General features: G+C 70.2%; 58 protein-coding genes (1 of these 58 running past the window's edge). 12 read left to right on the top strand and 46 right to left on the bottom strand.

All coding sequences use genetic code 11. The features are described 5' to 3' along the window. Positions 1 to 406 (top strand): transposase (locus H504_RS0126595; protein WP_211239403.1); only part of this gene is annotated, 406 nt, incomplete at its 5' end. A gap of 186 nt (positions 407 to 592) precedes the next feature. Here H504_RS0126595 and H504_RS37175 read toward each other — a convergent pair. The 13 genes from H504_RS37175 to H504_RS0126660 all read right to left on the bottom strand — a co-directional run bounded on the left by H504_RS37175 (position 593) and on the right by H504_RS0126660 (position 10,277). Beyond that, positions 593 to 1,033: a prepilin peptidase gene (locus tag H504_RS37175; RefSeq protein ID WP_051386298.1), complete on the bottom strand. Its 441-nt coding sequence runs from the start codon at positions 1,031 to 1,033 to the stop codon at positions 593 to 595. A gap of 102 nt (positions 1,034 to 1,135) precedes the next feature. Continuing rightward, positions 1,136 to 1,978 carry a shikimate dehydrogenase gene (locus H504_RS0126605; RefSeq protein WP_026425257.1) on the bottom strand — a complete coding sequence of 281 codons (843 nt, stop codon included), beginning with the start codon at positions 1,976 to 1,978 and terminating at the stop codon, positions 1,136 to 1,138. Continuing rightward, positions 1,965 to 3,149, bottom strand: a complete 1,185-nt coding sequence (gene mltG / locus H504_RS0126610; RefSeq protein WP_026425258.1) for an endolytic transglycosylase MltG — start codon at positions 3,147 to 3,149, stop codon at positions 1,965 to 1,967. Before mltG ends, H504_RS0126605 begins: the two co-directional genes overlap by 14 nt. Further along, positions 3,146 to 3,652 carry a Holliday junction resolvase RuvX gene (gene ruvX / locus H504_RS0126615; RefSeq protein WP_026425259.1) on the bottom strand — a complete coding sequence of 169 codons (507 nt, stop codon included), beginning with the start codon at positions 3,650 to 3,652 and terminating at the stop codon, positions 3,146 to 3,148. Before ruvX ends, mltG begins: the two co-directional genes overlap by 4 nt. Continuing rightward, the gene (alaS, locus tag H504_RS0126620; protein ID WP_026425260.1) at positions 3,649 to 6,312 is read right to left on the bottom strand and encodes an alanine--tRNA ligase; all 2,664 of its coding nucleotides are present in this window, start codon (positions 6,310 to 6,312) and stop codon (positions 3,649 to 3,651) included. Before alaS ends, ruvX begins: the two co-directional genes overlap by 4 nt. 58 nt (positions 6,313 to 6,370) lie before the next feature. After that, positions 6,371 to 6,634, bottom strand: a complete 264-nt coding sequence (locus H504_RS0126625; protein WP_026425261.1) for a hypothetical protein — start codon at positions 6,632 to 6,634, stop codon at positions 6,371 to 6,373. Further along, positions 6,634 to 7,053 (bottom strand): DUF948 domain-containing protein, encoded by a 420-nt coding sequence (locus tag H504_RS0126630; protein ID WP_026425262.1) that lies wholly within the window; start codon positions 7,051 to 7,053, stop codon positions 6,634 to 6,636. Before H504_RS0126630 ends, H504_RS0126625 begins: the two co-directional genes overlap by 1 nt. 101 nt (positions 7,054 to 7,154) lie before the next feature. Next, positions 7,155 to 8,498 carry a replication-associated recombination protein A gene (locus tag H504_RS0126635; RefSeq protein ID WP_026425263.1) on the bottom strand — a complete coding sequence of 448 codons (1,344 nt, stop codon included), beginning with the start codon at positions 8,496 to 8,498 and terminating at the stop codon, positions 7,155 to 7,157. 19 nt (positions 8,499 to 8,517) lie between these two features. Next, positions 8,518 to 8,712 (bottom strand): DUF397 domain-containing protein, encoded by a 195-nt coding sequence (locus H504_RS0126640; protein WP_026425264.1) that lies wholly within the window; start codon positions 8,710 to 8,712, stop codon positions 8,518 to 8,520. Positions 8,713 to 8,723: 11 nt separating this feature from the next. Then, complete coding sequence (locus tag H504_RS37180; RefSeq protein WP_035306282.1) at positions 8,724 to 8,900, bottom strand: DUF397 domain-containing protein; 177 nt, start codon at positions 8,898 to 8,900, stop codon at positions 8,724 to 8,726. An 8-nt stretch (positions 8,901 to 8,908) separates the two neighbouring features. After that, positions 8,909 to 9,085: a DUF397 domain-containing protein gene (locus H504_RS37185; RefSeq protein WP_035306285.1), complete on the bottom strand. Its 177-nt coding sequence runs from the start codon at positions 9,083 to 9,085 to the stop codon at positions 8,909 to 8,911. An 8-nt stretch (positions 9,086 to 9,093) separates the two neighbouring features. Beyond that, positions 9,094 to 9,285 (bottom strand): DUF397 domain-containing protein, encoded by a 192-nt coding sequence (locus H504_RS0126655; RefSeq protein ID WP_026425265.1) that lies wholly within the window; start codon positions 9,283 to 9,285, stop codon positions 9,094 to 9,096. 5 nt (positions 9,286 to 9,290) lie between these two features. Continuing rightward, positions 9,291 to 10,277: a helix-turn-helix domain-containing protein gene (locus H504_RS0126660; RefSeq protein WP_342668808.1), complete on the bottom strand. Its 987-nt coding sequence runs from the start codon at positions 10,275 to 10,277 to the stop codon at positions 9,291 to 9,293. A gap of 22 nt (positions 10,278 to 10,299) precedes the next feature. Here H504_RS0126660 and H504_RS42180 point away from each other — a divergent pair, with 22 nt between their 5' ends. Together H504_RS42180 and H504_RS0126670 are read left to right on the top strand one after the other, a co-directional pair. Next, positions 10,300 to 10,485, top strand: a complete 186-nt coding sequence (locus tag H504_RS42180) for a hypothetical protein (RefSeq protein ID WP_169735466.1) — start codon at positions 10,300 to 10,302, stop codon at positions 10,483 to 10,485. 339 nt (positions 10,486 to 10,824) lie between these two features. After that, on the top strand, positions 10,825 to 12,369 hold the full coding sequence (locus tag H504_RS0126670) for a substrate-binding domain-containing protein (protein ID WP_026425268.1): 1,545 nt from the start codon (positions 10,825 to 10,827) through the stop codon (positions 12,367 to 12,369). A 3-nt stretch (positions 12,370 to 12,372) separates the two neighbouring features. On the opposite strand, the gene H504_RS0126675 is transcribed toward H504_RS0126670, so the two are convergent. From H504_RS0126675 to H504_RS0126775, 21 genes are all read right to left on the bottom strand, one after another. Continuing rightward, positions 12,373 to 13,653, bottom strand: coding sequence for a glycosyltransferase family protein (locus H504_RS0126675; RefSeq protein ID WP_026425269.1), 1,281 nt, complete (start codon positions 13,651 to 13,653; stop codon positions 12,373 to 12,375). Beyond that, entirely contained in the window at positions 13,650 to 14,063 is a 414-nt protein-coding gene (locus H504_RS0126680; RefSeq protein ID WP_026425270.1) for a GtrA family protein, read from the bottom strand. Before H504_RS0126680 ends, H504_RS0126675 begins: the two co-directional genes overlap by 4 nt. After that, the gene (locus H504_RS37190; protein WP_051386299.1) at positions 14,060 to 15,052 is read right to left on the bottom strand and encodes a glycosyltransferase family 2 protein; all 993 of its coding nucleotides are present in this window, start codon (positions 15,050 to 15,052) and stop codon (positions 14,060 to 14,062) included. The genes H504_RS0126680 and H504_RS37190 overlap by 4 nt, the downstream gene beginning before the upstream one ends. Positions 15,053 to 15,244: 192 nt before the next feature. Then, complete coding sequence (locus H504_RS0126690) at positions 15,245 to 16,567, bottom strand: aminotransferase-like domain-containing protein (protein ID WP_245614466.1); 1,323 nt, start codon at positions 16,565 to 16,567, stop codon at positions 15,245 to 15,247. Positions 16,568 to 16,639: 72 nt separating this feature from the next. After that, entirely contained in the window at positions 16,640 to 17,572 is a 933-nt protein-coding gene (locus H504_RS0126695; RefSeq protein WP_026425272.1) for an alpha/beta hydrolase, read from the bottom strand. 20 nt (positions 17,573 to 17,592) lie between these two features. Beyond that, positions 17,593 to 18,372: an enoyl-ACP reductase FabI gene (gene fabI, locus H504_RS0126700; RefSeq protein ID WP_026425273.1), complete on the bottom strand. Its 780-nt coding sequence runs from the start codon at positions 18,370 to 18,372 to the stop codon at positions 17,593 to 17,595. A 44-nt stretch (positions 18,373 to 18,416) separates the two neighbouring features. Further along, positions 18,417 to 18,890, bottom strand: a complete 474-nt coding sequence (locus tag H504_RS0126705; protein ID WP_026425274.1) for an acyl-CoA thioesterase — start codon at positions 18,888 to 18,890, stop codon at positions 18,417 to 18,419. Between the two features lie 40 nt (positions 18,891 to 18,930). Continuing rightward, the gene (locus H504_RS37195; protein ID WP_051386300.1) at positions 18,931 to 20,901 is read right to left on the bottom strand and encodes an FAD/NAD(P)-binding protein; all 1,971 of its coding nucleotides are present in this window, start codon (positions 20,899 to 20,901) and stop codon (positions 18,931 to 18,933) included. A 39-nt stretch (positions 20,902 to 20,940) separates the two neighbouring features. Continuing rightward, entirely contained in the window at positions 20,941 to 21,852 is a 912-nt protein-coding gene (locus H504_RS0126715; protein ID WP_026425275.1) for a phytanoyl-CoA dioxygenase family protein, read from the bottom strand. Between the two features lie 71 nt (positions 21,853 to 21,923). After that, a complete protein-coding gene (hppD, locus tag H504_RS37200) occupies positions 21,924 to 23,000 on the bottom strand; it encodes a 4-hydroxyphenylpyruvate dioxygenase (RefSeq protein WP_035306290.1) in 1,077 nt (358 codons plus the stop codon). Between the two features lie 151 nt (positions 23,001 to 23,151). Next, entirely contained in the window at positions 23,152 to 23,664 is a 513-nt protein-coding gene (locus H504_RS0126725) for an L-2-amino-thiazoline-4-carboxylic acid hydrolase (RefSeq protein ID WP_051386301.1), read from the bottom strand. Positions 23,665 to 23,776: 112 nt separating this feature from the next. After that, the gene (locus tag H504_RS0126730; RefSeq protein ID WP_026425277.1) at positions 23,777 to 25,039 is read right to left on the bottom strand and encodes a beta-ketoacyl-[acyl-carrier-protein] synthase family protein; all 1,263 of its coding nucleotides are present in this window, start codon (positions 25,037 to 25,039) and stop codon (positions 23,777 to 23,779) included. A 23-nt stretch (positions 25,040 to 25,062) separates the two neighbouring features. Continuing rightward, the gene (locus H504_RS0126735; protein WP_026425278.1) at positions 25,063 to 26,709 is read right to left on the bottom strand and encodes a class I adenylate-forming enzyme family protein; all 1,647 of its coding nucleotides are present in this window, start codon (positions 26,707 to 26,709) and stop codon (positions 25,063 to 25,065) included. A 34-nt stretch (positions 26,710 to 26,743) separates the two neighbouring features. Next, positions 26,744 to 27,322, bottom strand: a complete 579-nt coding sequence (locus H504_RS0126740) for a beta-ketoacyl synthase chain length factor (RefSeq protein WP_211239404.1) — start codon at positions 27,320 to 27,322, stop codon at positions 26,744 to 26,746. Continuing rightward, positions 27,319 to 28,473, bottom strand: a complete 1,155-nt coding sequence (locus H504_RS37205) for a beta-ketoacyl synthase N-terminal-like domain-containing protein (RefSeq protein WP_051386302.1) — start codon at positions 28,471 to 28,473, stop codon at positions 27,319 to 27,321. The genes H504_RS0126740 and H504_RS37205 overlap by 4 nt, the downstream gene beginning before the upstream one ends. Next, on the bottom strand, positions 28,466 to 28,729 hold the full coding sequence (locus H504_RS0126750) for a hypothetical protein (protein WP_211239405.1): 264 nt from the start codon (positions 28,727 to 28,729) through the stop codon (positions 28,466 to 28,468). Before H504_RS0126750 ends, H504_RS37205 begins: the two co-directional genes overlap by 8 nt. After that, positions 28,722 to 29,000 carry an acyl carrier protein gene (locus H504_RS0126755; protein WP_026425281.1) on the bottom strand — a complete coding sequence of 93 codons (279 nt, stop codon included), beginning with the start codon at positions 28,998 to 29,000 and terminating at the stop codon, positions 28,722 to 28,724. Before H504_RS0126755 ends, H504_RS0126750 begins: the two co-directional genes overlap by 8 nt. 149 nt (positions 29,001 to 29,149) lie before the next feature. Further along, positions 29,150 to 30,619, bottom strand: a complete 1,470-nt coding sequence (locus tag H504_RS0126760; RefSeq protein ID WP_084468251.1) for a class I adenylate-forming enzyme family protein — start codon at positions 30,617 to 30,619, stop codon at positions 29,150 to 29,152. Positions 30,620 to 31,049: 430 nt separating this feature from the next. Continuing rightward, complete coding sequence (locus H504_RS0126765; protein ID WP_026425283.1) at positions 31,050 to 32,123, bottom strand: alpha-hydroxy acid oxidase; 1,074 nt, start codon at positions 32,121 to 32,123, stop codon at positions 31,050 to 31,052. Between the two features lie 211 nt (positions 32,124 to 32,334). Beyond that, positions 32,335 to 33,840 carry a GMC family oxidoreductase gene (locus H504_RS0126770; protein WP_035306295.1) on the bottom strand — a complete coding sequence of 502 codons (1,506 nt, stop codon included), beginning with the start codon at positions 33,838 to 33,840 and terminating at the stop codon, positions 32,335 to 32,337. A 43-nt stretch (positions 33,841 to 33,883) separates the two neighbouring features. Further along, positions 33,884 to 35,164: a cytochrome P450 family protein gene (locus H504_RS0126775; RefSeq protein ID WP_245614467.1), complete on the bottom strand. Its 1,281-nt coding sequence runs from the start codon at positions 35,162 to 35,164 to the stop codon at positions 33,884 to 33,886. Positions 35,165 to 35,457: 293 nt separating this feature from the next. Between H504_RS0126775 and H504_RS0126780 the strand changes: the two genes are divergently transcribed. The 4 genes from H504_RS0126780 (at position 35,458) to ssuE (ending at position 39,258) form a co-directional block, all read left to right on the top strand. Continuing rightward, on the top strand, positions 35,458 to 36,099 hold the full coding sequence (locus H504_RS0126780; protein ID WP_026425286.1) for a TetR/AcrR family transcriptional regulator: 642 nt from the start codon (positions 35,458 to 35,460) through the stop codon (positions 36,097 to 36,099). Between the two features lie 275 nt (positions 36,100 to 36,374). After that, positions 36,375 to 37,502, top strand: a complete 1,128-nt coding sequence (gene sfnG / locus H504_RS0126785) for a dimethylsulfone monooxygenase SfnG (protein WP_026425287.1) — start codon at positions 36,375 to 36,377, stop codon at positions 37,500 to 37,502. 4 nt (positions 37,503 to 37,506) lie between these two features. Further along, complete coding sequence (locus H504_RS0126790) at positions 37,507 to 38,715, top strand: acyl-CoA dehydrogenase family protein (protein ID WP_026425288.1); 1,209 nt, start codon at positions 37,507 to 37,509, stop codon at positions 38,713 to 38,715. Between the two features lie 9 nt (positions 38,716 to 38,724). Then, positions 38,725 to 39,258: an NADPH-dependent FMN reductase gene (ssuE, locus tag H504_RS0126795; protein ID WP_026425289.1), complete on the top strand. Its 534-nt coding sequence runs from the start codon at positions 38,725 to 38,727 to the stop codon at positions 39,256 to 39,258. 56 nt (positions 39,259 to 39,314) lie between these two features. On the opposite strand, the gene H504_RS0126800 is transcribed toward ssuE, so the two are convergent. The 5 genes from H504_RS0126800 to aspS all read right to left on the bottom strand — a co-directional run bounded on the left by H504_RS0126800 (position 39,315) and on the right by aspS (position 45,998). Next, complete coding sequence (locus tag H504_RS0126800) at positions 39,315 to 40,361, bottom strand: zinc-dependent alcohol dehydrogenase family protein (RefSeq protein ID WP_026425290.1); 1,047 nt, start codon at positions 40,359 to 40,361, stop codon at positions 39,315 to 39,317. 42 nt (positions 40,362 to 40,403) lie between these two features. Beyond that, positions 40,404 to 41,498 (bottom strand): pyridoxal-phosphate-dependent aminotransferase family protein, encoded by a 1,095-nt coding sequence (locus H504_RS0126805; RefSeq protein ID WP_026425291.1) that lies wholly within the window; start codon positions 41,496 to 41,498, stop codon positions 40,404 to 40,406. Positions 41,499 to 41,508: 10 nt separating this feature from the next. Next, positions 41,509 to 42,441 carry an SGNH/GDSL hydrolase family protein gene (locus H504_RS37210; protein WP_342668802.1) on the bottom strand — a complete coding sequence of 311 codons (933 nt, stop codon included), beginning with the start codon at positions 42,439 to 42,441 and terminating at the stop codon, positions 41,509 to 41,511. An 82-nt stretch (positions 42,442 to 42,523) separates the two neighbouring features. Then, entirely contained in the window at positions 42,524 to 43,747 is a 1,224-nt protein-coding gene (locus H504_RS0126815; RefSeq protein ID WP_026425292.1) for a hypothetical protein, read from the bottom strand. 397 nt (positions 43,748 to 44,144) lie between these two features. After that, a complete protein-coding gene (gene aspS, locus H504_RS37215) occupies positions 44,145 to 45,998 on the bottom strand; it encodes an aspartate--tRNA ligase (RefSeq protein WP_051386303.1) in 1,854 nt (617 codons plus the stop codon). Between the two features lie 348 nt (positions 45,999 to 46,346). Here aspS and H504_RS0126825 point away from each other — a divergent pair, with 348 nt between their 5' ends. Continuing rightward, positions 46,347 to 47,336 carry a helix-turn-helix domain-containing protein gene (locus tag H504_RS0126825; RefSeq protein WP_245614468.1) on the top strand — a complete coding sequence of 330 codons (990 nt, stop codon included), beginning with the start codon at positions 46,347 to 46,349 and terminating at the stop codon, positions 47,334 to 47,336. Positions 47,337 to 47,366: 30 nt separating this feature from the next. Here the strand turns inward: H504_RS0126825 and H504_RS0126830 are convergent, their stop codons facing one another. The 5 genes from H504_RS0126830 to H504_RS37220 form a co-directional block, all read right to left on the bottom strand. Further along, positions 47,367 to 48,044, bottom strand: a complete 678-nt coding sequence (locus H504_RS0126830) for a COG1470 family protein (RefSeq protein WP_026425294.1) — start codon at positions 48,042 to 48,044, stop codon at positions 47,367 to 47,369. 93 nt (positions 48,045 to 48,137) lie between these two features. Continuing rightward, positions 48,138 to 49,349 (bottom strand): uroporphyrinogen-III C-methyltransferase, encoded by a 1,212-nt coding sequence (gene cobA, locus H504_RS0126835; protein WP_035306454.1) that lies wholly within the window; start codon positions 49,347 to 49,349, stop codon positions 48,138 to 48,140. A 96-nt stretch (positions 49,350 to 49,445) separates the two neighbouring features. Then, positions 49,446 to 50,354: a hypothetical protein gene (locus H504_RS0126840; RefSeq protein WP_026425296.1), complete on the bottom strand. Its 909-nt coding sequence runs from the start codon at positions 50,352 to 50,354 to the stop codon at positions 49,446 to 49,448. A gap of 49 nt (positions 50,355 to 50,403) precedes the next feature. Next, the gene (locus H504_RS0126845; RefSeq protein ID WP_026425297.1) at positions 50,404 to 51,225 is read right to left on the bottom strand and encodes an alpha/beta hydrolase; all 822 of its coding nucleotides are present in this window, start codon (positions 51,223 to 51,225) and stop codon (positions 50,404 to 50,406) included. 549 nt (positions 51,226 to 51,774) lie between these two features. Further along, positions 51,775 to 52,752: a cobalt-precorrin-4/precorrin-4 C(11)-methyltransferase gene (locus H504_RS37220; protein WP_051386304.1), complete on the bottom strand. Its 978-nt coding sequence runs from the start codon at positions 52,750 to 52,752 to the stop codon at positions 51,775 to 51,777. Positions 52,753 to 52,818: 66 nt separating this feature from the next. Here H504_RS37220 and H504_RS0126860 point away from each other — a divergent pair, with 66 nt between their 5' ends. Together H504_RS0126860 and H504_RS0126865 are read left to right on the top strand one after the other, a co-directional pair. Then, positions 52,819 to 53,982, top strand: coding sequence for an 8-amino-7-oxononanoate synthase (locus tag H504_RS0126860; protein WP_026425299.1), 1,164 nt, complete (start codon positions 52,819 to 52,821; stop codon positions 53,980 to 53,982). 34 nt (positions 53,983 to 54,016) lie between these two features. Next, positions 54,017 to 54,832, top strand: coding sequence for a class I SAM-dependent methyltransferase (locus H504_RS0126865; RefSeq protein ID WP_026425300.1), 816 nt, complete (start codon positions 54,017 to 54,019; stop codon positions 54,830 to 54,832). Here the strand turns inward: H504_RS0126865 and H504_RS0126870 are convergent. After that, positions 54,805 to 55,260 carry a GNAT family N-acetyltransferase gene (locus H504_RS0126870; protein WP_084468253.1) on the bottom strand — a complete coding sequence of 152 codons (456 nt, stop codon included), beginning with the start codon at positions 55,258 to 55,260 and terminating at the stop codon, positions 54,805 to 54,807. The genes H504_RS0126865 and H504_RS0126870 overlap by 28 nt on opposite strands. A gap of 13 nt (positions 55,261 to 55,273) precedes the next feature. Then, positions 55,274 to 56,056, bottom strand: a complete 783-nt coding sequence (locus H504_RS0126875; protein ID WP_026425302.1) for a S1 family peptidase — start codon at positions 56,054 to 56,056, stop codon at positions 55,274 to 55,276. A 175-nt stretch (positions 56,057 to 56,231) separates the two neighbouring features. Between H504_RS0126875 and H504_RS43895 the strand changes: the two genes are divergently transcribed. Beyond that, complete coding sequence (locus H504_RS43895; RefSeq protein WP_342668803.1) at positions 56,232 to 56,363, top strand: hypothetical protein; 132 nt, start codon at positions 56,232 to 56,234, stop codon at positions 56,361 to 56,363. A 64-nt stretch (positions 56,364 to 56,427) separates the two neighbouring features. Continuing rightward, positions 56,428 to 56,853 carry the 5' portion of a M15 family metallopeptidase gene (locus tag H504_RS0126885; protein ID WP_342668804.1) on the top strand. Its footprint extends 213 nt past the window's final position, so the window shows 426 of its 639 coding nt (coding positions 1–426); it begins with the start codon at positions 56,428 to 56,430; the stop codon falls past the right edge of the window.

Below are 56,853 nucleotides of genomic sequence, written 5' to 3' on the forward strand. Positions count from 1 at the left end.
GTCGGTCGTGCCGACCGGCGGCAACGTCAACGACCGCACCCAACTCACCCGGGTCATGGCCGGCATCACGTTCCGACGACCGGGTCCGGGCCGCCCGGCGACCAGACCGGGCCGCGTCCTCGCCGACAAGGGCCACTCCACCAAGGCCATCCGCGACCACCTGCGCCGACGAGGCACCCCGGCCACCATCCCGGAACGCCGCGACCAACAAGACAACCGCAAACGCAAAGGCCGCGCCGGCGGACGACCACCGGCCTTCGACCGCACCGCCTACACACGCCGCAACGTGGTCGAACGCTGCTTCAACCGACTCAAACAGTTCCGCGCCATCGCCACCCGCTTCGACAAGACCGCCACCTCCCACCGAGGCATGATCGACCTGGCCACCCTCACGATCTGGCTTTGAGGACAGGCCCTAGTGGATGAGGGGGCATTGGGCGAGTGGGCACTGGGCACGGGCGAGCCCCTTGGGGAGAGAAGGGCACGGCGGGACTTGATAAGCGGGCCGACTTACTGGGGGCGGAGACGGCTCGATGGGCAGGCGGGACTTGGTGGGTGGTGGGCATCGGTGGGCTCCTTGAGGGGTGCGGGGCTATAGAGGGGTGAGGGAGAGAGCGAGGGTGGCGGTGAGGAGGCCGGGGGCGTGGGGGATGCGGGTGCGCCAGGTGGGGTTGCGGGTGAGGCACAGGGCGAGGGTGATGCAGGAGGCGATGAGGGGAGCTAGGAGCAGGGCTAAGGGGCCCGCGGTGCCCAGGTAGAGGCCGAGGGTTGGGGAGAGTTTGATGTCGCCCCAACCGATGGCGGGTGGGTGGATGGTGCGCACCAAAAGATGGAATGAGGTGAGGGCGCAGGCGCCCAGGAGGGCAGCGGGGAGGGTGTGGATGAGGAGGGCCAGTGCGATGGGGAAGCTGGGCAGGGTGAGGACGTTGGGGAGTCTGGAGGTGCGCAGGTCGATGATGGCGAGCGGCACTGCCAGGAGGGCGAGGAATAGCACGGGCAGAAGTGTTGGCGGGGAAGCGGATGCGATGGTCATGGCGGCTCCTTTCGGTACCTCCCAAGGTAAGGGCGGGAGGGCACGAGGGGCAGTCGCTCGATACGGTGGGGATGGGGAGTTGACAGGAAAGCGAAACCCTGCTTAGAGCGGCAGCGGCAGGATTCCGCCGGTGGCTGCGAAAAGGGCGTCGCGCATGGCGTGGCGGGGGGCCGGGTGGCCGGTGAAGCGGGTGACCTGGCCGAAAGCCTGGTGCAGCAACATGTCCAGGCCGGTGGCAACGGCTCCGCCCGCGGCAGAAACCGCCTCGGCGAGGGGAGTGGGCCACGGGTGGTAGATCACGTCGAGGAGGTGGGCGGCACTGGCCAAAGTGGACACCAGTGGAGCGGTGGCCGCAGGCGGGACGGTGGAGACGACGACCGAAGTCGTGGCTATGGCGGCGAAATCGGTGTCGGCCCAGCGGTGGACGGTGAGGGGGAGGCCCAATCGAGACGCGCAGGAGATGGCTTCGGTGGCGCGGGTGGGGTCGCGGACGACGACAGAGGCTGAGGTGATGCCCAGGTCGACGAAGGCGGCCAAGGCGGCGCACGCGGTGCCACCCGCACCGAGTACGGCCCCGGTGGATCCGTTGGCGAAGCCGGAAGACCGCAACGCGCCCACTACTCCGTCGACGTCTGTGCAGTCGGCGTGCCAACCGGATGCGGTGCGGACAAGAGTGTTGGCGGCGCCGACGGCGATGGCGCGGTTGGTGGCGCTGGAGGCGTAAGACAACGCGGCGCGCTTACCGGGCATGGTGACTGACAGGCCAACCCACTCAGGTCCTAGCGAGGACACTAGGCCGGGCAACTCCGCGTCCGTGCACTCGATGCGCGTGTACTCCCACGGCAAACCCAAAGCGGCGTAAGCGGCTCCGTGTAGGACCGGGGACAACGAGTGCTCGACGGGTGAACCGAGGACGGCTGCCCGTCGGTGGTCAGTAAGCGCCATTCCGTCCGGCCAGCGCGATGTTGGCGTTGTGTTCCTCAAGCGTGTTCGCGAAGCAGGAGGTGCCGTCCTTCTGGCAGCGCACGAAGAACAGCCACGTGCCGTCGGCGGGCTTCGCGGCGGCTTCGATGGCCTCTCGGGAGACGGAGGCGATCGGGGTGGGCGGCAGCCCCAGGTTGGCGTAGGTGTTGTACGGCCCCGCCTTGAGCCGGTCTTCGGGCTTCGTGCGGATCGCGGGGCGGTCGAGGACGTAGTTGACCGTGGAGTCGTATTCGAGCTTCATGGACTTCGCGAGCCGGTTGTAGGTGACTCGGGCGACCTTGGTGAAGTCGCCCGCGATGGCTTCGCGTTGGACCAGCGAGCCCATGACCAACACCTGGTACGGGGTGAAGCCGGTTGAATCGGCCAGGGCGGGCATACCGATGCTCTGCAGCCGCGCGGAGGAGTCGGCGATGAGACCCTTCAGCAGCTCCTCGGCCGTGGAGCCGGGTTTGACCTCGTAGACGTCCGGCATGATGATGCCTTCCAGGCGCCGCTTGGGCTCTGGGGACTTCGACGCGTCTGGCACCGCCCAGTCGGGGACGCCGAGAGCCGTAAGGTCGGCGGTTTCCACTACCTTGCGCAGGTCGTCAACGGCGACACAGGTGCTCTTACCGTTGAGCTGCGCGCAGGACGCCTTTGACAGCAGCGAGTACACGCCCGGCGTCACGGCGTTGCCGTTGACCACGTCGTCGAACTGGGTGCCCGCCTTGATCTGCAGGTTCCCCACGCGCGAAGTGGGGTTGACCATCTTGGCGACGGCGTCGGCTCCCGAGACCTTGGTGCGCATCACGTAGTAGCCCGGTTGCACTGACCGGATTTTCGACTCGGACTCGGCGGCGTCGACGAACGCGCGCGAGCTGGCCACCACGTCGGCGTCCTTGAGGTGGTTGGCGATGGTGCCGGTGGTGTCGCCGGGCTGGACCTCGAAGACGACGTCGGACTCCCCCGCGCCCGAGTAGTCGTCGTACCCGCCGATGCCCGCGATGGTGCGCAACCCGTACCAGACGCCCCCGGCGAGGATGGCCAGGACGATGGCACCGATGACGATGAGCCGGACGCGCCTCTTACTGCGTGACTTGCGCCTACCGGTGTCTTCTTCCTGCTCCTCGAACAGGTCGAGTTCGTCGCTCATGATTCCGCCTCCCGGGTTCGGGCGAGAGCCGCCGCGCGGGCGTCGAGCCACGACTGCAGGATCTCGACCGCCGCGGCCTGGTCGACGACCGCGCGCTGCCGTTTGCCCTTCACGCCGCGGTCGCTGAGCATCCGGGACGCGGACACCGTGGTCAACCGTTCGTCGGTGAGCCGGACGGGAACCGGGGAGATCCGGGTGGCGAGCGCGACGGCGTAGGCGTGCGCGGCCTCGGCGGCGGCGCCGTGTCGCGCGGCGAGCGTCCTCGGCAAACCCACCACCACCTCGACCACCTCGTACTCGGCGACGATCTCGGTGAGCCGGTCGATGTCGCTGCCCGACCGCTCGTCGCGGGACAGCGTAACCAGCGGAGAGGCGAGGATGGGAGTCGGATCGCTCACGGCGACGCCGACCCGGACGGAGCCGACGTCAACGCCGAGGCGGCGGCCCCGCCCCGGGTCGTCGGTCCCGGGGCGGTCCGGCCTGGGTTGCCCGGCCGGGCTCACGACCCGGCCAGCGCCTTGCGCAGAGCGGTCACCGCCTCGTCGACACCGGCCGGATTGGCGCCACCACCCTGGGCCATGTCCGGTTTGCCGCCGCCGCGCGCCTCGATGGCGGGGGCGAAGGCCGGGACGAGCTTGCCCGCGGCGAGCCCGTTGTCCCGCGCGGTCGAGGTTGTGGCAACGACAAAGTTCACCTTGTCGCCGTCCGTTGCAAACAGGGCCACTACGCCCGGTCGCGAACCGAGACGGTTGCGCACCTCGGTCGCGAGCGTGCGGAGGTCGTTGCCGCTAACGCCATCGGGGACCTTCAGGGCGACGAGGGCCGTGCCGTTAAGGTCCTCGGCCTTGCCGGCGAGGTCGCCCGCGGAAGACAGCAGTTGCCCGGCGCGCAGCTTCTCCAGTTCCTTCTCCGCGTTGCGCAGCCGGTCGACGAGGGCCTCTACGCGCGCGGGGACCTCGGCGTCGGGCACCTTGAGCATGGCGGCGAGGTTCTGCACCAGCGCGCGTTCCTTGGCCAAAAAGCGCATGGCTTCCATGCCCACGTACGCCTCAAGGCGTCGGTTGCCGGAGCCCACCGAGGACTCGCCGAGCAGCGTGATGGGCCCGATCTGCGACGAGTGCTCGACGTGCGTACCGCCGCACAGCTCACGCGACCAGGGGCCGCCGATCTCCACTACCCGGACGGTCTCGTCGTAGGTCTCACCGAAGAGGGCTACCGCCCCCAACTCCTGCGCCCCACCCATGTCTGTGTACACAACGCGCACGGGGAGGTCCTTGCGCACGGCGAGGTTGGAGACCTCTTCGATCTCGCTGCGGGTCTCCGCCGACAGGCCACCCGACCACGCGAAGTCGAGACGCAGGTAGCCCGGCTTGTTGTAAGAGCCGCTCTGAAGCGCTGTCGGGCCAAGCACCTCGCGCAGGGCGGCGTGCACGACGTGGGTACCCGAGTGGCCCTGTCGCGCGCCGATACGCCACTCGGCGTCGACCAGCGCCTCTACGTGCTGGCCCTCGACGATCTCGCCGCTACGCACGCGTACCTGGTGTACCCACAGCTTGCGGGCGACCTTCTGCACGTCGAGGACTTCCAGCTCCACACCGGGTCCGCTGATGGTGCCCGCGTCACTCTCCTGGCCGCCCGACTCCGCATAGAGCGGCGTGCGGTCCAGAACTACCTCGACGATCTCACCTTCGGAAGCACTACGAACGCGGGTGCCCTCGCGGACGAGACCGCGCACGGTGGCCTCGGCGCTCAGCGTCTCGTAGCCAAGGAACTCGGTGGGTCCCTGCGCCAAGAGGTCGCGGTAGACCGTCTGGTCGCCGTGGCCGGTCTTGCGGGACGCGGCGTCGGCCTTCGCGCGGGCGCGCTGCTCGGCCATGAGCTCCCGGAACCCGGTCTCGTCGACGGTGAGGCCCTTCTCGGCCGCCATCTCCAGGGTCAGGTCGATCGGGAAGCCGTAGGTGTCGTGCAACTGGAACGCCTTGTCGCCGGGCAGCTCAGCGCGGCCGTCGGCTTTGACCTCGTCGGCGGCCAGGTCGAAGATCTTGTTGCCGCTGGCGAGGGTGGCGAGGAAGGTCTCTTCCTCCTTGCGCATGACGGACTCGATGCGCGGGAAGTCGCTCGCCAGTTCGGGGTAAGAGGGCGACATGGTGTCGCGCACGACGGCGGCGAACTCGCCCAAGACGGGCTCATTCACGCCGAGGAGCCGGACAGACCTGACGATGCGGCGAAGCAGACGGCGCAAGACGTAGCCACGGGCCTCGTTGCCGGGGTTCACACCGTCGGCAATCAGCATCATGCCGCTGCGCGCGTGGTCCGCGATGACCCGGAAGCGCACGTCGTCGACAGTGCTACCGGAGCCGTAGCGGCGGCCGGACATCTCTTCGGCCTTACCGATGACAGGCCGCACCAGGTCGGTCTCGTACACGTTGTCGACACCCTGCAGGATGGTGGCTACGCGCTCGATGCCCATGCCGGTGTCGATGTTCTTCGTGGGCAGGGACCCGATCGGCTTGTGCCCTTCCTTCGGGCTCAGGTCGCCGCGCTCGTCCTGCATGAAGACGAGGTTCCAGATCTCCAGGTAGCGGTCCTCGTCGGCGACCGGGCCGCCGTCGCGTCCGTGCTCGGGGCCGCGGTCGTAGTAGATCTCCGAGCAAGGACCGCCGGGGCCGGGCACGCCCATGTCCCAGTAGTTGTCCTTGCCGTCGCGGCGCTGGATGCGCTCCTCGGGCAGACCCGCGACCTTGCGCCACAGGTCAAGAGCCTCGTCGTCGTCGTTGTAGACGGTGGCCCACAGGCGCTCGGGGTCGAGGCCGTAGCCGCCGTCGGCGGGGCTCTTGGTGATCAGCTCCCAGGCGAACTCGATGGCGCCCGCCTTGAAGTAGTCGCCGAAGGAGAAGTTGCCCGCCATCTGGAAGAACGTGTTGTGCCGGGTCGTCTTGCCGACCTCGTCGATGTCACCGGTGCGCACGCACTTCTGCACGCTGGTGGCCCGCGGGTACGGCGGCGGGACCTGGCCGAGGAAGTACGGCTTGAACTGGACCATGCCCGCGTTGACGAACAGCAGGTTGGGGTCCTCGAAGATCAGCGACGCGCTGGGCACCTGGGTGTGCCCGTTGCGCTTGAAGTGGTCCAGGAAGCGGTTGGAGATCTCGTGGGTCTGCACTGGAGGTCCTCGGGTGGTCTGGTGGACGGCGGGCCGAGACGGCGAACGGCGGAACGGGTCAGCCGTTCGCCCGGCGTGCTCGCACGCCGGGGGTGACCCCGGAGCGGCGCTCGACGGTGTCGGCCAGTTCCTCCTCGCGCTCGACCATGCCCGCGCGGACGTCGGCGCCGAACGAGCCGATGGCACCCGCCAGCTCGTGCACGGCGTCGCCGAGGTTCTCCGCGATGCCCGCGGGCGTGATGGCGTGCGCGGTCTGCTTGACCTTGCGGCTGAGGGCTATCCCGGCGGCGATGCCCACGCCGAGCCAGAACACCCGGCGGATCACGACTTCGCCCCGCGGCGCAGACGGCGCTTACCGCCACGCGTGTGCTTGCCCTCTGGGTCGGCCTTAGCCTTGCGGCGAGCCCTGATGGCCTTGCTGACGCCGTAAGAGAGCGCAGCGGCCTTGACCAGCGGTCCACCCAGGGTGGCGGTGAACACCGAGGTCAACGCCGAGACGTTGCCCGTGACGGCCTGAGCGTTCGCGGTGATCCCGTCGACCCGTTCGAGCTGGGTGTTGACGTGGCTGAGCGTGGTGTTGGCACCGAGGAACAGCGGGTCGCTGTTCTCGTGCGCCTTGCGGATGGCGATGGTGGCCTCGTCGAGCGTGCGGCCGAGCTTGGCCAGCACGATGCCCAGCAGCACAACCAGCAGTACGAACGCGCCTGCGGCCACCAGCGCGGCGATCTGCCCTGCTGTCACGAGCCCTCCTCATGGCCTGACCCCGGATTTGATCGGGGGCCAGGTTACCGTGCCGGTACGCGTGCCAGTGTGCGTGGTCAGGGCGCCGGGGGGCGACTCGGTTATTCCCCTCGGATGACCCTTCGCAGCTTCGGCACGCGGTCGGCCAAGTGCCGCTCCGAACCGCGTTGCGTGGGCTCGTAGTAGTCGCGATCGCGCAGGTTGTCGGGCGGGTACTGCTGGGTGAGAACGCCCTCGGGTACGTCGTGCGGGTAGCGGTACCCGGTGGCGTTACCGAGCTTCTTGGCACCGGCGTAGTGGCCGTCGCGCAGGTGCGGTGGCACCAGGCCCGCTCCCCCGGCGCGGACGTCGGCGAGTGCCGCGTCGATGGCGGTGCACACGGCGTTGGACTTGGGCGCGGTCGCGAGGTGGATGGTGGCCTGGGCGAGCGCGAGGCGGCCCTCGGGCATGCCGATCAACTGGACGGCCGACGCGGCGGCGACGGCCGCCTGGAGAGCGGTGGGGTCGGCCAGGCCGATGTCCTCGCTGGCGTGGACGACGAGGCGGCGGGCGATGAAGCGGGGGTCCTCGCCCGCCTCGATCATCCGGGCGAGGTAGTGCAGGGCTGCGTCGACGTCGGAGCCCCGGATGGACTTGATGAAGGCGGAGATGACGTCGTAGTGCTGGTCGCCTTGGCGGTCGTAGCGGACGGCGGCCTTGTCGACGGTGGCCTCGACGGTGGGGAGGTCGATGGTGCCGTCGTTGGCGGATAGCGCGGAGTCGGCGGCGGCCTCGAGAGCGGTAAGAGCGCGGCGGGCGTCTCCGCCTGCGAGACGGACTATGTGCGCCTCGGCATCGTCTTCGAGGGTGACTGTGCCATTTAGCCCACGCTCATCGGCGACCGCGCGGCGCACCAGAGCCTCTATGTCCGTATCGGTAAGGGGCTGGAGTTGCAGGACGAGGGAACGAGAGAGAAGAGGCGATACGACGGAGAAGAACGGGTTCTCCGTGGTAGCGGCAACGAGAAGGACAATTCGGTCCTCCACGGCGCCGAGTAGGGCGTCCTGCTGAGTGCGGGAAAATCTGTGAACCTCGTCGATGAACAAGACGGTGGACTCACCGGAGTGCGTTAGCCGCCGCCGGGCCTCATCGATGACGGCACGCACTTCCTTAACGCCCGCCGACAGCGCGGACAATGCCACAAACCGGCGGCCGATTGCGGACGACACCAAGGTCGCCAGGGTGGTTTTCCCGGTTCCCGGCGGCCCGTAAAGAAGAATGGAAGCCGGTGCGGCACCCTCGACGAGGCGACGCAGCGGGGCGCCGGGGCCGAGGAGGTGGTCCTGGCCGAGGACCTCGTCGAGGGTGGCGGGACGCATCCGAACCGCCAACGGGGCGTTCGCCGCCGCCTTGCGGACCGCGCTGTCCGAGGCGGGGGCGCCGAAGAGGTCGAACTCCTGTTCCACAGGGGCCGACGCTACCCGGTCAGGCGAGCGGGTCGAACCGCCCGCTCTTGGTCGTGGTGAGGAAGGTGGACCAGGTGGTGGGTACGAGAGAGAGGGCACCGGCCGGCCGGTTCTTGGTGTCCCTGACCCCGACCACGGTGCTGGTCAGGCGCACCTCGACACAGTTCTCCTCGGCCGCCGCGCTGCGACTGCTCTTGAACCAACCGGTGTCCATCGCCGCTCCTCCTAGCTGCTCTTGACTCCTTCGACCAGCGAACTCCACGTTGACGGGGTGACGCTCAGCACGCCGGCCCCACGGTTCTTGGTGTCCCGAACCCGCACGACGGTGTGGGTCAGGCGCACCTCAACGCAGTTAGCCTCGGCAGCGGCGCTCCGGCTGCTCTTGAACCAACCGGTGTCCATCGCTCCTCCTAGCCGCTCTTGATATCCGTGACCAACGCACTCCACGTCGCCGGGGCGACGCGCAACACGCCAGCCGCGCGGTTCTTCGTGTCCCGAACCCGCACGTCGGTGTCGGTCAGGCGCACCTCAACGCAGGTCTCGTCGGCCGCGCCGCTGCGGCTGCACTTGAACCAACCGGTGTCCATCTCGCCCCTTAGTTCATCTTGATGTCAGTGACCAACGCACTCCACGTTGCCGGGGCGACGCTCAGCACGCCAGACGTGCGGTTCTTCGTGTCCCGAACCCGCACAATGGTGTCGGTCAGGCGCACCTCAACGCAGGTCTCATTGGCTGCGCCGCTGTAGCTGCTCTTGAACCAACCCGTGTCCCGGACCTGGGCACCCATGCGTACTACTCCTTCGCGATTTGCTGGATCAACCGGCGGGACTCTTCCCGGCTCAATGCCGTCTCCCACAACCGGTAGAACGCACGCAGCATAGCCGTGGTCTCAGGTTCCCCGTCGTAATAAGTTGACGGACCGAGAACGGGTGACGAGTAGCCGATTGGTGCCCCACGCTCACCGAAGCCGAGGATGGTCAACCCGTAGCCACGCAGCGGATTGCCATATGCGTCTGCGCGCATGACACGGATGTTGAGATCGGGCAGTTTGTCAAGCAAGCCCAGCAGGTGGTTCAACTGTTCACGCATGATCTCAGGGGCGCCCATGTTGGCCCGAAGAGCGTCCTCGGTCACCACGAACCGCATGATGCGTCGGTCGCCGTCACGAAGAATCCGCGCTTGGCGATCCGTGCGGTACACCCACCGGTCTTCGCCTTGGGCATCTGCGGCTGCCCACCAGATGCCCTCAGCCTCCGCGAACAGCGCCTGAAGGTAGCCCGGCGACTGCAGGAGCCCGGGGATAACACCTGTGTCGTAAACGTTGATCTCGACCGCGCTGGCTTCCAGATCAGCGAACCGCCGATAAGCATCAGGCAAATTGTCTACATGGATTCGTCGTTGCTGTCGACGACGGGCCTGAGCGCCTAGCTCCAGGGCTGTTGCTCGCTCATCACCGACGACACTGTAGTAGTCGAGGAGCTTTTCGAGATCCTCTTGGCTGGCTGTGGCGGTTCCGTCTTCCAACTGGACGACCCGTGAGCGGACCTTGCCCAGGGCGTCGGCGGCCGACTGCTGGGTCTTACCCGCGTGCTCCCGCAACCGGCGGAGTACCAAGCCGAGTTGCCTGCGTTCGAATGTAGGCCGTGCGTGGCCCATTGCCCACTCCCCTGGTTCACCCGATCGTGCGTCTACCGTAAGCCCGACAGTCTCCCTATCGTTCAGCATGACAGTCGGGCTTGAGACCCGAGCGGCACGCAGAACCGGAGACGGCAACCCCATGGCACTTTTCACCCAACCAGGTGTGTCCGTCGAGACCTGGGTCGACCTGGCGCACGACGTCCCGATGCGGATGGACGCGTCCGGGGTCGACCAGGCCACCCTCCACTTCGGACAGGGCGACGAGTACAGCATGACCATGAACCGGGCCAACCTCACCCAGTTGGTGGACCTCGCCACCCAGGCCATCGCCGCGCTGGACGCGGCTTGACCCCGGCGGGGCCGTGACCAGTAGCCCCTGGCCACGGCCCGGCCGAAACTATCAGCAACCCCGAATGCGGTGAACCCAACCCCTCGAGCCGTCCCGGGTGACCACGTCAGTGACTTGTGATGCACAGCCGTGACCAGTGCGGGGTGCCGCAAATGGCAGCCGGGTCGGTGTTCGGCGATCGACGGGGGACGTCAGCGAGGGGTGGTGGCGGGAAAGCGCGACGGACAAAGCGTGACCGGGGGCTGGGGTCGGACAACACGGGGTAAACATCGCTCGACGGGGCGTCGGGGAAGGGGCGGGCGCCGCTAGCGTGGCGGCACTTCGGCATGCGGAGGGGTCGTGGACGACTTTCCCCTGGGACTTGTGCTCACCCTGGCCGGCGTGGCGGTGTCGCTGCTGGCTTTCTGCTGGGAGTTCCTGTTCATCCGGCGCAAACGGATCGGGTACCGGGTTCAACTGGACACCAGGATCCAGGCGGACGACAACGGTCAGACCGAGGTGAATCCCGGGGCGTTGCGGCAACTGGACTTCGGTGACCACGGGACCAGGCTCATTGATCCGACCCTGGTTCTGCTGCGGCTGGAGAACGCGGGGTCGACGAACATCGACCTGGACGACTACGCGGCCCGGGAAGGTGCCGACGTCGGTTTGCAGGTCCAGTTCCCGGGCCGCCGGGTCGTGGACAAGGCCATCACCGAAACCAGCGACCCGCACCTGGACCAATTCTTCGGCGCCGACTCCGGGCTCGGCCACCACGGCGACACGATTCGCCTGCCCAGGGTGCCGCTGAACCGGAAAGCGCACTACAAGGTGCTCGCCGTGCTGGAGCGGGACGGGCCGAACCCGGGGCGGGAATACCCGGAGCCGGTGCTGATCGGCGCCATCAAGGGCGGGGTCCGCAGTGGACGGCCGGTCAAGACCAGCAGCCAGACCGGGGCGTCGGCGTGGACGTGGTTGCTGGTTGCGTCACTGGCGGTGGCTCTGGTCGCGTTCGGACTGGACACCTGGTTGCTACCGCCTGACCCGTTGGGGTGCACGAGCGGGAACCTGGTCATCACCGGTTCGACGGCGTTCGAGAACATCCTGCAAGAGTCGATGGACGGCTACACGAGCACCTGCAGCCACGCGGAAGTGGTCCGCGATACGCGCAACAGTGCCGACGGCATTTTGAACCTGAACAAGATCGCCGAATCGGGCCTGCCAGACAAGACCAAGGACTACATCGTTTTCAGCGACGGGACAACCAGCTCGGGATCAGACAGGATAAAGGGCAGGCCAGTCGCCCTTGTGTCATTCAGCATTGTCGTCAACCCCGAGGCCACCGTACCCGACCTGAGCCTGCAAAACATCAAGGACCTGTTCAGCGGCAAAATCAAAAACTGGACGGAACTGGGTGGGGCGAACCTGCCGGTGCGGCTGGTCGGCCGAACGGGTGGGTCTGGCAGCAGGAAGGCGTTCGAGCAAGCACTCGACGGAGACGAGGGGGTGATGAACTCGGAGAACTGCAGGGACCTCAACCACTCGCTGCCCAGCGACCCGAATCGGGTGCGCCTGTGCGAACGATCCACGACCGAACTCCTGCTGGACGCCGTGGCGACCACGCCAGGAGCCATCGGCTACAGCGAGACGAACAAGGCGAGGGGGCACACGGGCGTGCACACAATCCTCATCTCCAGTGGCCGGTCCAGCCTGAACAACGTCAGCAAGGACGGGTTCTTCTGGGCGACCGAATACGCGTACACCATCGGCGAACCACCTGTCGGCTCGCCGGTCGCCGGGTTCCTGAACTACCTCACCGAGAGTGTCGGCAAGCAGGCCATCCGCGTAGGCGGGGCCAAGCCCTGCGCGGACCTCACCAGGGCAACCGAGTGCGTGCCCGACTGAGGATCAGCCCGCCCAGTTGCCCGCGACGAACAGCAGGTAGATGGCTGCCTGGACGAGCGTCGTCGCGTACATCCAGATCTGCAGGGCCGGGCGCAGGGGGCGGTGGCGTTGGGATGCCAGGACCATGGCGACGTAGATGACCACGCAGGGCAGCAGGTAGCGGTGGACCGAGACCACGTTGCTGTTGAAGGTGAACATCACGAAGGACGCCAGGCCGAAGAGGGCCAGCGGGATGCCGTCCTTGCGCAGGGCCACGAACGTGTAGACCGAGCTGGCGAACAGGACCACCAAGCCGACCACCGGCAGGAGGTGGCTCAGGAGCTGCCATGTGTTGGGCTTGCCGGTGAGCAACGCGTCCCAGGAGATCGAGACCTCTTTGCCGAACGTCCCCACGAAGTTGGGGTTGGCGACGTGGTAGGCCCAGGTCTTGACCGTGTCGTACGCGTGGAACATGCCGAGGGCGTCGCCGGTCATGATCTTCAGCAGCACGGCGTACGCGGCGAAACCGGCGAAGGCGGCGGGGAACCACAGCAGGTGCCAGGACAGCAGGCCGCGCAGGCGCCAGTCCTTGGCGCGCCAGAACTCCAGGAAGCACAGGCCGATGAACAGCACGGCCGTGATCCGGGTGGCGGTGAGGGGCATCAGGACCAGGCCCATCAGCACCCACTGGCGGCGGAGGGCGAACGAGTAGGCCCAGAAGCCGAGGGCGCAGAACACGGCCTCCGTGTAGAAGGCGTGCATGAAGAACGCGGTGGGGGCCGTCAGGAACGCGGCGACGACCAGCCAGGCGGCTTGCTCGCCCGCGACGAAGTGGCGGGCGATGCGCAACAGGGCCCAGGCGGCCAACCAGGACGCGACGAAGTTGACGAACATGCCCGCGGCGAGGAAGCCGACCTTGCCGAAGGTCACGGTCTGCACGAGCCAGAGGCAGAACGGGAAGAACGGGTAGAACGCGGGGGTCCACGGGGTCGCGGGGTCGTTGTACGCGCCGTGGGTGATGTTGAGGTAGTTCTCGCTGTCCCAGCGGAAGGTGTGCGACAGCAGGCTCGGGTCGGCGCCGAGGATCTTGACCGGGTAGCCCTCGCCGACGGGCATCGAGCCCTGGAACAGCACAGCCACCGCGATCAGCACGGCGTGCCAGGCGAAGACGACCAGCAGGGTGCCCACCCAGTCGGACGCCAGCACGGCGCGCAGGCGGGACGGAGCCGGGCTCGGGTCCGCGGGGTGCGAGTCCGGGTGCCGCGGCGCGGCGGTCGGCGACGGGGCCGTCGTCACGTCGGTCATGCGGTTGCTTCCTTGGCTCTGAAGACGACCCTGCTGTACAGGACGTAGTTCCAGGCGAGGCCGAACGCGACGGCGACGAGCTTGGGGCCGACGGTGGCGACGATGTGGTTGGCCCCGTCGAACGCGCCGGACACCAGCGCGATCACCACCGGCTGCACGACCCACAGGCCGAACGCGGTGACGAGGAAGAACAGGATCGCCTGGGTGCGGGTGTTGCCCGCGGTGGCGCGGAAGGTGAACGAGCGGTTCAGCGTGAAGCTGCAGACCATGCCCGCCGACGTCGACAGCGTGTTCGCGACCAGCAGCGGCAGCCCGGCCAGCGTCAGCAGCGTGTAGCCGACCAGGTCGATGAGCGTGTTGGCGATGCCGACCAGGCCGAACCGGATCTTCGTCGCGAGCTCGGCCTTCACGGGACGTAGCTCTCGCGGCTCGCGTCGTCGCGCGTGCGGAGACCAGTGCGCACGGCACCCACCGTGTACAACGGTCTACCTTGCGTCTGCGCGTACGTGCGGCCGACGTAGCTACCCAGGACGCCGAGCATGCTGATCTGGATGCCACCCAGGAAGAACATGCCCACGGTGATGAAGGCCCATCCCGGCACGGCCGTCTCCGGCGCGAACAGCTTCACGGCGGCGACATAGAGGATGCCGAGGAAGCTGAGGAACGAGATCAGGTAGCCCATACGGCTGATGAGCTTGAGCGGCGCCACGGAGAACCCGAGGATGCCGTCGGCGGCGAAGCGCAGCATCTTGCTCAGCGGGTAGCCGGTCTGGCCCGCGTGCCGCTCGTCGCGGTCGAACAGGACACCGGTCTGGCGGAAACCGATGGAGCTGACCAGGCCGCGCAGGAACCGGTCGCGCTCGCGGAAGCGGCGCAGCTCGTCGACGACCTTGCGGTCGATCAGCCGGAAGTCGCCGGTGTTCGGCGGGATGTCGATCGAGGCGACCTTGCGCAGGAACCAGTAGAAGGCGCTCGCGGTGAACTTCTTGAACGCGGAGTCCTGCCGGGACCGCCGCTGCGCGTAGACGACCTCGTAGCCCTGCTCCCACTTCTCGATCAGCTCCAGGCTGACCCGGGGCGGGTCCTGCAGGTCGCTGTCCATGATGATCACCGCGTCCGCGTCCACCGCGTCGAGACCGGCGGTGACGGCCATCTGGTGGCCGAAGTTGCGGGCGAGCTCGATGACGGTCACCCGGTCGTCGGCGTCGGCGACGGCGTGCAGGTGCGCGACCGAGTCGTCCTTGCTGCCGTCGTCGATGTAGATGAACGAGACGTCGTACCGCTCGACGAGCGGCTTGGTGACCTCGGTCACCATGCGGTGCAGCAGGTCGATGTTCCCGGCCTCGTTGTAGATCGGGAAGACGTAGGCGATCGTCCGCCTGCCGTTGTCGGTGGTCACCCCAGCGTTCCTTTGCGTAGTGACACGGGACGCAAGTTCCCCCGAACGCGTCCCACAGGAATCTGCCAGGACTATACGCATACGTTGTGTAGACCAAACCCCCGGATCTGGCGGATCACCTCACTCGGGTGAGTGACACACGAACCACAAAGGGCCCATCCCGGGTGGGGATGGGCCCTCGGCCGTCGGCGCTCAGCCGGTGATGGAGTCGCGGATGAAGGCCGCCACCCGGCTGACGCCCTCGACGATGGTCGCCGGGTCGAGCGCGCTGCAGGACAGGCGGAGCTGGTGGTCACCCGCGTTGTCGTGGTGGAAGTAGGACATCGGGGTCCACAGGACCCCGTACTCGCCCGCCGCGCGGTGCAGGGCCAGGTCGTCGGCGACGAAGGGGACCGTGACGACCAGGAAGAAGCCACCCTCCGGCGAGTTCCACGAGATGCCGAGGGCAGCCCGGACGTCCGCCGGGAACTGCCGGTCCAGTTCGTCCAGGACGGTCTGCAGGTTGTCCCGGTAGAACGCGATGGCCTGGGCGTTGGCGTCGCGCAGGCGGCAGTTCGCCGCGACGAGCATGCCGCCGATCGCCGCCTGGCTCAGCGCCGCCGTGTTGACCGTGGTCATGCTCTTGATCTTGGACAGGCTGTCCGCCAGCGGCGCCACCGTGCCGTCGAGCGCGGCCACCGGCTGGTCGGCCAGCACGTAGCCGACGCGGGCGCCGGGGAAACCGGTCTTGGCGAAGGAGCCCAGGTAGATGACCCGGTGGGCCCGGTCGAGGGCCTTGAGGGTCGGCTTCGGGGTGCCCTCGCGGAGGAAGAAGCCGTACGGGTTGTCCTCCAGCAGCAGCAGGTCCTCGGACTCGGCGACGGCCAGCAGACCCTCGCGGGCGTCCAGGGTCATGCTCGAACCGGACGGGTTGGCGAAGTCGGGGACCAGGTACATCGCGCGTGGCCGCTTGCCCTGCGCCCTGACCTCGGCGGCGGCCGCGGCGACGAGGGCGGGGTCGACGCCGTTCGGGCCCTCCGGCACGGGGTGGATGGCGACGTCGAGCACCTTCGCCGTGCCGGTGATGCCGACGTAGCAGGGGGAGCTGACCAGCAGCACGTCGTCCGGGCCGGTGAACAGGGCGCGCAGGACGAGCAGCATGCCCTCCTGGCAGCCGACCGTCACGACCACGTCGCGGGGGGAGACCTCGATTCCCTCGTCGTTCGAGACGGTTCGGGCGATGAGGTCGTGGATGTGCCCGTTGGTGCGGCCGTACTGGAAGATGTTGGTGCGGACCTGGGACGGCGTGAAGCCCCGGTCGTCCTCCAGGTACTTGATGTAGGTCTTGAGGTAGTCGAAGACCTGCTCGGTCTCGAAGAAGCCCTCGTACGGCCGCCCGGGGGCGAACGAGATGGCGTCCGGGAACCGGCCGACGACCTCGTTGAGGAAGTTCATCGACTCCATGTCCGGATCGGTGACGCTGCCGTGGAGGTCGGCCGCCTGCAGCAGCACCCCCGGCAAGGCCTCTACTGACACGCCTGCACCCCTGTCTGTCGGGTCAACCTCGGTCGGAACCACACGCGGGAAACCACACAGATTCCCGCATAGCTACAGGAATTTCCGCAAGTATGCGGCTGCTTCTTCCTGGGCCCGAGCGCCGTCGTCCAGGTCGCCCGCCATCGCGAAGAAGCCGTGGATCATGCCGTCGTACCGGCTGAGCTCGACCGGGACCCCGGCCGCGGCGAGCTTGGCGGCGTACGCCTCGCCCTGGTCGCGCAGCGGGTCGTACTCGGCGGTGATCACCAGGGCGGACGGCAGACCGGTGTGGTCGGTGGCGCGCAGCGGTGACACCCGCGGGTCGAGGCCCTCGGTCGGGGCGTCGCCGAGGTAGTGGCTCCAGTACCAGGCCACCGAGCGGTTGTTGAAGAACGCCGAGTCGGTGTTCTCGGCCATCGAGCCGGTCGACGCGGTGTAGTCCGTGTTCGGGTACACGAGCAGTTGGCACTTAAGAGCCGGACCCTGCCTGTCGCGCGCCATGAGGGAGATCACCGCGGCCAGGTTGCCGCCCGCGCTGTCCCCACCGACCGCGATTCGCGTGACGTCCGCGCCGTAAGAGGCACCGTTCGCCGCGAACCACTCGACCGCGCCGTAGCAGTCCTCAAGCGCGGCGGGGAACCGGTGCTCCGGTGCCAACCGGTAGCCGACACCGACGACGAGACACCCGACCGCGTTGGCCAGACGGCGGCAGATGGCGTCCGCCGTGTCGATCGTGCCGAGGGTCCAACCGCCGCCGAAGAAGTAGAACAGGACCGGCAGCGGGCCCTCGGCCTCCGGCCGGTAGATCCGCAGCGGGACCTCCCCGTCCGGACCGGGGTAGGACAGGTCGACCACCGAGCCGACCGGTTCCGGGGTGCCGCCCGCGGCCTGGATGGAGGCCAGATCGTCGGCGCGGGCCTGCTCAAGGGACAGCGTGTACAGCGGCGGGGTGTCCTGGGCGACGCGGCGCTCGCGCATGGCCGCGACCTGGGGGTGCAGTGGCATGGTCGTAGTCCTAGCCGAGATCAGGCACCCATGGCCAGGCCCATGGCGTGCACGCCGCCATCGACCATGAGCACCGATGCGGTGGTGGCGGGCAACAGGTCGGTGAACAGCGCGCACACCGAGGTGGCGACCGGCTTGGCGTCGTGCGGGTCCCAGCCGAGTGGCGCGTGCGAGTCCCAGTCGGCCTTGAGCTGGGCGAACCCCGGGATCGACACGGCGGCCTTGGTCCGGACCGGACCCGAGCAGACCAGGTTGACCCGGATCCCCTTCGGACCCAGCTCGCGCGCCAGGTAGCGGGTGACGGCCTCCAGACCGGCCTTCGCCACGCCCATCCAGTTGTACGTCGGCCAAGCGACTCGACCGTCGAACCCGAGGCCGACCACCGACGACCCCGGGCCGAGCAGCGGCAGGCAGGCCGAGACGAGCGCGCTGAACGAGTACGTCGACACGTGCACCGCGGTGGACACGTCCTCCCACGGCGCCTTGCTGAACTCACCACCCAGGCAGGTGGGCGGGGCGAACGCGATCGCGTGCAGCACCCCGTCCAACCCGTCCACATGCGCGCGGACCTTGTCCGCCAGCCCGGCGAGCTGGGTGTCGTCGGTGACGTCCAGCTCGATGACCGGCACGTCCGGCCCGAGTCGCTTGGCCAGCCGCTCCACGAGCGACATCCGCCCGTAGCCGGTCAGCACCACCCGGGCGCCCTGCTCGGTGGCGTACTTGGCCACCTCGAAGGCGATCGAGGAGTCGGTGATCACCCCGGTGATCAGCAGTCGCTTGCCGTCGAGCAGTCCGGGCACCTCAGGTCCTCCACGTATGCGGTCTTTGCCAGTGGGTCGGTGGGTCAGGTTGAGCGGGCCGGGCCGAGGAGCGACAGGTGCGTCGCGCGCCACCGGTCGGTCCACGGCTCGGGGCGGAAGGTCTCCGCGTTGAGCTTCACCACCGCGCGCAGGCCGCTCGCGTGCAGTTGGCCCTGCGGGCCGAGGCAGCGGAAGCCGTAGCGCAGGCTGGTGGTGCCCAGGTGGTCGAGCCACAGGTCCACGTCCAGCGGACCCGACCCGGCGTACGGGGCGGCCAGGTCGACCTCGAACCGGCGGACCACGTGGAACTTGTCCGGGTTGTTCTCGATCGACGCTTCCCAGAAGAAGCCGTTGCCCTCGAAGAACCGGGCCGTGGCGCGCTCGACGTGCACGGCGTAGCGGGTGTTGTGCAGGAAGCCCATCGCGTCCAGCTCGTCGAAGAACACGTGGCTGGTGTAGCGGAAGGTGCCCTGCTTGGCGGAGTCCGGTGCTCCACTGTGGACGATAGCCTCGGTCATGGGCTCAACCTAGCACTGTCGTGCGCTCTCTTTGTCCGGTTCACCCGGTCGCCACCGCCTCGCGCGCGGCAGCCGGGGCGGCCGCGAAACCCAGGCAGGTCAACGAGATCGCGTCCGCGTCGCCCAGGGTCACCGAGTTCACGCCCGGCCGGATGCCCGCCGCGGTCACCCAGTGCACCGACTCGGTCGGCACGCCCAGGGCGAACCGGCGCGGGTGCGGGTGGTCGTCGACGTCGATGACGTGGTACGGCCGCTTGGTGACGGCGAGGCCGCGGGTCTCGTACGAGCCGCCGTCCGCGGACGGGACCCGGTGCGGCCTGCACTGGCCGGTGGCCAGCATCCGCGCCAGCAGCGGGTCCGCGGTGCGGCGCAGGTCGATCTCCTGCAGCCGCGCCTCGATGAGCACCTCGGCCCGGACCACCGACCCGGGCACCGCGGGCGACTCCAGCAGGAACCCCGGCTCGTCGTGGTCGACCCGCACCCGCACGTCCGGCCCCATCACCTGCAGCACACCGGCCTCGATCAGCGCGACCGTCTGCTCGATGCGCGCCGCGGGCGGCCCGATGGACAGGAAGGCGTTGAGCGGCGTGTAGTGCCGGTCGAGGTGGTCCCGGTGCGACTGTCCACTGAGGCCGTTGTGGTCGACGACCAGTCGGATCTCGTTGCGCAGGTCGCGCAGCACGTCCAGCGCGGCCTTCAACGGGTTGGTGACGTTGCCCGCGCGGGCGTCGTCCGCGTCGCGGCCGAGGTAGGCCAACAACCACGCCTGGAAACCGGCCTGGTCGGTGAAGACCTGGCCGCGGTACGGGGTGGCGATGCGGTCCCAGTCCCAGCGGTCGGTCGCCGGGACGTCGAACTCGTCGAGCAGCGCCGCCTCGGCCGGGTCGCCCCACGCGTGGTCGAGGTAGCGGTCGCGGAACCGGGCGGCGACGCACTGGCAGTCGCGCCGGGTCAACAGCGCCGAGTAGTAGACCGTCTCGGCTTCCTTGGCGATCAACGGCCACAGCTCGGCGCGGAAGTCGATCCCGGTTCCGGCGGCCGCCCGCGCCCGCAGCCCGGCGATCACCTCGGGCGTGATCACCAGCGGGTCGTGCCTGCCGGACGGGCCCTTCTCGTTCTCGCCCCGCGCGTGGTAGGGGATGCCGCGCCGGGAACCCGCGTACAGCTTGGGTTCGCGGCCCGACGGGTGGTACACGAGCTTGCCGTCCACGCGCTCGAACCGCCCACCGCGGCCGAGCGTGAACAGGGCGATGTGGTCGAAGAAGTTCAACCCGAGGCCGCGCAGCGCCACGGCGGTACCGGGGTGGATGGCGGCGACGTCCACATCGGCCGGGTTGGACGGCAGCAGGTAGGTCAGGCCGTGTTCGGCGGCGTACCCGGCCAACGCCCGCTCGCCCTCGCTCGGGCGCACCGGCACGTGCCCCTGGGCCAGGACGACGGCGGCCAGGCAGTCGAGCCGGGTCCCGTCCTCCAACAACACGGTCTGCAGGCCGTCGGCGGTGCCGGTGGCGTCCTCAAGGGACACCGCCCGCGAGCGGTGCACCTCCACCCGCACCGTTCCCGGTGACTGCCGGACGACCCGGCGGAACACCCACTTCAGGTAGTGGCCGTAGAAGGCGCGCGACGGGTAGTCGTCGGGCCCCAGCGTGCGGGCCTGGGTCAGCACCTCGGGCGGGTAGCCCTCGCCGCCGCCCATCAGCACCAGGAACCGGGCCCACTCGTACAGGCTCGGTCCCTCCTCCAGCCGACCGGCCATGTCCACGCTGCCGTCGGTGAACATCGACACCTGGGAGGCGACGGTGTTGAGCAGCAGGTGGTTGTCCTGGCTGGTCCGCCACACCGCCCCGGCGCCGGGGTGGTGCGGGTCCACCACGTGGACGGTGAGCTCCACACGGGGGAAGTCCTTGGCGTTGGCGCAGATCCGTTCCAGCACCGACAGGCCGCGCGGGCCCATGCCGACCACGCACACGGCAATCCGACCGGTGCGGGACGGGTCAACACTCACAGCCATCTCGTTCCTCTCGCCGGGGCGTCCGCCCACGTGATGGGGTCAGTCCTGCCAGGTGACCGGGCAGTACTCGGGGTCGGCGTAGTCGGGCGTGCCCGCGGCCGTCTTGCGCACCAGGAAGTCGTGGTTGTAGTTGACCTGCTTGCCGTCCGAGGTGCGGAAGTCCCGGTAGGCGTTGGCGCCGTCCTGCAGGTGCAGCGAGATCGCCCGGCGCGGCCGGTCGCTGATGTTGGCGCCGGAGCCGTGGTAGGTGCGGCAGTGGTGGAAGCTCACGTGCCCCTTGGGGATCTCCATCGGGATCTTCTTCACCTCGACGCCGTTGAACTCGGCGTTCTCCTGCAGCATCTCGTCGAGCTCGGAGTTGTCCCGGTCGGCGAAGTGCCGGTTGGTCGTGTCGTTGTCGCCGATCTCCTTCCACACGTGGCTGCCGTCGACCATGGTGATGGTGCCCATGTCCTCGGTGCAGTCGTGGAAGGGGATGAACGCGGTCAGCATCGACGTCGAGGTCGAGGTCGACCAGTAGTGCTTGTCGAAGTGCCACGGCACGATGTTGCTGACCTCGTCCGGCTTCGGCTGCTTGTAGATCAGCGTCGACTGGAAGATCCGGATCTGGTCGGCCTCGGCCAGCCGCGCGGCGACCGCGCCGAGCAGCGGCTTGCGCAGGATCGCGCCGATCGTGTCGTCCTCGTAGTGGACGTAGTCGTTGTGCCGCTGGACATCGCCCTTCTCGGGGGTCCAGTAGGCCAGCCGCGCCGGGTGCGACGGCAGCCTGCGGTCGCGGTGGCCGCCGTAGTACGCCTCGCTCGCGGCGAGGAGGGTGTCGATCTCCTCGTCGGTGAACACCTTCTTGCTCAGGTACCAGCCGTGCTCGGCGTAGAAGGCGACCTCTTCGTCGGTGGGCAGTAACGCCCGCTCCGCCTCGGTCAGCTCGAACGGCTGAAGTTGCGTGGTCACGCTCGTGATCCCTTTCCCCGGTCCGCCCGGTGGGGCGTTGTTGCCTGTGGTTGTGCCCTGTGGTGGGAGCGTCAGCCCGCGTTGGCGGGGCTTTCCGATGCGCGCAGCACGGCCTCGTAGAGGGCGCGGATGTTGCCGCTGCCGAACGTCTTGGCGCCGTGCCGGTCGATGACCTCCAGGAAGTAGGTGCCCCTGGCGTGGATGGAGCGGGTGAAGATCTGGAACACCTCGCCCCAGTGGTCCCGGTCGACCAGCACGTTGGTGCGGCGCAACGCCTCGACGCCCAGGTCGACCCGACCCAGCCGCTCCTGCAGCGCGTCGTAGTAGCTGGCCGGGGTGGACAGGAACTGCACGCCGCGGTCGGCGAAGGTCTCCACCGAGCCGACGATGTCGTCGGTGAGGAACGCCAGGTGCTGCACGCCGGCGCCGTCGTGGCGGGCCAGGAAGTCGTCGATCTGACCCGGGCGGCGCGAGCTGTCCGGCTCGATCAGGGTGAAGGTGACCGTGGTGGACTTGCTCTGCACCACCTTGGAGTCCATCGCCTGGTCGCCGATCTCGATGTACTCCTCGAAGATCTGGTCGAAGTCGAAGACATCTCGGTAGAACTGCACGGTCTCGGTCAGCGTGCCCGCGGGCAGGCAGACGGCGATGTGGTCGACGACGTCGAGCAGGTTGTCGCCGTCCTCAACGTCCTGGGTCAGCATGCCGATGACGCCGGGCAGGAACTCGTCGCGCGCGCCGTGCCGCTCGATGAGGCGGTGCCGCACGTCGCCGAAGCCGATCACCTCGGCGATGACCACGGTGGTCTCGCCGTCGGTGAAGGTCTTGGGCTCGGCGACCGAGGTGGCGCCCCGGCTGATCGCCTGCTCGTAGGCGGCCTTCGCGTCCTCGACGGTGAACGCCAGGCTGGAAACACCATCGCCGTGGCGAGCGACGTACTGGGCGGCGGCGCTGCGCGGGTTGAGACCCGAGGTGAGCAGGAGCTGTATTCGACCGTGCCGCAGCAGCAGCGACCGGTCGTCGGGCAAGCTCGTCTCCGGCCCGCCCTGGCCCGCGACCCGGAAACCGAGCGCGGTGCACAGGTAGAACGCGGACTGCTGCACGTCACCCACGTACAGTTCCACGTGGTCGATGTCCTGGATATCCATTATCTCCCCCTCCGGGAAACAGACCTCACATGGTTGATCACAGGTTTACGGCACCGGAAACAAACGTGACCGAATCGCGCGGCCACGCTCAGGTCGGTAGTGGAGTGGACCGAATTCCCAGCACTGGAACATGTTTACCACAATTGCGTGATCATTGGTCCATAACCGCGTGGAACCGACACACATCACCACCGGTGCGGACGCAGGAGACCCGCTTGTCACGGACGGTGACGCCCATTCCCTGGAACCAGCCCTCGCGCATCTGCGGGCACGGGCACTCGTAGCCGTCGAGCGCGCGGGCGGCCTGCAACATCTTCAACGAGTAGTTCTTGGTGATGACGCTCTCCCACTCGTTGTCCCCGGTGACCTCGTGCTCGGCGCTCATCATCGCCTCGGTCCAGGAGATCTTCGGCACGGCGTCGAACCACTTGACGAACTCCTCGACCGACATGGCGGTGAAGTCGACCCCGTGCTGGTGGCGGTACCAGCGGCCGATCCGGCGGAACACGAACCGGATGGCCTCCGCGTTGATCTCGTTGGCCGCCTCCTGGCCGAACCTGCGCAGCACCCCCTGGTACCAGCGGGCGTCGTGCAGCCACCAGAACTCGTGCAGCGGCGGATCGTCCGGAAAACCGTGCGCGGAATCACCCGAATCGGAATCCACACCATTTCCGGCAATTCCGCATGCGCCATTCAGCTCAGCGCCCGACCGGTCTTTGTCGACTTCCGTGCCAGCCATGTCGGCGTCCCTTCCCCCCGGAATGTGACTGCTCCGCTCAGCCGAACCGCCGCGCCCGGCTGCTCGCCGGTGCCAGCGCCAGGCTGATGTTGTGCCCGCCGAACCCGAACGAGTTCGACAGCGCCACCGAAATCGGACCCTGCCGCGGCTTGTCGACGATGTGGTCGAGTTCGCACTTCGGGTCGACGTCGAGCAGGTTGTGCGTCGGCGGCAGGGTGGCCTTGGCGATCGCGATGGCGGTGACCGCCGCCTCGATCGCGCCCGCCGCGGCCAGCGAGTGCCCGATCACCGACTTGGTCGCGCTGACCGCGGGCGCGTGGTCGCCGAACACGTCGTGCACGGCCTTGGTCTCGGCGGCGTCGCCGCGCTTGGTGCTGGTGCCGTGCGCGTTGATGTAGTCCACATCGGACGGTGTGAGCCCGGCGTCGGCGACCGCCCGGCGCATCGCCTCGGCCGCGCCCTCACCGTCGGCGCGCGGCGCGGTCAGGTGGTGCGCGTCGGTCGTGCCGCCCCAGCCGATCAGGTCCGCGTACCCGGCGACACCGCGGGCGTCGGCGTGCTCGGCGCTCTCCAGCACCACCACGCAGGAGCCCTCGCTGAGCACGAAACCGTTGCGGCCCTTGTCGAACGGGCGGCTCGCCTGGGCCGGGTCGGCCCAGCCGTTGGCGGTGGCGCGGGCGTTGACGAACCCGGTGGCGATGCTCGGGTGCAGCGGCGCGTCGGTGCCGCCGCAGACCACCACGTCCGCCTCGCCGCCGCGGATGAGCCGCAGCCCCTCCGCGATGGACTGGGCACCGGCGGCGCACGCGGTCGCGATGGCCGCCGAGTAGCCGCGCAGGCCGAACCGCAGCGCGATCCGCGCGGCCGCCATGTTCGGCAGGATGCCGGGGATCATGTACGGGCTGATCCCGGTGCGGCCCTTGGCCCGGCGGGCGGACGCCTGGTCCTCGTAGGTGAGCAGGCCACCGCCACCGCTGGAGACCACAGTCGCGATCCGGTGCGGGTCGGCGTTCTCCCCCGGCACCAGGCCCGCGTCGGCCACGGCGTCGTCGGCGGCGGCCAGCGCGAGCAGGACGTAGCGGTCCAGGCACGGGTCGGCCCGGTCGTACAGCTCAGCCGGGTCGACGTCCGGGGCGACACCGGCGTTCTCGATCCAGGTGGCCACCACGTGGTCGCGCGGCGGGGTGACGATGCCGGACCGGCCCTCGCACTGCGCGTCGAACGTGGCGGTCAGCCCCCGGCCCGCGGGGGTGATCATCCCGATGCCGGTGATGACCACCGCTCGGCGAGTCGAGCGCATGGTTTCAGTGCGGCGTTCGATATTCACGTGGTCACCGGCTCTACCTGGGCGGCGGACCGCAGGCGGTCGGCGTGCTGCTGGCGGAGGACGACCTTGCGCACCTTGCCGGTCGGGCCGTGCGGGATGTCCTCCTCGTTCACCACGATGACCTCGCGGACGGTCGCGGCGACGTACTCGGGCAGCGACCGCTTCACCGACTCGGTGCGGTCGACCGAGGCGTCGGCGCCCGCGTTCAGGGTCAGCAGGATCGCGCTGGCCACCTGACCGTCGTCGTCCTTGACCGCGACGACGACGCAGTCGAGCACGTCGGAGTTCGCGGCGAGGACCCGCTCCTCGGACTGCGCGGTGTAGAGGCGCTTGCCCGAACCGAGGTCGATCGCGTCGACCGCGCGGTCGACGTGGTAGTAGAAGCCCTCGGCGTCGCGGTAGGCCAGGTCACCGGTGAGGAAGTAGCCCGCGAGGCGGCTGCGGTAGGTGGTGACCGAGTCGTTCCAGTAGCCCGGGGCCAGCGTTGGCGACCGCACACCGAGCTGGCCGACCTCGCCGACGGGCAGCTTGTCGCCGTTGTCGTCGAGCACCGCGATGTCGGCGAACGCGTGCGGCTTGCCGATGCAGCGGCCGTAGCGGTCGGTGTCCGGGGTGTGCGTGATGAAGAACTGCGAGTGGCCCATCTCGGTGGAGCCCAGGCCGTCGATGAACGCCGACCCGGTCACCTGGCTGACCCCGCTTGAGTTCACCACGGTGCGGGTGCCGACCGAGATCAGGCGGCGGATGTGCGCCTCGTGCGCGCAGTCACCGGTGTTCCACCAGAACTGCACGGACGACACGTCGTACTTGGTCAGGTCGTGCGCGACCAGCTCCGGCCAGGTCGCGGCGAAACCCAGCACGCAGGTCGGCTGCCAGCGGTCGACCGCGGCCAGCACCGCGGTGCCGGACTGCTCGGACAGGCAGAGCAGTTGCGACCGGTTGCTCAGCGCCAGGCTGGTGGCGATGACGATCGCGGCGTGGTTGGCGGGCAGCGCGCTCAGCATCCGGTCGACACCCTGGGCGCGCGGCAGGCGCAGCCGGTGCCGGACCGAGGCGAACAGGCTGGAGTGCGAGGCGACGACGGCCTTCGGCATGCCGGTGGTGCCCGACGAGTGGGTGATCACCACCGGGTCGTCGGCGTGGTGGCGGTACTGCTCCGGCGCGGCCGCCGGGTCGCCGCCCGCCAGGTCGGTCACGTCGATGAACTGGTCGACGCCCTCGACGCGGTCACCCAGCGCGGCGCGGTGGGCGGCGTCGGTCAGCACGGCGACCGGGCGCAGCCGGGTGATGTAGACGGCGGCGGTCTCGCCGGGCAGGTTCCGGTTCACCAGCGCCGGGATCGCGCCGAAGCGGGACAGGGCGAGGTAGTTGAGCACCAGGTCCGCGGCGCTGGAGACGTAGATGGCGACCGGGTCGCGCGACCGGATCCCCTTGGCGTAGAACACCGACGCCCGCGCGGCCACCTGGAACTCCAGCTCCCGCAGCGTCAGCGCCTGCCACGCGGGGTGGCCGTCGACGTCGGTGTCGAAGCTGAGCGTCGGCTCGTCGAGGCCGTAGCCGTTGTGCACGAGCGTGCTGAGCACGTTGCCGATCCCCAGGTCGGGGTTGGCGGCCAACTGCGCCCGGGTTGTCTTGACGGTCACTGCGAAACTCCTTCGGTCGTACTTCGGGCGCTGCTCAGACGGTTGGGCCCCTGCCGAGCAGGAGCGCGTGCGCGCTGTCGGTCGCCTGGTCCACCAGGACGAGCAGGACCTCGTCGGCGGCGTCGTCGGCGATCAGCAGGTCGGCGAGGGACAGCGCGTCGGCGGTCGGGTCGCCGACCGGGCTGGTGCACACCACCGGCCCGCGCAACCCCCAGGTCACCGCGACCCGGCCCGCCGCGGAGTTGGCCACGGACTGGAAGAACAGGATCGGCGGCATCCGGCGGCCGCGGTCGACCGCCTGGGCCACCGCGGTCGCGGTGCCGACGTCGCCGCGGGTGCTGACCACGACGACCGCGGTGCGGTCACCGCGCGCGGGGTCGGCGGGCGCCTCGCCGTGCACCTGGCGCAGGCACTCGTCGGCGGCCTGGGCGATCAGCGGCGCGAAGGACGAGCTGACGAACCCGGGCAGCGGCGCCGGTTCGGCCGGGCCGCCCGCGCTCGGGAACCGCCCTTCCGCGCGGACGACCAGGTCCGCCACCATGCCACCATCCACAATGGACTTGTCCACAACAGACCCGTCCAGAGTGGGCAGACCGGCGTCCGTCGTCGTCATGCCCGTGCCACCACCAATGCCGTGTTCGCGCCGCCGAACGCGGCGTTGACGGAGAGCGCGTGGTCGACCTCGCGCTCCATGGGCCGGTCGAGCACCAGGTTCAGCCCGAGCTTGTCGTCCGGACCGGAGTAACCGGCGTTGACCGGCAGCCGACCGGTGCGCAACGCGTGCACCGTGACGGCCAGTTCGAGCAGACCACCGGCCTGCAGGGTGTGCCCGTGCACCGACTTCGACGAGCTGACCGGGACACGCCGCGCGTGCTCGCCCAGCGCCCGGTGCAGCGCGACGGCCTCGGCGGCGTCGCTCTGCGCCGTGCCGGTGCCGTGCGCGTTGACGTAACCGATGTCGGCGGGCGCTCGGCCCGCCTTGCGCAGTGCCGCGGTGATCGCCCTGGTCATCCCGCCGCCGTCCGGGTCGGGCTGGGTGATGTGGTACGCGTCGCCAGCCCGCCCCCACCCCGCGATCCGGGCCAGCGCCGTGGCGCCACGCTCGGCCGCCGCGGTCGCGGACTCCAGCACCGCCGCGGCGACGCCGTCGCCGAGCAGCATGCCCTGCCTGCCCGTGCTGAACGGCCGGACCCGGCCGTCGGGGGCCAGCGAGCGACCCGCGTCGAACAGGGCGAAGTTGTCCTGTTCGACCAGGTAGCCCGCCGCGATCACCACCCGCTCCACGCGGCCGTGCGAGATCAGCGTCGCCGCGTCGGCGACCGCCGTGCTCGCCGCCACGCAGGCGGTCATGTACGCGCGGGGCGCGGGACCCAGGCCGGTCCGCTCGGCCAGCGACTCGGCGATGGCGCCGGGGCCGGTCCGCTCGTCCTCGGGCAGCCGGGCCACCGCCGGGTCGCCGTGCACGGCGACCAGCAGCGGGCTCGCCGACCGGCGCACCGGGTCCAGACCGGCCTGCGCGCAGGCAGTGCCGATCATGGACACCAGCTCGTCGGCCAGCACCGGGTCGCCGGGCAGTTGGGCGGCCAGGTCCGTGCGGTAGCGACCGGCGTCGAACCGGGTCACCGGCACGAACGCGCTGTCCCCCACCGCCGTCCGCTCACCCAGCGCGGCCAGGTCCCACCCGGTTCCCGCGATCGCGGCCAACCCGGTGATGACGACCTCGTGCCGCCCGCCCCCGTCCCGTGCCCCGCGCGCCTCAGCCATCCGTGCGACCGCCCACCAGTTCGGTGAGCACCTCGGCCGCGGCGGCCACGGTGTTCATCCTGGACAGGTCGGCGTCCTCCAGGTCGAGCTCGACGCCGTAGCGCTGCTCGGTCTGGTGCAACAGCCAGGCCAGCTCCAGCGAGTCGAGGTCGTCGGAGTCTCCTTTGGACACCTGGGCGCGGTAGCCGGAGACCATCTCCAGCACGTCCTGCCTGCTCAACCGGGCGGGCGCCGCGGTCACCGGCCGGTCACTCACGAACACTGCCCTCGGCGACCGGCTCGAGGCGGGCGGCGATGTTGTCGACGAACTCGTCGATGGTCATCAGCGACACCTGCTCGATCTCGTCCTCGTCGATCTTGACGCCGAACCGGTCCTCCAACTGCACGGTCAGCTCGGCCATCGACAGCGACTCCAGGTCGAGGCCCGCCGGGCCGAGCTGGGTGTCGCCGGAGACGTCCGGGGTGGCGTACTGCAGGCCCACCAGCGCGTCGATGACGAACGCGCGCACTTCTTCCTTGCCGCTCATGGGAATTCCTCTCCGGACCTTCTCGGACATCACTACCGGACTACCGGCGGGGATCTCGCCGTCCCCGCCGCGGGGCGCGGCCGACCGGGCGCCGACCCGGGTGGGCCGTGCCTGGGGACCGACGTGTGGTGCTGGATGTGCTGGGTCTGCTAGGTCTGCTGCTCGGCCTGGACGGCCTCGGCCGCCGCGCGCAGGGCTACCCGGTCGCGCAACAGCTTTCCGCTGGACGTGCGTGGCATGGTCGGCAGCACGTGCACCGCGCGGGGGCGCTTGTAGCCCGCCAGCCGCTCGCGCAGGAACCCGTCGATGTCAGTGCTTGCCGTACCACTGGAACTGTCGGTGGCGACGACGGAAACGTAAGCCTTGATCCCCTCGTCGTAGAGGACGACCGCCGATTCCACCCCGGGCGCGGCGGCCAGGGTCTGCTCGACCTCGGTCAGGTCCACCTTGAGACCGCCGATGGACACCTGCGAGTCCAGCCTGCCCCTGATGGTGACCCGACCGGTGTCCGGGTCGACCTCGCCCGCGTCGCGGGTGCGCAGCCAGCCGTCGGCCCAGCGGGTCGGGTCGACCGGTCCGATGTAGGGGGACCGCTCCCGGCTGAGCAGCACCTCGCCGTCGACGACCCGGACCGCGATGCCGCGGGTCGGGGTGAGCGACGGCCGGTGCGCGCCCTCGATGTCGGTCGCGATCACGCCGAGCTCGGTCATCCCGTACATGTTGCCCAGGGTGATGCCGTACCCCTCGGTGACCGCGCGCCAGAGCTCGGGGCGGACCAGCTCGCCGCCGGTGATCATGCGCCGGAACCGCGGCAGGCTGGGCGGTTCGGCGACCGCGGCCAGGATCTCGGCCTGGGACGGGACGCCGATCAGGGTGGTCGGCTGGTCGCCGTCGGCCAGCGCCTTGAGGATGCCGTCGATGGTCAGCCGCGGCGGCACCACCATGGGCACACCGGCGTGCAGGCCGTGCAGCAGACCGCCGACCAGACCGAGCACGTGCACCATGGACCCCAGCACCACCGCGCGTTCGCCGCGGCGCGGGAAACCCTCGATGGCGTCGTAGCGGTCGAGCTCGTCGACCACGTCCGCCGCGGTCCGACCGATGATCTTGGACGGTCCGGTCGAGCCGGAGCTGAGCTGGATCAGCGAGTGCGGGGTGCGCGCCGGGACGCCCGGCTCGTAGCGCAGGTAGTCCGGGTCCACCTCGTACACCGCGCGCAGCGCACCGGAAGCGGGTTTCGCCGGCTGCACGAGCACCTGCGGGAGCAACCGGTCGAGCGCGCCGTCGATCTCGTGCGGGGTCAGCCGGTAGTCCAAAAGGGACACTTGGGCGCCCAGCCGCCACGCGGCCAGCAGCACGGTCACGAAGCACAGCGACGGGGGCAGTCGCAATGCGACCGACCCGCCGGGGCGGACCCCGACAGCGGCCAACTCGCCCTCGCGCTGTTGCACCATGCGGCGCAACGCGGTTCGGTCCACCTGGGTGCCGAAGTGCAGCGCGAGCTCGGTGTCCGGCCCGCGCAGCAGGAGTTCGTCCACCCACGACCCGGCCGCGGGCGCGCCGTCCACAGTGACGGCACCCCCCGCCGCGACCGGGGATAAGTGGGTCTCGCTCGGCATGTGTTTCCCCCTATTCGAACGCCTGTGGGAAATAGGGAAAGATCCGGTGATCGAACCTGTGATCGACTTGTGGAGCACACCTGCGGGTAAACCTGCTACATCGTCAAACGGCGAACAGCAGTACTGCGCACAACACCACCGGGAGGCGAAACCGGTCGCACCCACGCGTCAGGGCACCCGGCAACTTGACCCTCGACAACCACGTTACTGCGGTCAATCCGGCGAACGCAAGCGATTCGGAAAACTCGTCAACGTCGACGCGGTCACATCCCCAGACAAAGATCGAATGAACATCTCGACCATAAGTGAGCACGCAGCGATTGCGCGCAGGAGAAGCGTACCGCCGGGTAGATACAGCGAACGACGGGAACATCGGAAACCCAATCGTGTGGTATCCAGCGAAATAGGACAGTCCAACCCGGACCGTACGCTAAGGGAGCAATCCCGGGCCTATGTCGGCCAACCGGGGAGCACCGGCGAGCACCATCGCCTCCGCCAGCTCGTCGCGCAGCAGGCCGAGCACCGCACCGGCGCCCGCGGCGCCCGCCACGGCCAACCCGTGCAGCACCGGCCGTCCGACCAGCACCGCGTCCGCGCCGAGGGCCAGCGCCTTGAGCACGTCGGTGCCCCGGCGCACGCCGCCGTCGACCAGCACCGGTACCCGCCCGGCCACCTCGCGCGCCACCGCGGGCAGCGCGTCGACCGCCGCAATGGCCGAATCGAGCTGACGACCCCCGTGATTGGACACGATGACGCCGTCAACCCCGTGTTCCACGGCCAACCGCGCGTCGTCCGGGTGCAGAATTCCCTTGAGCAGCACCGGCAACCGGGTGAATTCTCGCAACCACCCGAGATCCGACCACGTGATCGTCGGGTCGAATTGCTCCCGGGAATGACTCTGAATCGACGAACCGGATTCGCCCGTTTGCGCGACCGCCATCGCGGCCGGGTCCACATTGGCCGCCGTGATATCCGGGGGAACCGTGAATCCGCTTCGCAGGTCCCGAAGCCTGCGGGCCACCCGCGGCGCGTCCACGGTGAGGACCAGTGCGCGAATTCCCGCGTCCTCGGCCCGGCGGATCAGATCGGCCAACGCGTCCCGGCGGCGCAGCCAGTACAACTGCAGCCACAGCGGGGCGGTGGTCACCGCGGCGACGTCGGCGAAGGTGCGGCTGGCGAACATGCTCAGCACGAACGGCACGCCGTGCTCGGCGGCGGCGCGCGCGGTGGCCACCTCGCCGTCCGGGTGCGCGAGCCGGTGGTATGCCATGGGCGCGATGCCGATCGGCGCCCGCACCGGGTCACCGAGCAGCGTCGCGCCCAGGTCCGTCTTCGCCACGTCGACCAGCACCCGCGGTCGCAGGGCCAGCCGGTCGAACGCGGCGCGGTTGGCACCCAGGGTGATCTCCGCCCCGCTGCCGCCCTGCAGGAAACCCCAGGTGGGCTCCGGTAATCGGTCCTCGGCCGCCGTCTCGTAGTCCGCCAGGCACAGCAAGTCGCCCATCCCCTGACTCTCCGCCACGAAAGTCCCCCCACCACTGATGCCACAGGTCGATGCCCTTCCGGTGGGCCGGGACAACGCGTCCCGGCCCACCGGTCGACCTCGGCCGTCAGTGTACCCAACAAGGCCGATCGTTCGTACGTTTTTCTCCCCAGACAGCGGTTTATCGACCGTTGCCCACGTCAGAGCGGTAGCAGGGGTCCAGAAACAGGGGTCAGGCGTTGGGCCAGTTCAGCGACACCGCGCGCTCGGCGAGCATCAGCACCGGCAGCGTGGTGGTCGACCGCGGGCTCACCGGGATCGCGGCGGCGTCGATGACCCACAGGTCGTCGATCCCGCGCACCCGGCAGGTCTCGTCAACCACGGCACCGGCGTCCGAGTCGACCCCCATCCGGCAGGTGGCGACCGGGTGGTTGTACGTGCCGACCGTCGCGTGCACCGCCTGGACGAGGTCCGCGTCCGCGACCCCCGCGCCGGGCAACCGCTCCGCCGACACGACACTCGCCAGCGGCGACTGCTCGACCAGCCTGCGGATCACCCGCAGCCCCTCGGCGACCCGCTCGGCGTCGCGCGGATCCCGGTAGATGCCCGTGTCGACGACGGGCAGGGCGGCCGGGTCGGCGGAGGCCAGCCGCACCGAGCCGACCGAGTGCGGGGCGACCAGCGCCGAGGTCATCCGCAGGTCGAACCCGGTCGGGTGGCCCTCGGCCGGGCGGGCGGGCATCGCGGCCATGGCGTGGATGTGCACGTCCACGTCCGGCTCGGCCGGGCTGGTCTTGATCGACAGCATCGTGCGCAGCGGCGCGGGCCGCTGCGCCGGGCGGTCCTCGGCGACGGCGAAGATCGCCGGGGTGGCCGGGTGCTCCAGCAGGACCGAACCGACGCCGGGCAGGTCGGCGACCACGTCCACGCCGACCTCGCGCAGGTGCTCGGCCGGGCCGACCCCCGAGCGCAGCAGGATCGCCGGGCTGCCGTAGGCGCCCGCGCTGAGCACGACCTGCTTGGCGGTGATCTCCTCACCGGAGGCCAACCGGACACCGACCGCGCGGCCGTCGCGGATCAGCACGGTGTCCACCTCGGCGTCCGACCGGACGGTGAGGTTCGGCCGGTCGGCGGCGTCGGCCAGGTACACCAGCGCCGCGTTGTAGCGCCTGCCGCCCACCTGGTTGAGCGGGGTGCTGCCCGCGCCCAGCGAGTCGGGCGCGTTGTGGTCGTCGACCAGCGCGAAACCCGCCTTCTCGCAGGCGGTCAGGAAGCGCTCCTGGGTGTCGGTCAACTCGTCGCGGGCGTACCGCCGGATCGGGACCCGGCCCGCTGGCACCCGCGGCTCGGCGTTGTAGTCGTGCTCGATGGCCTGGTAGACGGGCAGCACCTCGTCCCAGGACCAGCGCGGCAGGCCCAGATCCGCCCACGCGCGGTGGTCGGTGGGCCTGCTGCGCAGGGCGACGCAGAAGTTGACGGCGGTCGACCCGCCGACGACCTTGCCGCGCGGGATCGGGAACGTGTGCCCACCGTTGACCAGCGGGGCGCTCACGACCCCCCAGTCGTGGTCGCGCGGGAAGCCGAGCCCGTCGAGCAGCTCCGGCGGCCACTGCTCCTCGGTGGCGTAGTGCGGACCCGCCTCGAGCAGCAGCACCGAGCGGTTGGCGTCCTCGGTGAGCCTGGCGGCCACCACGCAGCCCGCTGCGCCCGCGCCGACGACGATCACATCGTGTGTCATGAACCCGATCTTCGTGTGAGTGCCAGTGATGGGGTAGCGCCGATCAGTCGACCCGGACCGGGAGCGTGCTCAGCCCGCGGATGAGGGTGTTGGACTGCCACACCAGACTGGCCGGGTCGACCGCCAGCCGCAGCTTGGGGAAACGGGTCAGCAGCTTCTCGAAGGCGACCCTGCCCTCGATCCTGGCCAGCGGGGCGCCGACGCAGTAGTGGATGCCGTGGCCGAAGGTCATGTGCCCGCCCATCGGCCGGGTGATGTCCATCCGGTCCGCCTCTGTGAAGAACTCGCCGTCCCGGTTGGCCGAGGTGAGGATGGTGGCCACGAACGAGCCCGCCGGGATGGTGGCCCCGCCGATCTCCACGTCCTCGGTCGAGTACCGCATCATCGAGGTGTTCGCCGGGCCGTCGTAGCGCAGGAACTCCTCGACCGCGTTGGGCAGCAACGTGAAGTCCGCGCGCAGCTTGGCCAACTGGTCGGGGTGGGTGAGCAGGCTGAGCGTGCCGTTGCCGATCAGGTGCACCACGGTCTCGTGCCCGGCGAACAGGGTGAGGAACGCCATCGACACGACCTCGACCGCGGTGAGCTGCTGGTCCTCGTCGCGGGCGGTGATCAGCGCGGTGAGCAGGTCGTCCTCGGGGTGGCGCTGCTTCTCGGCGATCAGCTCGATCAGGTAGGCGGCCATCGCGGCGGCCGAGGACTTGGCGGCCTCGGACCGGTTGTCCGAGGTGAGCGCGACCGGGGCGCTGTCGGTGCCCACGTCCAGCGCCCAGCCGTGGAACGCGGTGCGGTCGGCCGCGGGCACGCCGAACAGGTCGCAGATCACGGTCAGCGGGAGCGGGCTGCCGAACTGGGAGATCAGGTCGACCTCGCCGGACGGGTCGATCGCGTCGAGCAGGTCGTCGACCAACTGGAGGACGTTGGGCTTGAGGCCCTCCATCCGGCGCGGGGTCAACGCCTTGGCCATGAAGCGGCGCAGCCGGGTGTGGTCCGGCGGGTCGACGTTGAGCAGGTGCCTGCCGAACTGGGTGCCGTACTCCTCCTGGGTGGGCGGCACGTCCGAGCCGGTCTCGACCATCTTGCGGCCGCGGACCAGGTCGCTGGAGAAGCGGCGGTCCGCCATCACCGCCCGGACGTCCTCGTGGCGGGTGACCATCCAGACGCGCAACCCGTTGGGCATCAGGACCTCGCGCACCGGCGACTCGGCGCGCAGCCGGTCGTAGATCGTGTGCGGGTCCTGCATGTCGGTGACCTTGAAGACGAACAGGTCCTTGTCCTCGGGGCGGGCGGATTGTTGGTCTTGCCGTAAGGCGCTTTCCTGAGACACGACACTCCTCGGTTGGACCGGATCGGCTCTGCTATCCCCCGTCGCAGTCTGACGACCGGACGCGCCCGAGACTAACACGAAAGGCCGATCGGTCGTGCGGCTTATTTTAGTACGCTGTACTAAACGTGACCGACCGACCTGCGCCGACCCTCCCTCCCAATCGGACGGACCCGAACGCCGCCACCACCGGAAACACCGGCCCCGCGCGGCGGCATCCGGACCAAACCGGCGTAGGATCGACATCCACCGCACAACCACCGTCCCCGCGAAATCCCCCAAGAGAGTGTTGAGTGATGACCCAGGCTCGAGTGGACGGACGTGTCCAACGGGGCAACCACACGCGCGGGCTGGTCGTGGCCCGCGCGGTCGAGATCGCTTCAGTGGAAGGGCTCACCAGCCTGTCGCTGGGCAGGCTGGCCGGTGACCTCGACCTGAGCAAGAGCGGGGTGTTCGGGCTGTTCGGCTCCAAAGAGGAGCTGCAATTGGCCACAATCGACGCCGCGCTGCGGATCTACGCCGAGACCGTGATCGCCCCGGTGCTGGAGCTGCCGCCCGGGGTGGACAAGGTGTGGCGGCTGTGCGAGAGCTGGCAGGACTACTCCCGGGGCCGCGTCTTCCCCGGCGGCTGCTTCTTCTTCGCCGTCTCCGCCGAGTTCGACGCCCAGCCGGGCCGGGTCCGCGACACCCTGGCCGAGCTGTCCGGCCGCTGGTCCCGGCTGATCGAGACCACCATCGACGCGGCGAGGGCGATCGGCGAGGTCACCGCCGAGGTGCCCAGCGAGCAGGTCGCCTTCGAGCTGATCTCGTTCATGGAGACCGCGAACGCCAACTCGGTGCTCAACGACGACTTCTCCGTCTACGACCGCTCCCGCGCGGCCATCCTGCGGGTGCTGCGCGGCATCGCCACCGACCCGGGCCTGCTCCCCGTGAGCTGACGAGGCGGGCTGAAGGGGTACGGGGTCCACGCCACCCCATCGGGCGCACCCCTTCCCACCCGGTGGACGTCCCGGCGCCGTGGTTGACCGACATCGGGACCGGTGTTCGGATGGACCCGTGTCCACCGCGAAGCCCGCCCGCCGCCTGACCAGGCGCAGGCACGTCGACTTCGCCCGGGTCTGCAGTCAGGCCTGTCCGCGCTGAACCCCTCTCCCGGCACCGTCCCCGTTCGGCGGTGTCCTCGGCGTGCCCGGCAACCCCCGTGGAGTCACCCGTGCCCGAAGCCCATGACGTCCGTCCGCTCCAGTTCGCCTACTGGGTGCCCAATGTGAGCGGTGGCCTCGTTGTCAGCGACATCGAGCAGCGCACCGACTGGTCGTATGAGTACAACCGGAAACTCGCCGTGCTGGCCGAGGACAACGGGTTCGACTACGCGCTGACCCAGGTTCGCTACATGGCGAGCTACGGCGCGGCCTACCAGCACGAGTCGACCAGCTTCAGCCTGGCGCTGCTGCTGGCGACCACCCGGCTCAAGGTCATCGCCGCGGTGCACCCCGGGCTGTGGCACCCGGCGGTGCTGGCGAAGCTGATCGCCACCGCCGACCACCTGTCCGCGGGCCGGATCGCGGTGAACGTGGTGTCCGGCTGGTTCAAGGGCGAGTTCACCGCCCTCGGCGAACCCTGGCTGGAGCACGACGAGCGCTACCGGCGCGCCGAGGAGTTCATCCGGGTGCTGCAGGCGAGCTGGACCGCCGAGCGGGCCGAGTTCGCCGGTGACTTCTACCGGCTGCGCGGCTACGACCTCAAGCCCAAGCCGGTGCAGAGTCCACACCCGGAGATCTTCCAGGGCGGCAACTCCACCGCGGCCCGCGCCATGGCCGGTCGGGTGTCGGACTGGTACTTCAGCAACGGCAAGGACTTCGACGGCGTCGCCGAGCAGGTGGCCGAGGTCGGCGCCGCCGCGGCGGCGAACGGGCGGCGGGTCCGGTTCGGCCTCAACGGTTTCCTCATCGCCAGGGACACCGAGGCCGAGGCCCGCGAGACGCTGCGCGAGATCGTCGCGAAAGCCGACCCGGAGGCGGTGCGCGGATTCCGCGACGCCGTGCGCCAGGCGGGCGGCTCCACGACCGACGGGAAGGGGATGTGGGCGGACTCCTCGTTCGACGACCTGGTGCAGTACAACGACGGGTTCCGCAGCAAGCTGATCGGCACCCCGGAACAGATCGCCCACCGGCTGGTCGACTACCGCGCCCGCGGCGTCGACCTGGCCCTGCTCGGATTCCTGCACTACCACGAGGAAGTCGAGTACTTCGGCAGCCACGTGCTCCCCATCGTGCGCGCTCTCGAGGCCGACGCCGACCGCGGCGCAGGCGTACCCGAACCGATCCCGGTGAAAGGCTGAACTCGTGACCACGACCGCTGACTGGACCAAGACCGCGCCCACCGACGCCCGAGGCTGGCTGGACCGCGCCGCCGAGGTGTCGGCCCTGCTCGCCGTCGACGCCGTCACCCGCGACCGGGAGGGGAAGACCCCGCACGCGGAAATACAGTTGCTGAAGGACTCCGGGCTGGTGACGCTGCTCGGCCCGACCGGGCACGGTGGCGGCGGGCAGGACTGGCCGACCGCGTACCGGGTCATCCGGGAGATCGCGAAGGCGGACGGGTCCATCGGCCAACTGCTCGGATACCACTACCTGTGGTTCTGGGCGGCGCGGCTGGTCGGCACACCGGACCAGATCGCGGCGGTGGAGGAACTGGCGACGACCAACCGGTTCTTCTTCGGTGGGGCGGTGAACCCGCGCGACTCCGACCTGACCATCACCGAGGACGGCGACGACATCGTCTACAACGGACGGAAGTCGTTCTCCACCGGGAGCAAGGTGTCCGACCTGACCGTCCTGGAAGGGGTGCTGGCGGGCACGGACAAGCACATCTTCGCGATCGTGCCGTCCGACAGCGAGGGCATCACCTTCCACGACGACTGGGACAACATCGGCCAGCGGCTCACCGAGTCCGGCAGCGTGACCATCACCGACGTCCGGGTGCCGTGGGCCAGTGCCGCCGGGTACGTCGACAAGGAGTTCACGCCCAGGGTCTACAACACGCTGAACGTGCCGGTGATCCAACTGGTGTTCGTGAACTTCTACCTCGGCATCGCCCGCGGCGCGCTGGAGACCGCCCGCACCTACACGACCGAGAAGACGCGGCCGTGGCTCTACAGCGGCCACACCCGCGCCGTCGACGAGCCCTACATCCTCGACACCTACGGCGATCTCACCGCCAAGCTCTGGGCGGTCGAGGCGTTCGCCGACCAGGTGGCCGTCGAGGCGGACGCCATCCACCGGGCACCCGACGCCGTCACCGAACGCGGCCGCGGCGAACACGAGATCCGGGTCGCCGCCGTCAAAGCGCGGGCGACCGAGGTCGCCCTGGAGATCACCGCGGGTGTATTCGAGGTCACCGGCGCCCGCTCCACCGCGAGCCGCGAGGGCCTGGACCGGTTCTGGCGCAACGTGCGCACGCACACCCTGCACGACCGCGTCGCCTACAAACGCCGTGAGGTCGGCACCTTCATCCTCACCGACGAGATCCCCCAACCCACCTGGTACTCCTGAGGAGCCCCCGTGTCCACGATCGTCGTCCTCTCCGGCAGCCCCTCCGCCACCTCCCGCACGGCCGCCCTCGCCGAACTCCTCGCCGCCCGCCTGCGCACCGACGGGCACACCGCGCGGCTGATCCGCGTGCGCGACCTGCCCCCGGTGGCGCTGCTGCACGCCGACGTCACCGACCCGGCCATCGTCGAGGTCGCGGCGGCCATCGAGGCGGCCGACGGCGTGGTGGTGGCCAGCCCGGTCTACAAGTCCGCCTACACCGGCGTGCTGAAGGCCCTGCTGGACCTCCTGCCGCAGTTCGCGCTGGCGGGCAAGACCGTGCTGCCGGTGCTGACCGGCGGCAGCCCGGCCCACGTGCTCGCCCTCGACTACGCGCTGCGGCCGGTGCTCTCGTCCCTGGGCGCGCACCACGTGGTGCCGGGCTGGTTCGTGCTCGACCAGCACATCACCGTGACCGACGCGGGCGTGGTGCTGGACCCGGTGGCCGAGGGGCCGCTGCTCTCGGTGGTGGACACCTTCTCCCGGGTACTGCCGGTCGCGGCCTGAAGCCGGGGCGAGCTGGGAAAGGGGCGGATTTCCGGGAAATCCGCCCCTTTCCCTTGCTACGGACGCAGCAGTGGCTTGACCACCTTGCGGTTGTCCATGTCGGCGTAGGCGTCGGCGACGGTGGTGAGGCTGTAGTCCGCGTCGAAGACCTTGCCAGGGTTGATTTTCCGGTTCAGCACGTCGGTCAGGAGTTCCGGCAGGTAGGCGCGGACCGGGGCGACGCCGCCCGCGACGGAGATGTTGTTCGAGAAGAGGTGGCGGACGGGGAACTCGGGGCCACCGGCGGGGACCCCGACGTAGCCGATGCGGCCGCCGGGGCGCACGGAGTAGAGGGCCTGGTCCATGGATTGCTTGGTGCCGACGCATTCGAGGACGGCGTCAGCGCCGCCGGAGAGCAGGTCGCGGACCTCTTGGACGCCGTCGTCGCCACGGGCGGAGACGATGTCGGTGGCGCCGAAATCGGTGGCCAGCGCCTGCCGGTCGGCGTGCCGGGACATGGCGACGATCCGCTCCGCGCCGAGGCGGGCGGCGGCGAGGACAGCGCTGAGGCCGACCGCGCCGTCGCCGACCACGACGACCGTGTCGCCCTTGCCCACCTTGGCGGACACGGCGGCGTGGTGGCCGGTGCCGAGCACATCGGACAGGCTGAGCAGGCTGGGCACCAGGTCCTGGTCGGGTGCCTCGGGGGTGGCGACGAGGGTGCCGTCGGCGAACGGCGACACGACGTACTCGGCCTGGCCGCCGCCGGTCGGGTACCCGGCGCGGACCTCGCCACCCCAGTACCCGCCGCGCTCGCAGGACGTGTGGATCCCGTTGCGGCACGCGGCGCAGGTGCCGTCGCTGATCGCGAACGGGGCGATCACGAAGTCCCCCGGCCGAACCGTGCGGACCTCGGTGCCGACGTCCTCCACGACACCGACGAACTCGTGCCCCATCTGACGCGGGCCGTCCTGCGGGTTGACGCCCCGGTACCCCCACAGGTCCGAACCGCACACGCAGGACGCGACGATCCGCACCAGCGCGTCGGTCGGCCGCTGCACGACCGGGTCGGGCAGGTCTTCGAGCCGGACGTCACCCGCACCGTGCATCACGGTGGCGCGCATAGGTCATTCCTCCACAGTAGACAGATAATTTCCGGGGCCGGGTCAGGCCATCGCGCGGCGCAGCGCGGCGAGCACCAGCTCGACCCGGTCCGGCCGGGCGTTGTGGCCCATCAACCCGATGCGCCACACCGAACTGGCGAACGCGCCGACCCCGGCGCCGATCTCGATGCCGTACTCGGTGAGCAGGACCTGGCGGACCTTCGCCGAGTCGACCCCCTCGGGCACCCGGACGGTGGTCAGCTCCGGCAGCCGGTGCCCCTCGGCGGCGAACAGCTCCAACCCCAACTCGCGCAGGCCGTCGTGCAGTTGGGCGCCCGCGGCGCGGTGCCGCTCCCACACCTGCTCCAAGCCCTCCTCCATGACCCGGCCGAGCGCGGCGTGCAGCGAGGCGATCATGGCGACCGGCGCGGTGTGGTGGTACGTGCGGCCACCACCGGAACCGTCCACATAGGCCCCGATGAGGTTCAGGTCCAGGTACCACGTCGGCGGGCGCTGGACGCGGCGGTCCCACGCGCGCGGCGACACGGTGAACGGCGCGAGGCCCGGCGCGACCCCGAGGCACTTCTGGGTGCCCGAGTACGCGATGTCGACCCCCCACCCGTCGACGGCGACCTCGATGCCCGCCAGCGACGTGACGCAGTCCGCCAGCACCAGCCCGCGCTCATCCCGCTTGTGCACCGCGAGCGACAGTTCGCGGATGTCGCTGCGCACACCGGTCGACGTCTCCGCGTGCACCGCGGCCACCAGCGAGGGCTCCGGGTGCGCGGCCAGCACCCGCTCGGTGTCCACCGGGGTTCCCCAGTCGTGGTCCACCCGGACCACATCGGCACCGTACCGACCGGCCACCTCGACCATCCGCTCGCCGAACATCCCGTTCACACCGACGACCACCACGTCGCCCGGGTGCACGAAGTTCGCGAACGCCGCCTCCATGCCGATGGAACCGGTGCCCGACAACGGTAACGTGCGCGCGTTCGCCGTTCCCCACACCACCCGCAGGCGGGTGCAGGTCTCGTCGAGGACGCGGAGGAACTCCGGGTCGAGGTGCCCGAGCAGCGGGGCGGCCAGGGCGGCCGTCGCCTCCGGGTACGGGTTCGACGGTCCGGGGCCGAGCAGGGTGCGGTCAACCAGTGCCATGCCGGGAACTCTACGGACGCAGCCCCGCCTCCGCCTCAAGTTGTCCACAGGCCAACACCGGCCCTGGCAACGACGGCGAACCCGACGGGGACACCGGCGCCGCGACCGGGTCGGCGTACCCGCGCCACATGATCCCCACCGCGTACGGCACCAGGTCCCGGCCACGCCGCCACAGCCACGGGATGCCCTTGATGACCAGCCACGCCACGTGCGCCGCCGGACTGGCCTGCAGACCGCCCTCGCAGGCCAGGCTCACCGGGTTCCGGACCACGCAGCCCCGCGCGGCCAGCACCTCGGCGAACCCCTTGGCCAGCAGGCGGTGCCCCAGCTCCGACGGGTGCAGCCGGTCCACGCTCCAGGCCGTGGTCTCGTAGGCGCCGGGCAGGCCGTCGAGGTCCAGGTACGGCGCCCCGGTCGCGGCGACCACGGCGTCGATCATCACGTTGAGCCGCTCGATCCGGGTCCGCAGCGCCCGGCGCAGCGACGTCGGCAGCCGGAACACCCGCGCGTGGTCGTGGTAGCGGGCCAGCACGACGACGGTGCCGACCCGCTGCAGCTCGGCGACGACGTGGGTCAGGTCGACCCGCATCTCCTCCGGGTCGAAGTCCGACCGGAGCGTGTCGTTCATGCCGACGATCACCACCGCCGCGTCCGGCCGGGCCGCCAGCGCCGCCGGGAGCTGTTCGGCGCGGACGTCGGCCATCCTGGCCCCGGTCACCGCGACGTTGTGCGGCACGGCGCCCAGCGCGTCGGCCAGCAGCGGCCCGATCCCGCGCCACCGGCCGCCGGGCAGCGGGTCGCCGATGCCCACGGAGGTCGAGTCGCCGAGGACGGCCAGCGTGCCCGCCGCCCAGGCGCCGTTCGGTGCCGTGGCCGGTCTCGTGGTCGGTGTGATGGTGGGTGTGGTGGTCGGTGTGCTGCGTTCGGTCCCCAGCGCGGTCACGCGGACTACGATGCGACCCCATGGCTCACCGGCGGTGAGATCGCGGTGTCCGTGCGGGGTCGGACCGGCGAAGACTTCGGTTTCAGTCGAACGCGGGGTAGAGCGGCAGCGAACGTTCGCCGAACCGCGCCGTGAGGGCCGTGACAACGCCCTCGGCGTGCTCGGCCACCTCGACCGCGTGCGCCCGCCGCGCCGCCGCCGCCAGCCCCGCCCACCTGGCCACCAGCACGTCGGCCTGGTGCGGTCGGGACACGGCGCCGCCGGAGCCGAGCTGCTCCACGTCCGGCACGGTCAGGTACTGCCAGGTGGTCAGCCACACCCAGAACACCTGGGCGTCGAGCAGCCGGGGCAGCAGCACGGTGTCGTCGTCGAGGTCGGGCCACATCACCCGGACCTCGGCCCGCCAGGCGGCGAGCATCGCGTCGGTCATCCCGGGCGGCAGCGCGTAGGCGCACCAGCAGGAGGGGAACGGGACGGTGAGGTAGGCGGCGTCGAACATCATGTTCCGCACGCAGCCGCCCTCGAAGTCGAGGAACCGGACACCGCGGTTGGTGATCAGGTTGTTGTCCGGGCAGGAGTCCGACGGGCTGAACGCCCGGTGCCGCGCGGTGTCGAGCAGGGCCAGCGTCCGCCGGGCCGCGTCGTGCGCGGCGGCCGAGGTCACCACCCCGTACTCGGTCCGGAGTAACAGCGGCAGCGCCTCGACGGCGATGGGGCCGTCCACGGTCAGCGGGTCCTTCGACTTGGGCGGGCTGAGCCTGCGCAGCAGGGCGTCGAAGTCGGCCTCGCGGCCCGCGGTCGAGGCGTGCAGGCGGCCGAGCGAGCGGGCCCAGGACAGCAGGGCACCCTCGGCGGCGCGGGCGTCGTCGCCGTGCAGCTTCTCGGCGAGCGTGGGCGCCCGGCCCAGGTCCTCCATGACCAGCAGGTTGGTGCCGGGGTCGTGCGCGAACAGCTCCGGGCACATCCGGTCCTCGGCGGCCAGCGCGGTGAACAACTGGTAGCTGACCGCCTCGCGGACCCAACTGTCCCGGGTGGCGGTGCCCGCCGGGTGGACGTACCGCTTGACGGCGAGCGTGCGCGGGAGCGAGAACGGGCTGGCGGCCACCTTGACCCGCAGCACGATGGAGCGTTCGCTGCCGCCGAGGTCTTCCGGCTCGGCGAGCCGGATGCGGGCGCCGAAGCGCTTGGTGAGCACGGACTCCGCGGCCACCACGGTGGCCAGTACGTCCGCGCTGGGCTGGACGGGTTCGCCGGGGCCGCCCGGTTCGCCGGTGCCCGGCGGATCGGCGGCGATCTCCACACTCATCTCCTCTGACCCTACTCCCGATCGTAGGGGGCCGAACCGGCCCGGTGAGCTGTACCTGAGATTGCCTCGTGCAAGTCCACGTGCTGGCGCAGGTCTCCACGATGGCCGCCCGCGCCGCTGTTGACCAGATGACCGTAATGGTCGGAACCGATTCGCGACGAGGGGCCTGCCAGGAAATCACAGCGGTGTCCCAGTATCCGGTTTGTCACCCACCACAGAGTTCCCACCGGGTGGGAAGATCACCCGCCGCCGCCCGCGGGCAAGAACCGCGGTACACCGGACACCGACCGCGCACCGACCGCGCCGGGGCGCGAATAAGAGCAGGTCAACAGCGTGAACCGCCGCCGGAGCGCGGAAAACGCGCCCCGGCGGATTCAGCGAAGAAAGCCCGATCGGCCTAACCGACCTGCCCAGTGGCCGACTGCGCGGTCGCCGACGGACCGGTGGCCGACTGCTCGGTCTTGTCGTTCTTGTCGCTCTTGGCCGGAGGCTGGAAATCAACACCGGCCTCCTTGCGCTGGGCCGCGCTGATCGGCGCCGGAGCCGCGGTCAGCGGGTCGAAGCCGCCGCCGGTCTTCGGGAAGGCGATGACCTCGCGGATCGAGTCCAGCCCGGCCAGCAGCATGACCAGCCGGTCCCAGCCGAAGGCGATGCCACCGTGCGGCGGCGGGCCGAAGGCGAACGCGTCGAGCAGGAAGGCGAACTGCTCGCGCACCTGCTGCTCGTCCAGGCCCATCACCGTGAAGACGCGCTCCTGGACGGCGCGGTCGTGGATACGGATCGAGCCGCCGCCGATCTCGTTGCCGTTGAGCACGATGTCGTAGGCGTAGGCCAGCGCACTGCCCGGCTCCTCCTCGAACCGGTCGATCCACTCCGGCGTGGGCGAGGTGAACGCGTGGTGCAGTGCGGTCCACTTGCCGCCGCCCAGGGCCACGTCACCCGCGCTGACCGCGGCGGCCGCCTCCTCGAACATGGGGGCGTCCACGACCCACAGGAACGCCCAACGGGACTCGTCGATGAGCCCGCAGCGGCGGCCGATCTCCAACCGGGCCGCGCCGAGCAGGGCGCGCGCGTCGGCGACCGGGCCCGCGGCGAAGAACACGCAGTCGCCCGGCTCGGCGCCCGCCGCCTTCGCCAAGCCCTCCCGCTCGGCCTCGGACAGGTTCTTGGCGACCGGACCACCCAGCGTGCCGTCCTCGCCGACGAGCACGTACGCCAAGCCCTTGTGGCCGCGCTGCTTGGCGAACTCCTGCCACGCGTCGAGCTGCTTGCGCGGCTGGCTCGCCCCACCCGGCATGACCACGGCACCGACGTACGGCGCCTGGAAGACCCGGAACGGGGTCTCGGCGAAGTACTCGGTCAACTCGGTCAGCTCCACGCCGAAGCGGACGTCCGGCTTGTCCGAGCCGTACCGGGCCATCGCGTCGGCGTAGGTCATCCGGGGCAGCGGCAGCGGGATCTCGTACCCGGCCAGCTCGGCCCAGATGGCGCCGAGGACCCGCTCGGCGACGGCGATCACGTCGTCCTGGTCGACGAAGCTCATCTCGATGTCGAGCTGGGTGAACTCGGGCTGCCGGTCGGCCCGGAAGTCCTCGTCCCGGTAGCAGCGGGCGATCTGGTAGTACCGCTCCAGGCCGCCGACCATCAGCAACTGCTTGAACAACTGCGGCGACTGCGGCAGCGCGTACCAGGAACCGGGCCGCAGCCGGGCGGGCACCACGAAGTCGCGGGCGCCCTCGGGGGTGGACCGGGTCAGCGTCGGCGTCTCCACCTCGACGAACCGCTCCGCGTGCAGCACCTGCCGGGCGATCCGGCTGACCTCGCTGCGCAGCCGAATGGCCGATGCCGGGGCGGTGCGGCGCAGGTCGAGGTAGCGGTAACGCAGCCGGGCCTCGTCGCCCACGGTCAGGTGGTCGTCGAGTGGGAACGGCAGCGGCGCGGACTCGCTGAGCACCTGGAGCTCGGTCACCAGTACCTCGATGGCGCCGGTCGGGATCTCCGGGTTCTCGTTGCCCGCGGGCCGGGCGGCGACCTCGCCGACCACCTTGACGCAGAACTCGGCGCGCAGCCGGTGCGCCCGCTCGGCCATCTCGCCCTCGCGGAAGACGACCTGCGACACGCCCGAGGCGTCGCGCAGGTCGATGAAGATGACACCGCCGTGATCGCGCCTGCGGGCCACCCACCCGGCGAGGGTGACGGTCTGCCCGGCGTGCTCGGCGCGGAGGGTTCCGGCCTCGTGCGTGCGGATCACGGTGTGCGTTCTCCTGTCCAGGATTGGCTCGGATGGCGCGCGGGCTGCGGAAACACCGCGCTGTGCCGGTCAGGCTAGCCAACCGCCCGAGGGGGGTGTCCAGCAGGTTTCTCCCCGCCGGTCCGAGCGTGCGCAGCGCTCCCGCCGACTGGCAATGGGAACGCTTCCGGTCAACCCTTTGGAGGGTGATCATGGACCGTTCGGGGGTATAGCACCGGGGTTGTTCAGGCTATCCGGTGACGGCAGGGAGCGATCCGGTTACCCATGAATTAACACTGATGCTATCCAGCGGGGCCCCTAAGACGTAATGTGACCGTCAGGGCGTAAGGGGTAACCCAGGGAGTGAACATGGGTAGCGGTATCACCCGCGAGCCAGTTCGTGAGCTTCACCAGAACGGGAGCGTTCGCCATGCGTTGACGGCCGACCAGCCGGACTCGCTGGCGGCCGACGCGTTCCCCACCGCGTTGCGGTCGGCCATCCAGGCCTCCGGCCTGAGCCTGGACCGGATCCAGTACCGGCTGCGCGCGCGTGGCGTGTCCATCAGCGTCACCGCGCTGAGCTACTGGCAGTCCGGGCGGCGCAGGCCCGAGCGAGCGGAGTCGTTGGCCGCGCTCGGCCATCTGGAGGACGTCCTCGGGGTGCCCACCGGCTCGCTCATCGCGCTGCTCGGCCCACCACGGCCGCGCGGACGGGTCAACCGGGAGTCCTCCCGGCTGACCGTGGAAGCGTTGTGGGGCAACAGCGAACCGGTATCGCACCTGCTCAAGCGGATCGACTACACGACGGACTCCGCGCTTACCAAGATCAGTCAGCACGACAAGATGGAGATCGCCGTCGACCGCGGCGAGAAGGCCCTCACCATCCGCCAGGTATTCCGCGCCGAGCGGGACGGGGCCGATCGCACGCTCATGGTCTACGACCTCGAGGTCCCCGGGAGACCCTTCCCGGAGATCACCGCCGGTGACACCTGCCGGATCGGCCGGGTCGCCCAGGACCCCACCGCGGGCCTGGTCGCCGCCGAGATCCTGCTGGACCAGCCGCTCAACCGGGGCGAGACCACCATCGTCGACTACGCGCTGCGCCACCCGGGGCCGCCGTACTCGCGCGGTGACGACAGCTACTGCCGCAAGTTCCCCGGACCCGTGCGCGAGTTCGTGCTGGAACTGCGGTTCGACCCCAGGGCGCTCCCGGCGTACCTGGAGCAGTACACGGTGGACATGGACGACCAGGTGACCAACCGGCGCAAGCTGGACGTGACCCTGGACGGCAAGGCGCACGCGGTCGCCCTGGACTTCGGTCCCGGCATCCTGTGCGTGCGCTGGGAGTGGCCGGACTAGTTCGGCGGAGTTCCCGGGACACCGGCGCGGTCACCCCTGTTGCCCGCGCCGGTCCCACTCGGTGATGGTCAGGGTGAAGACAGCCTCGCCGACGCGCCCGTGCGCACCCGACGCCACCACGGTGACCGGGTGGGACCCGGGCGCGGCGGTCGGGCTGGTGAAGATCCACAACGTGCTGGCACCACCGCCCGCGGGCAACCGCGCCGGGCTGAACGTGGCCCGGGTCCCGGGTGGGGCGCCGTCAACGCCCAACTCCACGGGCTCGTCCGTGGAGACGGTGACCCGCGTCTGGGCGAGGAAGCCCGGCTGCGTGATCGATTCCTCCGGGACCAACCGCACCCGGATGCCCTCGTGCGCCGTCGCGTCGTCGACGGTCAGCGACAGGTACGCGCGCGCGGTCATGCCGTTGGCCGCGGTGGCGTGCACGGTGACCGGGTAGACGCCCGGACCGGCCTTCTCCGAGATCGCGATGCTGAGCCGGGTGGTGCGCCCGGCGACGACGACCCTGGGCTCGAACGTGGCCAACGCGCCGCAGGGCAGCCCGGTGACCGACATCGACAGCAGGTGCGCCTCGGTGCCCGCCTTCGTCACGACGACAGCGGTCACGCCACCCGGCCGGTCCGCGCGGAGCGAGAGCGGCTCCACGGACAGGCTGAAGTCACCCGGGCTGGTGCTCGGGCTCAAGAACGGGTCGATCGCGTAAGCCACGGGGGTCCCCTCTGTCGTGGACCCTTACGATCAGGCCCGTGACATACGGGGAACAATCCGTAGTAACCGCAGTACGGGTACGGATTGTTGTCGCTAAGCGAGCGCGGAATTAAGTCCCGCGACCGGACCGATCACCGTGACGGCGGGCGGGCGGATTCCCGCCGCGAGCACGTCAGCGGCGATTTCGTCCAATGTGGAACGCACGACTCGCTGGGTGCGGGTGGTCCCCTCCTGGATCACCGCGACCGGCGTCGCGGCGTCCCGGCCCCCCGCCACCAGGGTCTTCGCGATCGCGGCCAACTTGTCGACCCCCATCATGACCACGATCGTCCCGGTCAGGCCCGCCAGCGCGGCCCAGTTGGTCAACGTGTTCGGGTCGTCGGGTCCGATGTGCCCGGAGACCACGACGACTTCGTGCGCGACCCCGCGGTGGGTCACCGGGACATCGGCGACGGCGGGCACGGAGAACGCGGACGTAACGCCCGGAACCACCTCGACCGAAACGCCTGCCTTAGCGCAGGCGATGAGTTCCTCGAACCCACGGCCGAACACGTACGGATCGCCGCCCTTGAGGCGGACGACGAACTTGCCCGCTTTCGCGTGCTCGACGAGAGCGGCGTTGATCGCGTCCTGGCTGGCCGCCCGGCCGTACGGGATCTTCGCCGCGTCGATCACGGTGACCGAGGGCGCCAACTCGTCGAGCAGGTCCCGCGGCCCGAGCCGGTCGGCGACCACCACGTCCGCCCTGGCCAGCAGCCGCCGACCGCGGACGGTGATCAACTCCGGATCGCCGGGACCGCCGCCGACGAGCGCGACCCCGGCCGGTTCCCGCTCCTGGTCGGCGATCCGGCCCTCCCGCAGGGCGTCCACGAGCCCGTCCCGCACGGCCGCCGACCGCTGGTGCTCACCGCCCGCGAGGACACCGACGAGCAGACCGTCGTAGTCGGCCGTCGCGGGGGTCACCGCGCTGCCCGCGCTGCCCGCGTCCGCGCGCACGCAGAAGACCCGCGTCCGCTCGGCCTCCTCGGCGACAGCGGCGTTGACCTCGGTGACGGAGGTGCAGCAGAGCACGTACCAGGCGTCGCGCAGGTCCCCGGACTGATAGGCCCGCCGGTGCCAGGTGATCTCACCCGCGTCGGCCATGCCCTGCACCGAGGGGGTCACCTCCGGGGACACGACCTCCACCGCCGCGCCGCACCGGACCAGCCGGGGCAACCGCCGCTGCGCGACGGTCCCGCCACCGACGACGACCACCCGGCGACCCGCCAGGTCGAGCCCGGCCAGGTAGTGCTGCTCAACTGCCATGCCGGACAGCATGCACGCCAACCCCGCGCGAACCCGGTACCGCCGCCCGACAGTGTGATGGAACGAACGGGGCCTGCGACAGAACGAGCGGGCTGATCAGCCCGCCTTGCGCCAGAGCCCCTCGATGCCCTCGGCGCGGGCCCGGTAGTCGACGTAGAACAGCGAGGTCATCGTGTTGCCGACCGGGACGGTGAGCGCGTAGCCGACGGCGACGGACAGCATGTCCCCGGCGACGCTGTGGCCGCTGATCCGGCCGAACAGGGCGTCCACGATCGCGGTCACGATGGCCAGCACCACCCCGACCAGCAGGGTGAACCCGAGCAGCCGCCACCAGCCCACGGCGCGCACCAGATCCCGGGAGCGGACCAGCGCGTCGGCCGGGCCGATCCCCTCCACCACCGCGGCCGACGGGGCGAGCGAGAACGCGACGCTCAGGTGGATCAGCACCGCCGCGAGCGGCAGGGCGGCCAGGGCGCCGACCGGGCCGACGACCAGGATCAGGCCCAGGGCCAGGGCGGCGATCAGCGCGGTGATCAGCACGACCAGCAGGTCGACGCCGAGCAGCCGCCACAGCGCGGGCAGCGCGAGCCGCACGGCCTCCCGGGTGCCGGTGGTGTGCCCGAAGACCGCGCGCGGCACCACCACGTTCGCCACCGCCACCAGCAGGATGCCGAAGGCGCCGAAGGTGAGCGTGGTGATCAGCAGGCTGCCGCCGTAGCGCACCAACTCGTCCGCCGACAACGTCCGCTGCTGGTTGAGCGCCCCCAGATCGGGCACGGAGCCGATGAACACCGCCTGCAGCAGCTCGTTCACCAGCTCGGCGACCGCGGTCAGCCCGAGGGCCAGCCACACCAGTGGGCCCGCGTTGCGCCGCAGCGCCTGGAACGTGCCGCTCACCAGGTCGGGCAGGGTCAGTGGGCGCAGCGGCACGATGCCCAACTGGATGGCGCCGGTGGAATCGGTGGTGGGCGCCGGTCTGTCCGGGAGGGCGGGCTGTTCGGTCATGCGTGGTCCCCAGGTCGTCGACGCGGTCCGTCCGCGCCGAACGCGAAGGCTACAGGTAACCGGCGACGAACTTGAGCGCGTCGGGCAGCACCCGCTTGAAGTACGCGTCGTCGTGACCGCCCGCGGTGAACGACGACTTGACGGCGTTCGCGCGCTGGGCCAACTGCCTGGCCAGTTCGATGTACGCGTTGTCCTCCGTGCCGCACCACAGACCCAGCGGGGCGTTGGTGAGCTCCACCGTGTGCCGCATGGGTTCCGTGCGTTCCCACTGCGCCTGGTCGGTGAAGATCCGCGCCCGGGACGCGCTGTCCCACGAGGAGAACAGCGTGGGCGCGATGGCGGCGATCGCCTGGAACCCCGGCGACTTGGCCTGGTTCAACGCCGCCGACCCGCCCTCGCCGAAGCCGAGCACGGCGAACGGGGTGCTGGCCAGGTCGTGGTAGCTCAGCCAACCCGGCAGGTCGTCGTCGAGCATCCGCTGCGGGTCGTCGTCCTTGTTGCCGACCCAGTTCCCGCCGTCCACCGCGGCGACCGCGAACGGCTGGGTGCCCGCCTTGACGAGGTCGGTGAGCATCCGCGGCAACCCGTACTCCAGGAACACCTTGGCGCCAGCCAGACCGCCGTGCAGCGCGACGCACACCGGGATCGGCTCCGGCGGCGCGCCCTCCGGTCGGATGATCACCACGTCCACCTCGCGGTAGCGGCCGGTGGACAGGTTCCGCGCGGTCATCACCGGCTGCGACTCGGCGGAGGACGGCGGCGCGGCCAGCGCGTTGGCCCCGGGACCCGCCTGCTCGGGCGCCCGCTGGCACCCCGTGAGCAGGCCCGCGCCGAGAGCGGCTCCCGCCGTCAACAGCAGGCGACGGGACACCTGAACAGTTCGCGCAGTGTTCACAAGTTCTCCGCTCGTCCCGGACCCCTGTGCCGGATCTTATTGGTCTACTGACCCGGTTGGGGGCGACCGAGGCCATCCCGTTGTCGGGGAGCGCTCCCAATTCCGCATCCGGGAACACTGTTAAAAGTCAACACCGGGTGCCGGATCGCCGCTGCCACAAGACTTTCGCCACGCTCCGACACCACCCGGTTTCACGCGAACGGCCTAACCGCGTCCGACGGTCGGGCCGAGTCTCCCGGACAGGTGACGAGCCCGGTTCGTGGACCACTTGACGCATCTTGCAGACCGCACAACAGGAAAACCGACGCGTCGCGAGGGCGATGACCGGAAGCGAGGCGGCAGTGGACAACCGGTCCCGCACCGCCGAACCGACTGTCCACACCGGATTGTTCTACGAACACCGGGTGCGGCACAAGGTTCAAGTTCCGCCCACGCGGCAACCCAGTGGCTCACGGGTCCACGGTGGACGGTTGTCCGGCCGGACGCGGACGTCCTCCGGCGTGGTCGTGGTCTAGACCACGCGGGTCACTTCTTCGTGGTGCGCCTGGTGGTCGCGCGGGCGGTCTTGGCCGGTTGCTTGCGCGCGGCAGCGACCCGCTTGACGGGCTTCGGCTGCGGCTCGTCGACCACCGCGTCGACCACGGCCTCGACCACTTCGGCGGACGGGTGGATCTCGACGGGGACCTCGGTCAGGTCCTCGGCGGGCGTGGTCTGGTCGTCGCCGCCGGTGCGCTTGGCCCAGGACCCCGTGGACCGCCAGGAACGAGACGTCCAGCGGCGTTCGGGCTCGCGTTGGGTGTAGCCCGCGCGCGGCTTGGCCTGGCGCAGCGCGTCACCGACCAGGAACAGCGCGTGACGCCAGAGGTTGGCCGCCTTGACCTCGGCGACCAACTCCCCCACGGTCGTACGCAGGATGGTCTCGTCGGCCCAGGAGACCTTGTGCGCGACCACCACCGGCACCTCGTGGTCCAACCCGGCGGCGGTAAGAGCCTCCACCAGCTCGGCCGCGCGGGCGGCAGGCGCCTGGACGGCGATGGTCCGGCTGTCGGCAGCGAGCTCGCGGACCCGCGCGAAGTCGGCCTCGGTGACGACGACGGTGTCGGCGCCGGTGGTCTCGGTCAGCGCGTTGCCGGTCGCGGCGGCGGCCGCCGAGACCGGCGAGATCCCCGGGACCACCTCGACGTCAAGACCGAGACGGGTGCACAGCTCACGCTGTTCGCGCAGGTCGGCGGCCAGCGCCGGATCGCCCGCGACCAGCCGGACGGCGCGGTGGCGCCTGCTGGCCAACCGCCGGTACAGCTCGGCGAGCTCGTCGGCGCCCAGCCGGGCGTGGTCGACCAGCTCGGCGTCCGGGCGGGCCTGCCCGCGCAACCACAACGGGTCGACCGCGGCCGGTGTGTAGAGCACCAGGTTCGCCTCGGCGATGCGGCTCGCACCGCGCAGGGTGATGAGGTCGGCCGCTCCCGGGCCTGCCCCCACGAAGGTCACGGTGCCACGCAGCATTGCCCGACCGTATCGCCCCCGCCCCCTGAGCGTGGCCGACGGGTGCCCGGTGTCAGACTCGGTGCCGTGCACCCCGACGCAGCCGCCCCCGCCGACCAGGTCTTCGCCTGGCTGGACGAGCACGCCGAAGACCGCAAACGGGCCGGGCTGACCAGGCAGTTGCGGCCGCGCGGGCCCGGGTCGGACCTGCTGGACCTGGCGGGCAACGACTACCTGGGGCTGGCGCGGGACAAGCGGGTCGCGGGCGCGGCGGCGGCGGCCACGCTGCGCTGGGGCGCGGGGTCCACCGGGTCGCGGCTGGTCACCGGGAGCACGGAGCTGCACAGCGAACTGGAGTTCGAGCTGGCCCGGTTCTGCGGCACCCAGTCGGCCCTGGTGTTCTCGTCCGGCTTCGCGGCGAACCTCGGCGCGGTGACGGCGTTGTCGGGGAAGAACTGTTCGATCGTCACCGACTCGCACATCCACGCCTCCCTGATCGATGGCTGCCGGTTGTCGCGCGCGGAGGTCGCCGTCGTCGGCCACAACGACCCCGCCGCCGCCGGTCGCGCGCTGAAGACCCGCCGCACCGAGCGCGCCGTGTACGTCACCGACTCGGTGTTCAGTGTGGACGGTGACCTCGCCCCGCTGAACGCGCTGTCCGAGGTGTGCCGGGAGAACGGCGCGGCGCTGGTCGTCGACGACGCGCACGGCCTCGGTGTGCTGGGCGAAGGCGGTCGCGGAGCGGTCGCGGCGGCGGGCCTGGCGGGCGAGCCGGACGTCGTGACGACGGTGACGCTGTCGAAAGCCCTTGGCGCGCAAGGGGGTGCGGTCCTGGGGCCGCGCCGGGTCATCCGCCACCTGGTGGAGAACGCGCGCAGCTTCATCTTCGACACCGGTCTCGCGCCGAGCAGCGCGGCGGCGGCCCTGGCGGCGTTGACGGTGCTGAAGGAGGAACCAGACCGCCCGGAACGCGTGCTGACGGTCGCGCAAACCCTTGCGGAGCGGCTCAAGGCCGCCGGTCTGTCGGTCAGCACGCCGACGGCGGCGGTCGTGGCGGTACGCGCCCCCTCCCCGGAGGCGGCACTCGCGTGGGCCAACGACTGCCGGGAGGCGGGCGTGTGGGTGGGCTGCTTCCGCCCGCCGTCCGTGCCGGACTCGATCTCCCGGCTCCGGCTCACCGCCCGCGCCGACCTGACCGAGGCCGACATCGACCGCGCCATCGACGTCATCACCGGCTGCGCGCCCCGCTGAAACCCGCTCGACACGCGGGATCGACGACCCGACCATGGGGGCCGTGGACTACCTCGCGATCAACAGGGCCAACTGGGACGAGCGCGCCCCGGCGCACGCAGCCTCGGCCGACTACGGGTTCGACCGGTTCCGCGCCGACCCGGCGCACCTGAGCGACGCGGTCCGCTTCGACCGCGCCCGGCTCGGCGACCTGACCGGGGTGCGCGGGGTGCACCTGCAGTGCCACATCGGCACCGACACGCTGTCGCTGGCCCGGCTCGGCGCCAGGATGAGCGGCCTTGACTTCTCCCCCGAGTCGCTGCGGCAGGCCCGGTCGCTGGCCGGTGACCTGGTCGACTTCCACGAGTCCGACGTCTACGCCGCCCTGGACGTGCTCGAACCGGGCGGCTACGACCTCGTCTACACGGGTCTGGGCGCGCTGTGCTGGCTACCGTCGATCACCCGGTGGGCGGGCGTGGTGGCCGGGCTGTTGCGCCCCGGTGGTCGGCTGTTCCTGCGTGAGGCCCACCCGATGCTGTGGGCGTTCGACGAACAGGCCGACCCGCTCGCGTTGCGGTACTCGTACTTCGAGCACGCCGAACCGCTCGTGCTCGACGAGTTCGGCACCTACGTGGCCACCGACGTCGAGTTCACCCACGGCCGCACGCACACCTGGAACCACGGCCTCGGCGAGATCATCACCGCCCTGCTCGACGTCGGGCTGCGGCTGACCGGGCTGGTGGAACACGACAGCGTCCCGTGGAACGCGCTACACGGCCAGATGACCGAGTCACCGAACGGTGAGTGGCGGCTGACCGAGCACCCCGAGGCACTGGCCGCCAGCTACACCCTCCAGGCCGTGCTGGACTGACCGGGCCTGCGCATGCGGACGTGCTCGATGCCGTCCTCCAGGAACGGGGCGCCCTGCGGTTCGTAGCCGAACCTGGCGTAGAGGGACTGGGCGGGCAGTTGGGCGTCGAGCACGCTCGGGTCGGGGCCGAGGTGGTCGATGGCGGCGGCCATCAGGCGGCTGCCCAGGCCCGCGCCCCGGGCCTGGGCGGCGGTGCAGACGCGGCCGACGCGGCGCTCGGTACCGGGGGCGCCGAGGACACGCAGGCAGGCCAACGGTTCCGCGCCCGGCTGCCACCACACGTGGATGGTGTCGGGCAGCAGGTCACGACCGTCCAGGTCCGGGTACGGGCAGTCCTGTTCCACCACGAACACGTCCACCCGGAGCTTGAGCAGGGCGTAGAGGTCGGCGGCGGAGAGGTCCGGCCCGAGCGCGGAGTGCAGGGTCACGGGCCCGTGGATATCACAGGTGCTTGGCGATCAGGTCGGCGTAGGCGGCGACCCGGGTGTAGACGCCGGGCTTGCCCGCCTCCGCGCACCCCTGGCCCCACGAGGCGATGCCCGCGAGCCTGCCGTCGACGATGAGCGGACCGCCCGAGTCGCCCTGGCAGGTGTCGATGCCGCCCTGCGGGAGACCGGCGCAGACCATGGCGGTGCTCTTGAAGTTGACGTAGTCGAAGGCGCACTCGGTGTCGGAGATGATCTGTACCTGCGCGCCGAGCAGGTAGCGGGACGCGCCGCCGGTCTCGGCCATCCGGCCCCAGCCGAGGATCGTCGCGGTCGTGCTCGGGGCGAGGCGGACGCGGTTGGTGGCGAGCGGCAGCGGTCGGTAGGGGACCCGGTCGGCCAGGGTCATGACCGCCACATCGTTACCCTCGGTGACGTCGGTGAAATCGGGGTGCACCCACACGTCGGTCACGTGGGTGACCACGCCCTCGGTGCTCCGCTTGTCCTCGCGGCCCGCCACGACCCGGATGTCGGCTGGGGCGAACGCGAGGGCGCAGTGCGCGGCCGTGATGACCTTGTCGTGCGCCACGAGGGTGCCACCGCAGAACTGGAAGCCGTCGGGTGTGGCCAGGTAGACGGCGTAAGGGTGGGCGGTGATGGAGACCCGGTCGCCGCCGACGATCTGCGCTCGCGCGGTGGACTGGGTGGCGGCGACGGCGTGGAAGAACTGGCTGAGCAGCGCGACGACGATCGCGACGGCGGCCAGGACGCCGAGCACCAGGCGGGCGGTACGCCCCATGGCGTGGTCTCCTGTTCGAGTCGAGCGGGGACTGGGCAGGCTCGCCACGGTAGGGCAATTCGGCACCAATCCGTTACTCTGCGCTGTCGCTCGAACGGGTGGACCTTGCGGTCGGGCATGCTGGACGGGTGCGTCGTCTCGTGCTCGCCCTGTGCGTCCTGCTGACCGTCGCGGGATGCGTGACCCCGGATCAGCAACGCGCCTCCGGCACGCCGGAGGCGGCGACAACGACACCCACGCCTCGTCGGACGACAACTACATCCACTCCCCCGGCTACAACATCCGCCCCTCCGGCGCGAACGACTGAGGCTCGGCCGACGTGGGTGGTTGGCGCGACGCCGTTGCCGCTGGGGCCGGATGGGTTCGGGAAGGTGCTGCCGACACCGGCCGCGTTGGTCAACCGGTCGTTGCCGACCAAGGATTTGTTGCCGCCACCTGTCGACGGGCGATACGCGGCTACGGTCGCCGAGGTGCCGGATGTGGTGTTGCGGCGGAGCACCTGGCAGTCGGGGTGTCCGGTGCAGCCTGCGCAGTTGCGTTATCTGACGATGTCGTTCTGGGGGTTCGACGGCAAGGCGCATACCGGGGAAATGATCGTCAACGCGCGGGTGGCGGTGGAGGTCACCAAGGTGTTCGGTCAGTTGTTCGCCCAGCACTTTCCGCTTGAGGAGATGCGGGTGACGGCTCTGCCGGAATTGAGCGCTCCGCCTACTGGCGACGGGAACAACACCGGTTCTTTCGTTTGCCGGGCGGTGCGTACGGCGACGAACTGGTCAGCGCACGCTTACGGACTTGCG

The organism is Actinokineospora inagensis DSM 44258, assembly GCF_000482865.1.
Lineage (GTDB): Bacteria > Actinomycetota > Actinomycetes > Mycobacteriales > Pseudonocardiaceae > Actinokineospora > Actinokineospora inagensis.

Coding starts and splice junctions, on each gene's coding strand:
- H504_RS37220 (WP_051386304.1), bottom strand. CDS start 52,752: ATGCTGCGTGGCACCGTGACCTTCGTGGGGGCAGGCCCGGGAGCGGCC.
- H504_RS0126825 (WP_245614468.1), top strand. CDS start 46,347: ATGGGTAGCGGTATCACCCGCGAGCCAGTTCGTGAGCTTCACCAGAAC.
- H504_RS37205 (WP_051386302.1), bottom strand. CDS start 28,473: ATGGCTGAGGCGCGCGGGGCACGGGACGGGGGCGGGCGGCACGAGGTC.
- H504_RS0126765 (WP_026425283.1), bottom strand. CDS start 32,123: ATGGGCGACTTGCTGTGCCTGGCGGACTACGAGACGGCGGCCGAGGAC.
- mltG (WP_026425258.1), bottom strand. CDS start 3,149: ATGAGCGACGAACTCGACCTGTTCGAGGAGCAGGAAGAAGACACCGGT.
- H504_RS0126875 (WP_026425302.1), bottom strand. CDS start 56,056: ATGGGGCGTACCGCCCGCCTGGTGCTCGGCGTCCTGGCCGCCGTCGCG.
- H504_RS0126730 (WP_026425277.1), bottom strand. CDS start 25,039: ATGCGCTCGACTCGCCGAGCGGTGGTCATCACCGGCATCGGGATGATC.
- H504_RS0126640 (WP_026425264.1), bottom strand. CDS start 8,712: ATGGACACCGGTTGGTTCAAGAGCAGTCGCAGCGCGGCGGCCGAGGAG.
- H504_RS0126760 (WP_084468251.1), bottom strand. CDS start 30,619: ATGCCGAGCGAGACCCACTTATCCCCGGTCGCGGCGGGGGGTGCCGTC.
- H504_RS37185 (WP_035306285.1), bottom strand. CDS start 9,085: ATGGACACCGGTTGGTTCAAGTGCAGCCGCAGCGGCGCGGCCGACGAG.
- cobA (WP_035306454.1), bottom strand. CDS start 49,349: ATGGCAGTTGAGCAGCACTACCTGGCCGGGCTCGACCTGGCGGGTCGC.
- H504_RS37175 (WP_051386298.1), bottom strand. CDS start 1,033: ATGACCATCGCATCCGCTTCCCCGCCAACACTTCTGCCCGTGCTATTC.
- H504_RS0126840 (WP_026425296.1), bottom strand. CDS start 50,354: ATGACCGAACAGCCCGCCCTCCCGGACAGACCGGCGCCCACCACCGAT.
- H504_RS0126805 (WP_026425291.1), bottom strand. CDS start 41,498: ATGGCACTGGTTGACCGCACCCTGCTCGGCCCCGGACCGTCGAACCCG.
- hppD (WP_035306290.1), bottom strand. CDS start 23,000: ATGGATATCCAGGACATCGACCACGTGGAACTGTACGTGGGTGACGTG.
- H504_RS0126605 (WP_026425257.1), bottom strand. CDS start 1,978: ATGGCGCTTACTGACCACCGACGGGCAGCCGTCCTCGGTTCACCCGTC.
- H504_RS0126755 (WP_026425281.1), bottom strand. CDS start 29,000: ATGAGCGGCAAGGAAGAAGTGCGCGCGTTCGTCATCGACGCGCTGGTG.
- H504_RS0126800 (WP_026425290.1), bottom strand. CDS start 40,361: ATGCGCGCCACCGTGATGCACGGTGCGGGTGACGTCCGGCTCGAAGAC.
- H504_RS37180 (WP_035306282.1), bottom strand. CDS start 8,900: ATGGACACCGGTTGGTTCAAGAGCAGCCGGAGCGCCGCTGCCGAGGCT.
- H504_RS0126675 (WP_026425269.1), bottom strand. CDS start 13,653: ATGACCGACGTGACGACGGCCCCGTCGCCGACCGCCGCGCCGCGGCAC.
- H504_RS0126780 (WP_026425286.1), top strand. CDS start 35,458: ATGACCCAGGCTCGAGTGGACGGACGTGTCCAACGGGGCAACCACACG.
- H504_RS0126660 (WP_342668808.1), bottom strand. CDS start 10,277: ATGGGGTTGCCGTCTCCGGTTCTGCGTGCCGCTCGGGTCTCAAGCCCG.
- H504_RS0126705 (WP_026425274.1), bottom strand. CDS start 18,890: ATGACCGAGGCTATCGTCCACAGTGGAGCACCGGACTCCGCCAAGCAG.
- H504_RS37195 (WP_051386300.1), bottom strand. CDS start 20,901: ATGGCTGTGAGTGTTGACCCGTCCCGCACCGGTCGGATTGCCGTGTGC.
- H504_RS43895 (WP_342668803.1), top strand. CDS start 56,232: ATGCGTGACCCCGGATCAGCAACGCGCCTCCGGCACGCCGGAGGCGGC.
- H504_RS0126815 (WP_026425292.1), bottom strand. CDS start 43,747: ATGAGTGTGGAGATCGCCGCCGATCCGCCGGGCACCGGCGAACCGGGC.
- H504_RS0126770 (WP_035306295.1), bottom strand. CDS start 33,840: ATGACACACGATGTGATCGTCGTCGGCGCGGGCGCAGCGGGCTGCGTG.
- H504_RS0126695 (WP_026425272.1), bottom strand. CDS start 17,572: ATGCCACTGCACCCCCAGGTCGCGGCCATGCGCGAGCGCCGCGTCGCC.
- H504_RS0126740 (WP_211239404.1), bottom strand. CDS start 27,322: ATGACGACGACGGACGCCGGTCTGCCCACTCTGGACGGGTCTGTTGTG.
- H504_RS0126865 (WP_026425300.1), top strand. CDS start 54,017: ATGGGGGCCGTGGACTACCTCGCGATCAACAGGGCCAACTGGGACGAG.
- H504_RS0126655 (WP_026425265.1), bottom strand. CDS start 9,285: ATGGGTGCCCAGGTCCGGGACACGGGTTGGTTCAAGAGCAGCTACAGC.